The following is a 57,671-nucleotide window of genomic DNA, read 5'->3' as shown; positions in this document are numbered from 1 at the left end:
ATTGGCTGTTTCGAAACCGTGGCGCCACTGTACCTGCCGCGCCTGATCGCCGGTTTTCGTCAGCGCTACCCGGGTGTTGACATTCGCCTGCGCGACGGTGAGCAGCAGGACCTGATCCAGGGCCTGACCGCTGGAACATTCGACCTGGCATTTCTCTATGACCACGACCTGGATGGCACTATCGAGGCCGAGCCGCTGATGCCGCCGCAGAAGCCCTATGTGCTGCTACCCGAGAACCACCGCTTTGCCAGCCAGGCCCAGGTCTCGCTGCGCGACCTGTGCCCGGAGCCGATGATCCTGCTGGACGTGGCCCCTAGCCGCACGTACTTTGTCAGCTTGTTCAACGAGATGGGCCTGGCACCGAACATCGTCTTCAGTTCACCGTCGATCGAGATGGTGCGCGGCATGGTCGGTCAGGGTTTCGGTTTTTCGTTGCTGGTAACCCGTCCGCACTCGGAATACACCTATGACGGCCAACGCCTGGCAATGCTCGACATTGCCGAGCCGGTGGCGCTGTCGGGGCTGGCTGCGGCGTGGTTGAAGCGAGTCCAGCTGACCAAACCGGCGCAGTTGTTCGTGGAGTTTTGTCGGGAAGAGCTGGCGAAGTTCCTGAAGTGAGCACGCCATGCCACCCCGGCAGGAGTAGCATGGCGTGGCGATTGCTCAGGGGTTGACCTGGTAGCCGCGCCCTTGCAGGCAACCGCTGTAGGCACTGGCATGGGCCTGGGTTTTGGCCTCGTCCTGGTCGCGCCGGTCCTGGCGCCGGTCCTGACGCTGGCGCATGCCACCGACCGCGGCCCCGGCGGCGGCCACTTCGCCGGCACGGTTCTGCCGGTATTGCTGCTTGGCATCGTCACCCACCCGGTCATACAACTCGTCATGCTGGTTGCCGCGCACCTGCGCGCCTACAGCACCGGCGGCGGCACCCGCAGCTGCACCGCGAACCCGGCCATCGACATGGGGGTCGCTGGACGTCGCCGTGCCGTTTGCGGCATTGGTGGCGACGGTATTGCAATCGTTGATATCCAGTTGCATCTGCTGGCTGCTCTGGCCCTTGAGCGGCACCACCGACTGCGCCTGGGCGGCCGATGCTGCGCACAGCAGCATCAACAGGTAACTCCACGTGAACGTACGCATGGCACACCTCCACCGGGCGGAAAGCCCGCCTCACAGGATAGTTCGCCTTTGAGGTCGTGATGGAAGTTTTGCCCAGATGGTCTACACCGGATATCAGACGCCGTTCCGATTGGCCTCTTGGCCTGATCCAAGGCTACCTGCGGGCAAACCATGAGCCAGACGCAAGATCTGATCATCTGTGAGTATTGCGACACGGTGTACCACCGCGCACCGCTGCTCAAACATCAACGAGCCCTTTGCCCGCGCTGTGGCGGCGTGCTGTACCGGCACAGGTCACTGACCATCGAGCAGCGGCTGGCATTGAGTGTGACTGGCGGCGTCCTGCTGGTGTTCGCCAACTATTACCCGGTGATGACCATCGGCATGCAGGGGCTGACCCACTCGGCCACATTGTGGGACGCCGTGCAGATCCTCAGTCACGGCAGTATCACCTTCATCGCTCTGGTCATGGCGCTGTCGATCATTTTTGCGCCGCTGCTGCAAATTGCCCTGTTGTGCTGGGTGTTGGGTTTTGCCCTTGCCGGCCAGCGTGCCCCCGGCTTTGCCCTGTGCATGCGTGGCCTGGAAAGCCTGCGGCCCTGGAGCATGCTGGAGGTGTGTCTGCTGGGGGCGATGGTGGCGGTGATCAAGCTGGCGGGGCTGCTCGATGTGATCCCCGGTATCGGCCTGCTGGCCCTGGCCGCATTGAGCATGTTGATCATCCACATTGCCGGCAAGGACATCCGCGACTTGTGGGAACAGGTATGACTGCCCCGGTCAAGGCGCACGACCTTGGCTTGTGTCTGTGCCATGGCTGTGGCCAGGCATGCGACACGCGCAGTGGCGCGCACACCTGCAACCGTTGCGGCGCCGTCATTCACCGGCGCAAGGCCAATGCCATCAGCCGTGGCTGGGCGTTTCTGCTGGCAGCCCTGGTTTTCTACATCCCCGCCAACCTGCTGCCGGTGATGCACACCGAAATGCTCGGCAGTGGTACAGAAAGCACCATTGGCGGTGGCGTGCTGGAGTTCTGGGAAGCCGGGGCCTGGGACATCGCGCTGATCATTTTCATTGCCAGCGTGGGTGTGCCCGCCATCAAGTTCTTTTCCCTTGGCCTGCTGCTGTTCACTGCCCAGCGTGGTTCTTCCTGGGCCTGCCGGCAGCGTTCGCAGTTGTACCGCTTCGTCGAGCTGATCGGCTACTGGTCCATGCTCGATGTGATGGTAGTGGCGCTGGTGGCTGCGCTGGTGCAACTGCGCGGGCTGGGCACCATCGAGCCGCGTGTGGGCATTCTGTTCTTTGGCATGGTGGTAGTGCTGACCATGTTCTCTGCGATGAGCTTTGATCCACGCCTGATCTGGGATAGCCATGCCAACGAGGGGAGGCCGCATTGATGGGGCAACAGACTGACAAGCGCGAGGGCCCTGGGCAGGTTGAAGTGCGCACCCGACGTTGGAGTGTGTCGCTGGTATGGATCGTGCCGATCCTGGCGATCCTCATCGGCGCTTCGCTGGTGGTGCGCAACTGGATGCAGCAAGGGCCGGTGATTACCATTTCTTTCCACAGCGGGGAGGGATTGGTGGCGCACAAGACCCAGGTAAAATACCGCAGCGTGGTGATTGGCGAAGTGACCACGGTGGACTTGGCCGACGACAAGAAGAGCGTGGTGGCCAAGGTTCAGCTCTCCAACGATGCCCGTTCATTCGCTACCCGGGGAGCGCGCTTCTGGGTGGTGCGACCGCGCATCGGCGTGGGCGGGGTTTCCGGGGTGGACACGCTGCTTTCGGGCAGTTTCATCGGGGCTGATTCCGGCGAGTCGAAGGTGCCGGAAAAGTCCTTTGTCGGGCTGGAGCTGCCACCGCCGATCACCTATGACGAAAAGGGCAAGCGCTTTGTTCTTGTCGCCAGCGACCTCGGCTCGCTGGATATCGGCTCTTCGATCTACTACCGCAAGATCCCGGTGGGTGAGGTGGTGTCCTTTGCCCTCCAGGACGATGGCAAGGGGGTAGAGATTGGCGTGTTCGTGCAGGCGCCCTACGACACGTTCGTCACTGCTGACACGCGCTTCTGGAATGCCAGTGGCATCGACATGCAGATCGGTGCCAATGGCCTGAAGGTCGATACCGAATCGCTGTCGTCGATTCTGGTGGGCGGGCTGGCCTTCGGCTCGCCCGATTTCGCCGCGCAAGCCGAGCCTGCTGCCGACCAGGCCCGCTTCCAGCTATTCGCCGACCGCGACATGGCGCTGTCGCCTCCGCATGGCCAGGCGCAGTACCTGCAGTTGCGCTTCGACCAGGCCATGCGCGGCCTGTCGGTGGGCGCGCCAGTGGAGTTCAAGGGTGTGGAGTTTGGCCGGGTCACCTCGATCCAGCTCGATTACGATGCTACGCGGCAGAGCTTCCCGGTAGTGGTCGATGCGGTGATATACCCGCAGCGGCTAGGGCCGGTGCACCGCAAGATGCTGGCGGTGTTCAAGCACACCGAGGGCGATATGCAAGGGGCGCGGAAACTGATTGGCACCTTTGTCGAACATGGGCTGCGGGCCCAGGCGCGTAGCGGCAACCTGATCACCGGGCAGATGTTCATTTCGCTGGACTTTTACCCCGATGCCCCCAAGGTGGCCTTCGACATGGCTGCCGACCCCATCATGATCCCGACGCTGCCCGGCAGCCTTGAGCAGTTGCAGGAACAGCTGCAGCGGGTGATGGAGCGCATTGCCAAGCTGCCGCTGGAAAGCATCGCCGGTAACCTGGACGGTAGCTTGCGTGAGCTGCGCGCCAGCCTCAGGCAGTTCAATGGCCAGACGCTGCCGGAGGTGAAAGTGGCGCTGGACGAGGTACACAAGACCCTGCGTACGGCCAACTCGGCCATTTCCGAAGATTCGCCGCAGCGCGAGCGAATGGGTGAAACGCTGGACGAGCTGGAGCGCATGTCGCGTTCGCTACGTGACCTTGCCGATTACCTGGGCCGCCACCCCGAGTCGCTGATTCGTGGCCGGCCGAAAGCGGCCGGGTCCGCAGACCTTGAACCCTGAGGAGACAGCCGATGCAACGACTGCGCAATGCATGTGTGGCCAGCCTGCTGGTGTGGCTCGGGGGCTGCAGCAGTACGCCGAACAACTACCACACGTTGGTACCGAGCGACCCGGTGCGTGACAGCGGCCAACGCATCCAGGTGGTCAGGGTGGCTGTGCCGCCCCAGGTCGACCGCCCACAGTTGGTGGTGCGGCAAGGGCAGAGCGGCCTGGCCATTCTGGAGACGGAGTGGTGGGGCGCCAACCTGGTGGATGAATTCCGCAGCGCCCTGCAGGACCTGTTGGGCGGCCCGGCGGGCGGTGGCAAGGCGTCGCTGCGGGTGGATGTGCAACGCTTCGACACGGTACCAGGGCGCTACGCCTCGCTGGAGGCCGTGTGGCGCCTGAAGCAGCAAGGGCAGGTCGAGCTGACCTGCCGTACGTCAGTGCAGACTGCTGCGGACAACAGCATCACCAGCCTGGTGAATGCGCACCAGGCCAACCTGCGCAAGTTGGCCGAGGCGGTGCGGGGGAGTGCCCGGCAGGGTAGCTGCCCTGCATGAACCTTGGCCTGATTACTGCCGGGTGCTGGCTGTTTCCTGTACCCCGTCGGCCTTGTCCAGCGGCAGGTGGTCGAACTCGCGCAAGCCATTCTTGCGGTATGGGTCGCCGATCCAGCGTGGTGCTACCACGAACTGTGGGCTCACCAGGCTCTTGGCCGGTTCATAGCGGTCATAGCTCAACCCGGCCAGGTCTGACAGGGTATGGATCAGGTGTGAACTGCTGTAGGGGCGGTTGGCCATTGCCTGCAAGTCACGCGGGTGCTCGGCCTGCCAGCTAGGCGAGGTCCACAGCAGGAACGGGATGGTGTACATCGGCCGGGTCGGTGCGCCTTCGTTGCGCCCCAAGCGGTCGTGGTCACCGGAGCTGTACACGTCTTCACCATGATCGGACAGGTACATCAGGAACCCATTGGGTTTGCCTGCCGCATAACGCTTGATCAGGCTCGACACCACATAGTCGTTGTAGCGCACCGCGTTGTCATAGAAGTTGTAGGTTTCTACCTGGTCCGCCGTCAGCTTGGCTGGCACACCTTGCTTGTCGTTGAAGTGCGCATAGTCGTCCGGGTAGCGGTAGCGGTAGTCCATGTGCGTGCCCAGCAGGTGCACGATGATGAACTTGTTGGGCGCAGGGTCTTGCAGGGCTTTCTCGAACGGCGCCAGCACCACGTCATCGTACTGGCGGGCATTCTGGTTGCGCTGGTTGTTCAGGTACACCGGCGCGTCTGTTTGCTGCGAGAAGGTGGTGAGCATGGTGTTGCGCTTGGTCAAGGTCTGCTGGTTGGTGATCCAGAAGGTCTTGTAGCCTGCCTGTTTCAGCAGGTTGATCAGCGACGGGTCGCTGAGGAAACGGTCCGGGTTCTGCTCGTCGCCGAACGTGAGGATCTGCTGCATCACTTCGATGGTGTACGGGCGCGGCGATACCACGTCGCGGAACACGGTCAGGCTCTTGTCGCTGGCGGCCAGCGCGTCGAGGTTGGGCGTGGTGTCGCGGTCATAGCCATACAGGTGCATGTGCTCGCGGGTGGTCGACTCGCCGAGCACCAATACCAGGGTGCGTGGCGCAGTACCACTGCTGTCGCGCAGGTTCTGCAGCGGTGGCAGTGCGGCATTCTGGGCAAGCAGTTTCTGCATGTTGTCCAGTTGCTGGCGGTACTGTTGGTAGCCGACCAGCAACTGCCAAGGTACGGCCGGTTCCATTCGCTGCTGCACTTTTTCGAGCGCATCGGCGAAGTTGCGCTCTTGGGTCACCATCTGCTTGTAGAACGGCACGACCAGGTTGGCCACCAGCAATAGCACGACCACCGGCAGGCGACTGCGCAGTGGCAGGCTGACCGGGCGCACGCGCCGCCACAGCAGGACCGCAACCAGCGTGTACAGCACCAGTGCCAAGCCCAGCCCCACGCTGAAGTATTGGCTGAAGTACTCACCAGCCTCGGCGGTGTTGGACTCGAACATCACAAAGATGACGCTTTGTGAAAACTCCTGGCGATAGATGCCGAAGTAGCTCAGGCCCACCAGCGAAGCCGCCCACAGCACCAGACCGATGATTGCCGCGGTGGCGCGTGTGAAACGCGGCAGCAACAGGACGGGCGCCAGCCACAGGCTGCTGAGGAACAACGCATCGCGAAAACCGGCGAAGCCGGTCGTCCCGCTGAACAGCAGCAGCGCCTGGGTTACACCGGAGAAATACCAGAAGAACAGCAAGAGCCAGCCGAGGCCGGCCCAGTCCACGCGCTTGTGCGCGGCGGGGGATGTAGTGTGTGACACGTATGCCTCGTCGTACCTTGGCGGCCAGCGGTTGTGCGCGTGGCCGGAAAGGGCGTGACGCTAATCTGCGGGCTGTGAAAATAACGTCAACGCGTTGAATCCTGTGACCTGCATGGCCGTAGCAGGCATACGCTGGGCCGTTCATCGCGTTTTCCCCTCGCCGCCGGGGTATGATGGCGGCAGCGAAAACGTACTGACAGGCCCCTAGACCATGAACCGTCGTAAGAAGATCAAGCAGCTATTGCAGGCGCATGCCAAAAAGGCCAGTGCCAAACTGGCGCCACGCAAGCCCAAGTACATCTGCAAGGCGGACCGCTTGAAGATGGAGGCAGAGGCGGCGGGCGAGAGTTCCCAGCTGGCTGACTGACACCGCCCCTGCACCGATCGCATGGGCTTCAACGGCGGTAGTAATGATGCGCGTCATGATGACGCTGGCGCATGGCGCGCTCATGGCGGCGCTCCCAATCACGGCGCCGTTCCCAGTCGCGCCGCCGCTCCCAGTCCCGGCGGGCTTGTTCACGCCGCCACTGTTCGCGGCGCCAGTCGCTTCGGTGGTCGTGCCAGCGATCGTCATCATGCGCCAGGAGCGTGGCCGGCTATTCAACGGCCACGCTGGCCACGCTCGACCAAGGGTTGCCGGCTGGCTTCAACGGTGACTGGACGGTCGGTGAAACCGGTTCGGCTGCTTTCATTTGCGTTGCCGATGCCGTGCCCACCGCCGCGAGCGAGAACAGGCCGAGCAGCACCAACCTTGCGACATGTATTTTCATGAGCGTAGCCAACCTCTGATAACGAATGAGCCATCTGGCCAGCAGGTGTGGGGCGAACCTTGTCTCGCGTTCCGCTACCTTTCTGTGCCTCACACATAGACAGGGAATCAAGAAAAAGTTCGCTACAGCAACAACTTGTAGAAAATCGCCGTGGCGGTTGGTGCTGTGCAGCACCCGCTAAAGGTGCCATTGCGCTCGGTCAACTGCCTGCAAATACCTCACGCAGATGCACCCGATAACTGTCGAACGCTGCAATCGCCCCCGCTACCACCTCTGCTTCCTCCTGCTCCCCCAGCACCAGGCTGTCCAGCCTGGCAACAAATTCGCGCCAATGCAGCGCTCGGCCATCCGGGTGAGGGGCCAGGTGGCGGGCCCCATTGTCACCCTCCAGCCCAAGACGTTGCGTGTGCTTGTAGAGAAACGCCGCCCCCAGGTTCGAACCTTCACTGCAATACAGCCATCCCAAGGCCTGGGCCGAGCTGACACGGACCGGTTGGGTGGGCGTTGGCAGCGGCAGGCCGAGGTCGCGCAGGTCGGCCTCGACTGCCGCGAACCGTGACAGCGCCGCCAGCCCCGGCAGTTGCTGGTTGAGCTGTTCATCCTGATACAACGCCAACAGGCTGCCATGAAAGCGGTGCTGCACCTGCAGGAAGCGCCCATAACGCTCGCGGCTCTCGAAAGGCCGCGCTGCCATCACCAGTTGATCGACGCTGTCATGATCCCTGCTGCTGGCCGCTTTCAGGCGTTTGCAGCGGCTGGGTTCGGTGAAGGGGAAAGTTACAGCGGTCATCGGCGTATCCGTGGCAATAGAGCAAGGTCCCCATGATGCTTGCCCTCCTTGGCAGGCAGCAAGCGTCACACGCTCGACTTGAGCGAGTTCGCAATGATGGAGTGCAAGGTCGATGCTCATTTATCATGGCGGCTGCCTTTACCATTGCCAAGGATACCTGCCATGAGCGCCCTTCAGTTCCGCACCCCCGTTCCCGCCGATGCCGAGCGTTGCTACGCCATCGAAATTGGCGCCTATGAAGGGGATGAGGCGGCCACGCTGGAGAAAATCCGCACGCGTATCACGCAGTACCCACAAGGCTTCCTGGTGCTGGAAAGCGACGGCGAGATCGTGGGTTTCATCAACAGTGGCTGCGCCCACGAGGTCGTGATGTCCGACGAGGCTTTCAAAGAGCTGGTCGGCCATGACCCGGCGGCCGCGAACGTGGTGATCATGTCGGTGGTTGTAGACCCGGCCCACCAGGGCAAAGGCTACGCCAAAGTGTTGATGAACGAATTCATCGGGCGCATGCACGCGGCGGGCAAGCAGACCATTCACCTGATGTGCAAGGAGCAGCATGTAGCCCTGTACCAGAAACTGGGCTACCGATACGTGAAACCGTCGCCGTCGGACCACGGCGGCATGGCCTGGCATGAGATGGTCATGGACCTTTGAGTGGACATGACATCGTAGTGTGCGCTACCCGCAGCTTGCCTAGGTGGCAGCGCAGCCCAAAGGGCTGCGCATGCCCTTCATTCACCCGGCGATGCCGAGCTGATGCCAGGCCTCAAGTGCCACTGACCAGCTGATGGGCCAGCTGGTTGTGGCGTTCCAGTACGCGCGGCAGGTCGACGGTGGCCAGCTGGCCGTCTTTCACCACGACGCGGCCGTTGATCACGCTGGTATGCACCTGGGTCGGGGTGCAGAACACCAGTGCCGCCAATGGGTCGTGGTGGCCGCCGGCATACGCCACATGGCCCAGGTCGAAGGCGACGAAATCGGCGACCATGCCCGGGGCCAGGGCGCCAATATCATTGCGGTTAAGCACTTTCGCGCCACCCAGGGTGGCAATCTCCAGTGCTTCGCGTGCGGTCATCGCGTCAGGGCCAAAGCCCACCCGTTGCAGCAGCAGGGCCTGACGCACTTCACCGATCATGCTGGCGCCGTCGTTGGAGGCAGAGCCATCGACCCCCAGGCCCACCGGTACGCCGTGGTCGCGCATCTTGCGTACCGGGGCGATGCCTGAGGCCAGCCGCATGTTCGAGCATGGGCAGTGGGCGACGCCGGTGCCGGTGCGAGCGAACAGCTCGATGCCGTGCTGGTCGAGCTGCACGCAGTGGGCATGCCATACATCATGGCCGACCCAGCCAAGGTCTTCGGCGTACTCGGCAGGGGTCATGCCGAACTTCTCGCGGCTGTAGGCGATGTCGTTGACGTTCTCGGCCAGGTGGGTGTGCAGCGACACCCCATACTGGCGCGCCAGCACGGCAGCTTCGCGCATCAGGTCGCGGCTGACCGAGAATGGCGAGCATGGCGCGACCACGATACTGCGCATCGAGCCGTGGCTGGCATCGTGGTAGTCCTCGATCAGGCGTTGCGATTCCTTGAGGATGTCGGCTTCCTTTTCCACCACCGAGTCAGGTGGCAGGCCGCCTTGGCTCTGGCCCACGCTCATGCTGCCGCGCGCGGCGTGGAAGCGCATGCCGATCTCGGCCGCCGCGTGGATGCTGTCGTCGAGCTTGCAGCCGTTGGGGTAGATATACAGGTGGTCGCTGGAGGTGGTGCAGCCGGACAGGATCAGCTCGGCCATGGCGGTCTGGGTCGACACCGCGATCATCTCGGGGGTCAGGCGCGCCCAGATCGGGTACAGGTTGGTCAACCAGTTGAACAGCTCGCCGTCCTGAGCGGCCGGTACCACGCGGGTGAGGCTCTGGTACATGTGGTGGTGGGTGTTGACCAGGCCTGGGATGACCACCTTGCCGGCCATGTCCAGAACCACGTCGGCGTGCTGCGGGAGGGTTTCGCTGGGGCCGACTTGCTTGATCAGGTTGCCTTCGATGAACAGACCGCCGTTCTTGATTTCGCGGCGTTCGCCGTCCATGGTGACCAGCAGTGCGGCGTTTTTGACGAGGAGCGTTTTTGCAGGGTTTGTAGATGACATGGTGCAAGCCTGCGCAATACGCATCGGCGATTACCGATGTCATAGGCGCTCGGTATTGTAAGCAAGCTTTTTACTGATTGTATACAGCTCGAAGTGCCCGTGCCGGCCTCTTGGCGGCTAGAGCCGCGAAGAGGCCGGCACGGGTTGCAGCCATGAAAGATCACACCGCCTCGCGGCTGCTCACACCCTCCAGCAACCGGGCAATCCCCAGCGGGTTAGCGTTTTTCAACGCATCCGGCAGCAGTGCGTCAGGGTAGTTCTGGAAGCACACCGGGCGCAGGAAGCGGTCGATGGCCAAGGTGCCGACCGAAGTGCCGCGGGCGTCGGAGGTGGCCGGGTAGGGGCCGCCATGCACCATGGCATCGGAAACCTCCACGCCGGTCGGGTAGCCATTGAGCAGCAAGCGCCCGGCCTTGCGTTCCAGCAACGGCACCAGTGAGGCAAAGGTGCGCAGGTCGTCAGGTTCGGCAATCAGGGTGGCAGTCAGCTGACCTTGCAGGTGACGCAATGCTTCGGCCAATTGCTGGGCATCGGCCACTTCAACCACCACGGTGCAAGGGCCGAACACTTCTTCCTGCAACAGCGGGTCGCCATTGAGCAGCAGGCTCACGTCGGCCTTGAACAACTGCGGCTGAGCCTGGTTACCCGTTTGCGGTTGGCCGGCCAGATGCTGGATACCCGGGTGCGCCAGCAAGTGCTGCACAGCGTTCTGGTAGCTGCGCAGGGTGCCCGCGTTGAGCATGGTCTGCGGGCCTTGGTCGGCCATGCGTGCCACCAGCGTTTGCAGGAAATGCTCGAAGTGTGGCGACCGGATACCCACCACCAGGCCCGGGTTGGTGCAGAACTGCCCGCAGCCCAGCACCACCGAGGCGGCCAGCTCGGTCGCCACCTGCTCACCGCGAGCCTGCAGAGCCTGCGGCAGCACGACCACCGGGTTGATACTGCTCATTTCGGCGAACACAGGGATCGGCTGCGGGCGCGCTGCGGCCATGTCGCACAGGGCGCGGCCACCGCGCAGCGAGCCGGTAAAGCCGACCGCCTGAATGGCCGGGTGCTTGACCAGTGCTTCGCCCACACCGGCACCGTAGATCATGTTGAAAACGCCTGCCGGCATACCGCTGCCGGTCACTGCACGGTCGATGGCCGCGGCCACATGGGCCGCAGTGAGCATGTGCCCGCTGTGTGCCTTGAACACCACCGGGCAGCCGGCGGCCAGCGCCGAAGCGGTGTCACCGCCAGCGGTGGAGAAGGCCAGTGGGAAGTTGCTGGCGCCGAACACGGCCACCGGTCCCACGCCGATGCGGTACTGGCGTAGGTCCGGGCGCGGCAGCGGGGTACGCTGGGGCAGGGCGCGGTCGATGCGTGCAGCGTAAAAGTCGCCACGCCGTACCACCTCGGCAAACAGGCGCAGCTGGTTGCTGGTGCGGCTGCGTTCGCCGCGGATGCGTGCTTCAGGCAGTGCGGTTTCGCGCATCACGTCCTGGATGAAGTCATCACCCAACGCGTCCAGTTCGCTGGCGATAGCGTCGAGAAAAGCGGCGCGCTGGTCCGGGCGGGTGCTGCGGTAGCTCGGGTAGGCCACCTCGGCGGCCTGGGCGGCGGCCTCGACTTCATCGCCAGTCGCCTGGTGGAAGGCGTAGGGCAGTGTTTCACCGGTGTGGGCGTCGAGGCTGTGCAGCAGCACGTCACCGTGGCCACTGAGCTGGCCGGCGATGTGGTTCAGGCGGTGTTCGATGGACATTTCGTTTCCCGTTGGCAATGACAATCGTTGGTCAGGACTGTAGGGGGCGAATGGGGGGCTGAATAATGATTAATACGGATCGGGTGATAACGAGCAGTTATCACCCGGGTTCTCGCGATGCCCTGCAGGAGCGGTCACGCAAGGCGTCGGGCTCACTCGGCCATCTGCAACTCTGGCAGCTTCACGCGCAACGCCCGGGTCAGCCCCAGTAGCACCAACAGGCCCAGGCCCATCCAGCACAGGCCGATGGTGAACGACAGGCTGGTCAGGCTGCTCCACAGCCACAGCGTGCTGAGAAAGCCCAGGCCGGGAATGGCGCCGTACAGCAGGCAGTTGCGGCAACCGCGCAGTTTCTGGTCAACCAGGTAGTGCTTGACCACTGCAAGGTTCACCGCCGAGAAGGCGAACAGTGCGCCAAAGCTGATCATGTTCGCCACGGTATCCAGGGTGATCACCAGGGCGATCAGCGACAGTAGGCTGACCACCAGGATGGCAGTGGCTGGCACGCGCTTTTTCGTCACCAACTGGCCGAATGCCCGTGGCAATGCGCCGTCGCGGCCCATGGCGAACAGTACGCGCGACACGCTGGCCTGGGACACCATGGCCGAGGCGAAGCAGCCCGCCACGTAGGTAGCGGTGAAGGCGGTTACCAGCAGCTCGCCGCCCATCCGGCGCATCACGTCAACCGACGCCGAATCCGGATCGGCGAAGCTGCCCCAATCGGGGAACACCATCTGTGCGCAATAAGACACCACCAGAAATAGCAGGCCGCCGATCAACGACACCGCCAGAATCGCCACGGGAATGCGGTAGGTCGGGTTACTGGTTTCCTCAGCCATGGTCGACACCGCATCGAAGCCGAGGAACGACAGGCACAGCACGGCGGCGCCGGTCATGATCAACGGCACGCTGAAGCCATCGTGGTGCAAGGGGGCCAGCAGCGACACCGGTTCCGCCTGTCCGCTGAGCTTGAGAATGGACAAAGCGACGAAGACGATGATGAACACCAGTTGCACCACCACCAGGATCCAGTTGACCCGGGTGATCGACTCGATGCCGATCAGGTTGAGGAAGGTGACCAGGGCAATGGAACCCGCTACCCACACCCAGGCATGGATGGTCGGGAAGTATTCCGACATGTAGATGCCGATCAGCAGATAGCTGAGCAGCGGCAGAAAGATGTAGTCGAGCAGCAGTGTCCAACCGGTGATGAAGCCGATATGGCTGCCGAAGGCCTTGCGCGTGTAGGTGTAGACCGAGCCGGAGTAGGGGTGGGCCTGGACCATGCGGCCGTAACTGTAGGCGGTCAGCAGCATGGCGGCGAGCGTGAGCAGGTAGGCGGTGGGCAGGTGCCCTTTGGTCATCTGGGTGACCAGCCCGTAGGTGGTGAATACGGCCAGGGGCACCATGTAGGCCAGGCCAAACAGCACCAGGGCGGTCATGCTCATGGACTTGCGGAAGCGGCCGGTGCTGGTGCCGGGTTGCGAGGGTGCATGCGGGGCGGGGCTATGGGCTGTACTTGTTGTTGTATGCATTGCTAACTCCTGAAAAGGGATGCAGGACACCGCGGCAGGCGAGCAGGCTCGCGACCGTCAGGTGTTGTGCAAGGAGGTCGAGCGGAAAGCTCGCAGCGCTGGGGCGGGTTGATGCTCCCACACCCTGCAGGCACCCGGAATCACCCTTTGGGGTGAGCGGACACAGCCCTTGCCCGGCTCACCCCAAAGGGTGATTCCGGTGCCTGCAGCGCCGTGGGAGTATCTGCTCAACGACGCACCGCACTGGCGGCGGTGCCACTGAGAAAACGGCAGGCTTACAGTGACCAATCAATTGCTTTCAGAACAATGGTTCGAGCACCAGGCCAAGGTCACCGAGGCGATCGGCCGGCCGGGCTTTGCCGCCAGCCTGTTTGCTGCACTGGGTGTGATCCGGCCGATCCAGGCGACCACGGTGTACCTGTACCCGCACGATGGCATGCCCTGTGCGCTGTTCGAGCAGGATGACAAGGCGCCCTGGCAGCCCGAGGGCAATGTCAGCCGCTACCTGTCGGGCTTCTACCTGCTCGACCCGTTCTACGGTGCTTGTGTGGAACAGGTCGAATCCGGTTGTTACGGCCTGTTCGAAGTGGCACCCGACCACTTCGAGGTCAGCGAGTACTACCAATCGTTCTACCGCCACTCGCACCTGGAGGATGAACTCAACTACATCCTGCAGGTGGCGCCCGGGCAAAGCCTGGCGGTGTCGCTGGCCTTCACCGACAAGCTGGATGGGCAAAGCCGCACGCGGTTCGGGCTCATCACGCCTTGGGTACTGGCGGTACTCGGCAAGCATTTTGCCGGGCTGGACAGCCGCGCAGGGCGCTTCGAGAACATCCTCGAGCAACGTATCCATGCCGCGCTGAACAATTTCGGCAGCTCGCTGCTGACCGAGCGTGAATGCCGTATCGCCCAGCTGATCCTGCGTGGCCACTCGACCAAGTCGCTGGCCGAGCGGTTGGGAGTGTCGGAGGACACCATCAAGTCGCACCGCAAGAACGTCTACGCCAAGCTCGACATCGGCACCCAGTCCGAACTGTTCTCCCTGTTCATCGATGCGCTGGCCAATGCCCAGGGCGTGCTGGGCAAGGACCCGCTGGAAAGCTACATGGGCAAGCTGCGCTGAACGCCAGCTGCCCTGCAACCCCACCGCAAAGGAAAACCAACAATGAACGCGCCTTTCGCCCCGCAACGCCAGACCCGTGACTACCAGGCAGCCGATGCCGCCCACCACATTCATGCCTTCCTCGACCAGAAGGCGCTGAACGCCGAAGGGCCGCGGGTGATCGTCGGTGGCGAACGCCTGCACCTGTGGGACAGCGAGGGCAAGCGTTACCTGGATGGCATGTCCGGCCTGTGGTGCACCCAGCTCGGTTATGGCCGTCGTGACCTGACGGCCGCCGCGGCCACGCAGATGGATCAGCTGGCCTACTACAACATGTTTTTCCACACCACCCACCCGGCGGTGATCGAACTGTCCGAGTTGCTGTTCAGCCTGCTGCCGGGGCACTACAGCCACGCGATCTACACCAACTCCGGCTCCGAGGCCAACGAGGTACTGATCCGCACCGTGCGCCGCTACTGGCAGGTGGTTGGCCAGCCAGGCAAGAAAATCATGATCGGCCGCTGGAACGGCTACCACGGCTCGACCCTGGCGGCCACGGCGCTGGGTGGGATGAAGTTCATGCACGACATGGGCGGGTTGATTCCGGATGTGGCACACATCGACGAACCCTACTGGTACGCCGAGGGCGGTGAACTGACTCCGGCCGAGTTCGGCCGCCGCTGCGCCCTGCAGCTGGAGGAAAAAATCCTCGAACTGGGTGCCGAGAACGTTGCCGGCTTCATTGCCGAACCCTTCCAGGGGGCCGGCGGCATGATCTTCCCGCCGGAAAGCTACTGGCCGGAAATCCAGCGTATCTGCCGCCAGTACGACGTGCTGCTGTGCGCCGATGAGGTGATCGGTGGCTTTGGCCGCACCGGCGAATGGTTCGCCCATGAATACTTCGGCTTCGAGCCCGACACCTTGTCGATTGCCAAGGGCCTGACCAGCGGCTATGTGCCCATGGGCGGCCTGGTGCTGAGCAAGCGCATTGCCGAGGCGTTGGTGGAGCGCGGCGGGGTATTTGCCCACGGCCTGACCTATTCCGGCCACCCGGTGGCGGCGGCAGTGGCCATCGCCAACCTGAAGGCGCTGCGTGACGAAGGCATCGTGCGCCAGGTGAAGGACGACACGGGGCCGTACCTGCAGCGCATCCTGCGGGAAGTGTTTGCCGACCACCCATTGATCGGCCAGGTGCAAGGGGCCGGGCTGGTGGCGGCGCTGCAGTTCGCCGAGCACAAGCCGACGCGCAAGCGCTTTGCCAACGAGAACGACCTGGCCTGGCAGTGCCGCACCTTTGGTTTCGAGGAAGGGGTGATCATTCGCTCGACCCTGGGCCGGATGATCATGGCCCCGGCCTTGATCGCCAACCACAGCGAGCTGGATGAGCTGGTGGAGAAGACCCGGATAGCCGTAGACCGCACGGCGCGGCTGGTCGGCAAGCTGTAAGCCGCTGACAAGGGCAACGCGCTTCCCTGTGGGAGCGGGCACGCCCGCGAACACCGGCGAAGCCGGTGCCATCCACCGTGTCGCCTGATTCGCGGGCATGCCCGCTCCCACAGAGGGAGTGCGGCGTGCTTGCGGACTGTGTGGTACCTGTTACTTGCGCAAGAAGGACCGCCACGACGGTCGTTTGGAGTACAAATGTACACTCTCGAATTCTGGCAACAACGCGCCTCGGACCTCTACCTTCCGGCCCATGCACTGATCGACGGCAAACCCGTCAACGCACAGGATGGCGCCACCTTTGCAGCCATCAACCCCGCCACCAACAACGTATTGGCACAGGTTGCCGCCTGCGGCCATGCCGAGGTCGACCTGGCTGTCGCCAGCGCCCGTCGAGCCTTCGAGCAAGGCCCCTGGCCGCGCATGGCGCCGGGCGAGCGCAAGAAAGTGCTGCTGCGGCTGGCCGAGCTGATCATGGCCCATCGTGAAGAACTGGCATTGCTGGACTCGCTGAACATGGGCAAACCGGTGATGGATGCCTACAACATCGACGTGCCGGGTTCTGCCCATGTGTTCGCCTGGTACGGCGAGGCGCTGGACAAGCTGTATGACCAGGTGGCGCCCACTGCTGCCAATGCGCTGGCCACCATCACCCGCGAAGCCCTCGGCGTGGTCGCTGCCGTGGTGCCATGGAACTTCCCGCTCGATATGGCCGCCTGGAAGCTGGCCCCGGCGCTGGCTGCCGGTAACAGCGTGGTACTCAAGCCCGCCGAGCAATCACCGTTTTCGGCCCTGCGCCTGGCCCAGCTGGCGCTGGAAGCCGGTGTGCCGGAAGGCGTGCTGAACGTGGTGCCGGGCCTGGGCGAGCAGGCCGGGCAGGCGCTGGGCCTGCACCCGGATGTGGACTGCCTGGTATTCACCGGCTCCACCCAGGTGGGCAAGTACTTCATGCAGTACTCGGCGCAGTCCAACCTCAAGCAGGTGTGGCTGGAGTGCGGCGGCAAGAGCCCAAACCTGGTGTTCGACAACTGCCAGGACCTGGACCTGGCTGCGGAAAAGGCCGCCTTCGGCATTTTCTTCAACCAGGGCGAGGTGTGTTCGGCCAACTCGCGGCTGTACGTGCAGCGTGCCATCCACGATGAGTTCATCGAGCGCCTGCAGGCCAAGGCTCGCCAGTGGCTGCCCGGTAACCCGCTGGATCCGGCGAGCCGCGCCGGGGCCATTGTCGATGCCGGGCAGACCGGCCGCATCGAGGCCGCCATTGTGCGTGCCGGGCAAGAGGGCGCGCGATTGGTGTGTGGCGGCCGACGCCTGACCATCGAAGGTTCGGACAACTACATCGAGCCGACCATTTTTGCCGGTGTCGAGGGCCGCATGAGCCTGGCGCGCGAGGAGGTGTTCGGCCCGGTACTGGCGGTCAGCGCCTTCGACACGGAAGAAGAAGCCGTGCGCCTGGCCAACGACAGCATCTATGGCCTGGCAGCCTCGGTGTGGAGCGACGACTTCAACCAGGTGCACCGGGTAGCGCGGGCGTTGAAAGCCGGTACCGTATCGGTGAACACAGTCGATGCGCTGGATGTGACGGTGCCGTTCGGTGGGGGCAAGCAGTCGGGGTTTGGCCGCGATCTGTCACTGCATTCGTTCGACAAGTATTCGCAACTCAAGACCACCTGGTACCAGTTGCGCGGCTGATGTATTGATCATTGACCGCGTCGTCTGCTTCGCGGGCATGCCCGCTCCCACAGGTTCAGCACAAGTCTGAGGGTTGTGCTGGACCTGTGGGAGCGGGCGCGCCCGCGAAGAGGCCGTATCTGGCGCCGCGGCGGGACCCGGTTAGAAGTCCACGCTAGCCGAAAGCTGATAGGTCCGCGGCGCCCCCAACCCCAGGGTCTGGGTCAGTGGCACACCCCAGTAGTCCTTGTCCCCCAGGTTGGCGATGTTCGCTCGCAAGGTGACCGGCTTGTTGGCGACCTGGGTCACAAAGCGGGCGCCAACGTCGAAGATCGTGTAACCCGGAATCGACAGGCTGTTCTCGGCATTGATGTATTGCTTGGACTGTGAGGTCACGTTGCCGGTCAGGGTCAGCCCATCCAGGCCGGGGATGTCCCACTCCATGCCCAGCTTGCCCTGCACCTTGGGGTAGGCCGTGGCGGTCTTGCCATCGTTGGCACCGCCTGCGGTCTTGGTCAGCTTGGGGTCGACATAAGCCACGCCCCCCATCAGGCGCACGTCGGGCAGAGGGGCACCGAAGAAGCTCCATTCCACGCCCCGATTACGCTGCTCGCCACCGAACGAAAAGATGTTGGTGACCGGGTCGGTATAGCTGCCCGGGCGCTTGATTTCATACAGCGCCAAGGTGTGGCTGAAGGTGCCCAGGTCGAGCTTGAGGCCGATTTCCTTCTGTTTTGATTTGTACGGCGCGAACACGTCGCCATAGTTGGCAGCGGTGATCGGTGCGGCCGCGCCTTTGCTCAGGCCTTCGATGTAGTTGGCGTACAGCGACAGCTCATCGGTCAGCTTGAACAGGATGGCCCCGGCAGGGGTGGTGGCGTGGGTGTCATAGCCTGGTTTGTTGCGGGCACCGGTATTGGTGTTGTAAGTGTCGGTGACCACTTCCTGGCGACGTACGCCGAGGGTCAGTTGCACCCGGTCATCCAGCACCGACAGGGTGTCGGCGATGCCATAACTTTTCAGGTCGTTTTCCGTGTGGGCAATCAGTGGCCAGGCCTCCGATACCTTCGGGCCCCAGACAGGGTTGTAGATATTGGTCGTCCAGTTCGAGCCGGCGGCGCGGCGGCCGAAGTCCTTTTGCGTGTCGCTGTACTGGGTGGCGTTGACCGACCATTGGTGGTTGATGCCGAAGGTGTCGAAATGGCCACGCAGCCCCACCTCGGCAGAAGTCTTGTGGATCTCCATCTGCAACTGGCCCATCGCGGTGGTGAAATCACCGGCGCTGTTGTTCACCGTTGCTGTGAGTGCGCCGCTGTAGCGATAGTCCGTCTTGCTGGTGCCGACCGCGCCATAGGCCAGCAACTGGTCGTTCAGCTCGTACTCACCACGCAGGATGACGCCCTTGTCCTTGGTTTCCACATAAGCCCAGTCGGGGTTGAGCAGTGTGTCGTTTTTTGGCGGTTTGGGGACTGGTACCCCAGCGGCCAGGCCCATGCCGCGGTTCTGGCCGCTGATGTGGTCGTCGGTATCGAACAGGTCGAGCGACAGCTTGCCACGTTCGCCACGCCAGTCCAGGGCCAGAGAAGACAGCACATTGCGCTGGCGTTGATCGTCGATGGCAGTGTCGCCGTCGCGGTACATGCCGTTGAAGCGCACGCCAAACTGGTTGCCCTCACCGAAGCGCCGGCCAACGTCGACATGGCCGCCAAGCTGGGCATCGGAAGCGTAGGTGGCGGTCAGCCGGGTCAGCGGCGTGTCGCCAGCGCGCTTGGGAATCAGGTTGACAATACCGCCCACCGAACCGCCGGGCGGCATGCCGTTAAGCAGCGCCGACGGGCCTTTGAGTACTTCGATGCGTTCGTACATTTCGGGTGAGGCGCGGTAGTAGGGGGCCATGCCGAACAGGCCATCGATAGTCATGTCACTGACGCTGGTCTGGAAGCCGCGGATCGAGTAGTTCTCGCTGTAGGTGCCGGTCAGGCCGTTGCTGAACACTGACGGGTCGGTGGCGGCGATAACGTCGGTGATGTCCCGGGCCTGCAGATCCTGAATGTAGGTGTCGGTGTAGCTGACGGTGCTGAACGGCGTTTCCATGAAGTCTTTGTTGCCCAGCAGGCCCACCCGCCCGCCGGTGGCCACCTGGCCGCCGGCATACACCGGTGGCAGTGGATCGGCAGCGCTGGCTTGGGCGTCGATCAGGGTGGCGGGCAATTCCGGGGGGGCGGGTTTTTCTTCAGCGGCCTCGTGGGGGTTGGCTGCGTCGGCGTGTGCGGCGATTGGCGCCAGTGTGCAGCTACCAAGGGCCAGGCCAATGAATACGGCATGTGCCAGCGGGGTGCGCGGCAGCGCAGGCAATGCCAGGGCAGGGGACGAGAGTGTGTGCAAGGTACGGATGGACACGCGATGGCTCCAGAGGGACAGATGGCGGGTTGTGTTTTTGCATTTAAAAAGCGAAGAAGTAAGGCAAATGAGAATCACGTGCTAACGCAGTGGCAGGCATTTGCAAAAAGGAAGTGCCTAGTCCTGATAGCCCCTGATCACGTCATCCGCGATCAAAGCCAGTGAGGTCGGGCTGGCGGCCGTGACGTACCAGGCCTGCGGGTCGACGAACACCACGCGGCCGTGCTTCCAGGCGTTGGTCTGGCGCAGCAGGGGGTTGTCCAAGGTGTCTGCTGTCATCATTGGGCGGTGCTCCATGACGGCGGTGCGATCCACCACATAGAGGATGTCGGGGTTGGCCTGCTGGATGAACTCACTGGAAATCGGCTGGCCATGCAGGCCGGTATCCAGGGTAGTGGTGGCCGGCTTGACGCCCAGGTCATTGAAGATGAAGCCGTAGCGCGACTGCACGCCGAAGGCGCTGAAGGCGCCGTTGTTGTGCAGCACCACCAGGGCCCGCTCCGGGCGGTCGCGGGTGACGCTGCGCGCCTGGGCCAGCTTGGCCTCCAGTGCGTCAGCCTTGCGCTGGGCCAAGCCTTGCTTGCCGAACACCTGCCCAAGGCTGAGCAGGTGCTGCCTGACCATGGCGACATGCCCGGTTTCGCTGTCGCGATAGTCCACATCGAAGTGCAGGGTCGGCGCCATTTCGCTCAGTTCGTCATAGTGGTTGGCCTGCAGCGAGGTGATCAGGATCAGGTCAGGCCGCGCCGCATGCACCCGCTCCAGGTTGGGCTGCACGATCGAGCCGACATCTGCCGTTTGCCCGGCATCCTTATAGCGTGCAAGAAAGTCCGGCACGAAGTCCTTGGGCATGCCCGCCACGGGTACGCCCAACTGGTCGAGGAAGTCCACTTCGTTCATGTCCAGAGCCACCGTGCGCTGTGGCAGTTGACTGATCACTGTGGTGCCCAGTTTGTGCTGTACGGTTAACGGCGTGTAGTCGCCATGGCGCGTGGTGTTCGCCGGTGCCGCTGTGGCTGCCGTGGGCTCGTTGCAGCCGTGCAGGGCGAGGGTGGCGGCTAGCAGTAGCGCCAATGGCCAGCCGTTGGCGGGGTGGTTGCGGTTCATTGCTGTTCTCCGGGTGGGTTGAAGTAGTTGCACAGGCGGCCGCGCGCGCTGTGGGTGATGTCGAAATCCAGCCCGTACAGCGCGTGCAGCTGTCGCTCGGTCACAACCTGCTCGACGCTGCCGCTGCAATGCACACGGCCACCCTGCATGGCGACGATGCAGTCGGAGTAGGCGGCTGCAAAGTTGATGTCGTGCACCACCAAAATCACCGTGCGGCCGAACTCGTCGCACAGCCGACGCAGGGCGCGCATGATCTGCACGGCGTGGCGCATGTCGAGGTTGTTCAACGGCTCGTCCAGCAGCAGATAGTCGGTCTGTTGGGCGATGGTCATGGCCAGAAAGGCCATTTGCCGCTGGCCGCCGCTGAGTTCATTGAGGTAGGCCTGGCGCAGCGGCTCCAGGGACAGAAAGGCAATGGCCTGGTCGATGGCCCGACGGTCTGCAGCGGTGAGCGCACCACGGCTGTAGGGGAAGCGGCCGAACGCGACCAGTTCGTCGACGGTCAGGCGCAGGTTGAAGTCGACCGACTGGCGCAGGGTGGCCACGCGCCGGGCATAGTCGCCGATGGCGATGCTGTCGATGCTTTGCCCGTCCAGGCGTATGTCACCGCTGGCAGGCGCCAGCAGCCGGGCCAGCATCATCAGCAAGGTGGACTTGCCGGCGCCATTGGGGCCGATCAGCGAGGTCAGCTGCCCGCGTGGGAAGCTGGCGCTTACCCCGCTCAACACCTCTTTGCTGCCATAGGTTTTGTGCAGGTCGTGGACAGTAATCATGCGGCTCCCCGGTTGCGCACCATCAGGGCGAGGAAGTAGGTGCCACACACCAGGTTCACGAGGATGCCGACGGTGGTCCTGTAGTTGAAGACATGCTCGACCAGCAACTGGGCGGCAATGAACACGGCAATGGCCACGGCGCTGCCGAGGGCCAGGGTGACCCGGTGGCGGAAGGTACCGGCCATCGCATAGGTGATGTTGGCGACGAACACGCCCATGAATGCCGTGGGCCCCAACAGGCTGGTCGACACCGCGACCAACGCTGCGATCAGCGCCAGCAGCAGGCGCACGTTGCGCCGGTAGTCCACGCCCAGTGAAATGGCCTGGTCGCGTCCGAGTGCCAGCACGTCCAGCACCGGTACGGCCCGGGCCAGCAGCACACACACGCCCGCCACCAGCACGGCCGAATACAGCAGCAACTGCGGCGATGCCCGGTTGAACGAAGCCTGGGTGTAGCCCAGCAGCATCGAGAACTCGCCGGGGCTGACTTTCAGCTGGACGAACTGGGTGAACGTGGCCATGACCATGGTCAGCACCAGGCCGACCAGCAGCAGGAAGTACACGTTGTTTTTGCCGTCACGAAACAGCCAGCGGTGCAGGGCCCAGGAGTAGCCGAGCATCAGTAGCATCGAGAGCAGGAAATTGCCGTCACTGCCGAGCAGGATCAGCCCCTGCACGCCCATGCCCAGCACCAGCAGCGCCTGCAGCAGCAGGTACACGGCTTCGTAGCCCATGATCGCCGGGGTGAGGATGCGATTGCCGGAAAGGGTCTGGAAGGCGATGGCGGAGCAGGCCACGCACACGCCACCGATCACCATGGCCGCCAGGCGCACAAGGCGCTTGGGGATGAGGTAGGCGAAATCCGCCCCAGCGTTGACGAACACGAACAGTGTGGCCAGAGCGACCACGGCCAGCCACAAGCAGTGTCGGCCTTTCATCGCTGCCTCCAGATGATCAGCCCGAGGAAGATCAGCCCGCCCAGGCCGCCTGCAGTCAGGCCGATGGGCACTTCGAACGGGTAGATCAGCAACCGCCCGAGCAGGTCGCAGACCAGCAGCAAGGCCGCACCGCCCAGCGCCACCAGTGGCAGGGTGCGGCGCAGGTTGTCGCCATGGCGCAGGGCGACCAGGTTGGACACCACCAGGCCGACGAAGGGGATGGCGCCGACGATGATCACGCTGGCCGACACCGTCACAGCTACCAGCAGCAGGCCCACCGTCACGTTGGCGGTGTAGTTCAGGCCCAGGCTGGTGGCCATGCCTTCGCCCATGCCCAGCACGGTGAAGCGCTGTGCGTACAGGTAGGTGAGCAACACGATCGGTACAATCAGGTAGAGAATTTCGTAGCGGCCCTGCACCACCTTGGAAAAATCACCCAGTAACCAGCCCTGCATGCTTTGCAGCAGGTTGAAGCGGTAGGCGTAGAACTCGGCCAGCGCACTCAGCACGCCGCCGTACATCAGGCCGATGACCGGCACCAGCACCGCGTTGCGGGCGCGTATGCGGCGGATGAGGGCGACAAACAGCAGGCTGGCGGCAAAGCACACGGCCAGTGCGAACAGCATGCGCAGCAGTGCCCCGGCCGCGGGCGCCAGGCCCAGCGACAGCAGGATGCCCAGGCGCGCGGCATCGAGCCCGCCGGTGGTGCCGGGTTCAACGAAACGGTTGCGCACGATCTGCTGCAGGATCACACCGCATACCGCCAGCCCGACACCCACCAGTATCAAGGCGGCCAGCCGTGGCAGGCGGCTTGCGGTCAGGGTCAGCCAGGCGTCGCCTTGCAGGGTAAGCAACTGAGACCAGGCCAGCTCACGAACGCCGACAGCCAGTGAGGCCGCGCACAACACCAGGAACAGGATGAGGCATGCAACACGCATCAGTCGTGTTCCACCCTCGGTGCCCCGATGCGCCAGCCGTTGGCGGCGTGGCGCTGTTCGAGCATGCGTGCATAGTGCCCGCCATTGGCGCGCAGTGTGGCCGGTGTGCCTTGTTCGACAACCTGCCCGGCGTCCAGCACCACGATATGGTCGGCCATGGCCACGGTGCTGAGCTGGTGTGCGATGACCACCAAGGTGCAACGCCCATGCAGGCTGTGCAGCGTCTGGGCAATCACGGCCTGGTTCTCGGCATCAAGGGCGGCGGTGGCTTCGTCCACCAGCAGTACTGGTGCTTGCCTGATCAGCGCACGGGCAATGGTCACACGCTGGCGTTCGCCACCGGAAAGCTGCGCACCACCTTCGCCCACGGACGTATCGAGGCCCCCGCGCAGCCGTTCGAGGGTGTGTCCCAAGCCGGCCATGTGCGCCGCTTGCAGTACCTCGGCGTCGCTGGCATCGGGTTTGCCGATACGGATGTTGTCGGCGATGCTGCCCTGGAACAGCCAGGTGTCCTGCAGTACTTGGCTGACTGTGTCGGTCAGGCTGGCGCGGGCCATTTGCCGCACGTCGACGCCGCCAATGCGCACACTGCCTTCGGTGGTATCGAAGAACCGTGCAATCAGGCGCATCAGTGATGTCTTGCCTGAGCCCGAGGCGCCGATGACGGCGGTCATGCTGCCTGCCGGGATGTGCAGGTTCACGTTTTGCAGCACGTCGGGCCCGGTGGGATTGTAGCGCAAGCTTACCCCTTGCAGGTTGATTGCGCCGCCCACCGGCCGGTGGGGCGAGGCGGGTTCTGGCAACGGCTTGGCTGCCAGGATCCGTTCGATTTCCTGCAGCTGGCCATGGGCCCCGCGCAGGATCTCGACATGGCTGGCCACGTCCTGCAGCGGGTCGATGAAGCGGCACACCAGCACCAGTGCCACGATCACCGCAACTGCGTCCTGCGCTTGGCCACCCGCCTGATCGCCGAACCACAGGCCGGCGGCCACCAACAGCGCGGCAAATGTTGCCTGCACGGCCCAACTGTTGAGCAGTGCTGACAGCGAAGCACGAATGATCAGGCCCATGCCGCTGCTGCGCTGGCGCTCCAGGCTTTGCGCCAGCAACCGTGTGCCCCCACCCTCCCCATTGAAGGCCCGCAGCACCGACTGTGCCTGGGCGAACTCCACCATACGCTGGCTGGCGGCGGCGAAGTGCTGGTGAAAGGCGTGATCGGCCCGGCGCCCCAGGCGTGCGCTGAACAGCAGCACTGCAGCCAGCGCCGGCAGCGCTAGCAGGGCGACAAGCCCCAGCGGCGGGTGCAGGATGAACAGCGCAACCAACAGCACCAGCGGCGTGACGCTGCTACTGATCAAGGGCGTGAGCACATGGGCCGGCAGTTGGGCCACAGCCATCGTGCCCTGGGTGATCACATGCCCGAGCCGCGCGGTGTTGTCAGGGGTGAACCAACCCAGTGGCAGCTGTGCTACCTGGGCGCCAATGTGCTGGCGGCCGCCTTGCAGCACCGCTACCGCCAGGCTTATGCCGGCCTTTTCCACCTGGCGTCGCCAGGCCCAGCACAGCGTCAAGCCGGCGGCCAGCACGACCAACCAGGCACTGGCAGCGTGTATTTCGCTGTTCAGTAGGTGCAGCATGAGCGGCGCCAGGGTACTGATGGTCAGGCCACTGAATACCCCGTACAGCACGGTCATCAGCAGGTAACGGCGCCAGGCCGGGGCGCATTCGCCCAGCAGTCGAACGAAGGTTTTCAGCATGCTGGCAGCGCCTTTTTCACGGTGTCCTGATAACCACCCTGCGCCCACAGCCGTGCATAAAGGCCTTGGCGGTTGAGCAATTCGCTGTGGCGCCCTTGTTCACACAGGGCGCCTTGGTCCAGCACCAGGATCTGGTCGGCATGCATCACCGTGTCCAGCCGGTGGGCGATGACCAGTAGGGTGCGACCCCGGGCGAAACGCGACAGGGCATCCTGGATCGCCGCCTCGCTCTCGGCGTCGGCGGCTGCGGTGGCCTCGTCCAGTACCAGCACGGGCGGGTCGAGCAGCACGGCGCGAGCAATGCTCAGGCGCTGCTGTTCGCCCCCGGACAATTGCGCGTCTTCGCCCACCACCGAGTCATAGCCACGCGGCAGTTGCAGGATGCGTGTGTGAATGTTGGCCAGGCGCGCAGCCGCTTCGACTTGTTCGCGGGTTGCAGCCGGTTTGCCCAGGGCGATGTTGTCGGCCACGCTTGCATGGATCAGCCGCACCTCCTGCAGCACGAAACCTATGCGTCGGTACAGTTCGCGGCTCTCGATCTGCCGCAGGTCGACGCCACCCAGGGTGATGCGCCCGGCGTCTGGGTCGAAAAACCGTAGCAGCAGGCGCGCCAGGGTCGACTTGCCGGCGCCAGAGGGGCCGACGATGGCGGTCGTGGTGCCGGGGGCCAAGGTGAAGCTGACGTCATCGAGCACGTTGTTGCCGGGGGCGTAGGCATGGCTCAGTTGCTCCACGCGCAGTTCGCTGCCGTTGGGCAGGCTGCCAACTGCAGGGGCCGGCAGCACCGGGGTGTCCAGCAGGACCTGCACCCGCTGGGCCGCCCCCACCGCGTTGTTGAGGTCGTGGGTAATGTAGTGCAACAACTGTAGCGGCGCGCACAACCCAGGTGCGACCAAGGCAAAGGGCAGTATCTGTAGCGGCTCTATCCAGCCCAGGGCCACGAACGCCATGCCTGCCAGCAGCACCACACCCACTACCGTCACCGGCGCGATCAAGGCATTGGCCCGTGCCATCGCCGCAACCAGTGGGCGGGTGAAACCGGTGAAGGTGTTGGCAAAGGCATCGACCGCGGCACGGTAGCGGTCCTGCGCGTTGCCGCGCCCGCCGAATGCTTTGACCAGCGGCATGCCATTGACGAACTCGACCACCGCGTTGTCGATGCGCGCCATGCCCGCAACCACATCACCCATATGCGCTGCGCTGGCCTTGATGGCACGGTGCAGAAACAGGAAGAACGCCGGGAAGGGCAGCAGCACGACCACGGCAAGGCGCCAGTCCATGGCGAACAGGTAGGCCACGGAAATCAGCACGGCGCCCACGGTGCGGCCCAGTGTGGTGAAAAAGTGCGCGGTCAGGCTGTGCAGTGTGCCGATGTCGTCCTGCATGGCCCGTTTCACTTCGCTTGATGCCCGCTCGCTGAACCAGCCGAGCGGCACTTGCATCAGGCGCTGGCCGATCGCCACGCGCAGGTGATGGGTGATGTGGTTGTCGGCCTGGTGCGCCAGCATTTCGGCTGCGGTGATCAGGGTCATGCCAGTGAACAGGCTGGCGATGCTGGCTGCGATGGCCCGGCCAATGGCGCCCGATGTGGCGGTTTCGCTCAACGCCAGGTGTGCGATGTGCGCAATGCCTGCCAGCGGTACCAAAGCCAGCATCGAACCCGCCGCAGCCAGCACCGCCGACAGCGCCAGCCGCCCGCGAATGGGGGAAAGCACACGGCTGAGCGGGCTGCGGGCTTTGTTTGTTGAAGGGGCGGCATCGTCAAGGGGCGTTGATGAATCGGACATGAAGCGGGCCTGGAAAGCTGCAAATTAATTAGTTGCATGACTATAAACTAATTTGCGAAAACCCGACAAGGCAGCTACAAGACTGTCTTCACAAAGCCTGGAGGAACCGATGCAACCACCACAACGCACCCCCGGACGCGGTCGCCCTCGCACCATCACCCGTGAACGGATTGCCGACGTGAGCATCGCCATCGGCTTGCCCAACCTCACGTTCGTTGGCGTGGCCGCTGCGTTGGGCGTAAGCCACATGGCGCTGTACAAGCATGTGCCGAACATCGAAGCACTCAAGTGTCTGGTGGCCGAGGAGATCTTTCAGCGCTGGCAGATCCCTAGGGCAGACGGGAATTGTGTAGAAGGGTTGCAGTCCTACCTGACGCGCTTTGCCACGTCGGTACAGGCATTCGTCAAGGCCCACCCGGGTCTGACGCCCTATGTGATCCGCAGGCTGGCAGCGACAGAAGCGATGATCGACAAGATCAATGACCACCAGGCGCACATCGCCCAGGCCTACGGCCTGAGCCTGGAAGAGGCGCGCTGGTTGTTGTCGACGGTGGCGTTCCATGGCTTTGCCGTGGCCGATACGGTGTACACGGTGTCGGGGCGCGAGCCGCTGCTGGAGGCCGACCGGGCTGGCGAAGAATCGGAGATGGAAGTGGAATTGCTTGAGGGCATGCAGGCGCTGATTGTCGGGGCGTTGGTCATGCTGGAGCAGCGGGGTTGAGCCTCATGTAACGGCTGTGCGCCTTTTACTGCCCAGGTTAACTTTTTTGCCATCCCGGCAGAAAGCCCACGTACGCTCTACACTGCTGCCAAGATGGACCAGGGCAGCTTGCCACCATTTGGCCCGTCACGCTGCCTGCGAATGGCCCTGGCCTGCATGATCGTTCTGGCTGCTCCTTCAAACTGCCACACATGGAGTACCTGGAATGGGCTGCGTGTCGAATGGCCGTGTTGCCGGTAAAGCCGGGCGTGGCATCTCGCTGCAATGGCTGGTGGCGCTGGCCGTCGTGCTGGGCATGCTGCTGCTCGGCGCCGCCCTGGCCTGGCAGGGTTACCGCGGAATTCGCCAAACCCTCGTGGCCGCCGCTGGCGATGCCGCCCAGCAGGTTGCCAAGACGATCGACGAGCGGGCCAGGCGCCTGATCGAGCCGGCGCAAAGCAGCATTCGCCTGCTGGCTCACAACACGACGGTGCACACCCAGGCACAGCGCCTGGATCGGCTGGCGCTTTTAAGATCGGGCGCTGAACTTGTTGCAGGCCCAGGCCAAACCTGACTATCGCTACGATCCACGCCTGCGCCCCTGGTTCGCTGAAGCCACGGTACAACCCTCTACTGTGCTGACGCGCCCCTATGTGTTCTTCACCACCCGCGAGGTCGGCTTGACCATGGCCCAACGTAGCGTCGACGGTGGGGCCGTGATCGGCCTGGATGTCTCGGTCAACGACCTGGCCAGCGAGACTCAGGACCTGCGCATGACCCCGGGTACCGAGATCGTGGTGGTCGATGACCAGGGCAACGTTGTGGCCTATCCGGACCCGCAGCGGGCAATCGTGCACGAAGGGCAAGGCGTGCGCCTGTCGCGTGTCGCCGAGCTGGGCGCTCCCAGCCTGGCGCGGCTATACGCTGACCTGCCGAAGGGCAACCAGCCTCAGCCTTATCAGGTGGACGGCCAGACCTGGTATGGCATTCGTGTGCAGCTGACCACCCTGGCCGGGCACGACTTGCACGTGCTGATTGCCGTACCAGGCCACGAGCTGCTGGTGGGGGCACGCAAAGTCTTGTTCGAGCAGTTGCTCTGGACCGTGGCACTGATGGCCGTGTTGCTGGTGCTCGGCGGTGTGCTCGGCCGGCGCATTGGCCGCCCGCTGCGGCTGTTGCGCGAGCAGGTTCAAGGCTTGGCCAGCTTTGATTTCAGCCGTGAAGTGGGCGTGCACTCGCGGGTTTCCGAGGTGCGCGAGTTGAGCCGCGTGCTGAGCCGCATGTCCGGTACTATTCGCCACTTTCAGGCGATTACCCTTGCGCTCAGCCGCGAGCGAGACCTGGAGCGCATGCTCGATGGCGTGCTGAGCCATCTGGTAGAAGCTGCCGGAGGCGACGCCGGCGGGGTTTACCTGTACGACGCTGAACAGGCTTTGCTGCGCCTGGCCGCCTCGTGCCGCGGTGAACACTACCCAAGCGAGCTGGCAGTGGATGAAAGCGCCCGGCAGCACTTGGCTGCAACAGTGACCCAGGCCCTCAGCCTGCACGAACGCAGTCTGGCCGTGGTGCTGAATGACCGTAGCCAGGCACTGTTGGGCATCCTGGTCCTGCAAATGGGCGAAGAGCAGGCGCAGGAGCGGGTGGGCGAGGCATTTCGGCGCTTTGTCGAGGAGCTGTCCGGTGTGGCTGCAGTGGCCATCGAAACCCGCCAGTTGGTCGAAGCCCAGCAACGCCTGCTGGACGCCATGATCAAGCTGCTGGCAGACGCCATCGATGCCAAGAGCCCCTATACCGGTGGCCACTGCGAGCGGGTGCCTCAGCTGGCGCAGATGCTGCTGGATCAGGCAGTGGCAGCCGACAGCGGTCCGTTCGCCAGCTTCAGCATGACCGAGGCAGAGCGGTACGAGTTCCGTGTGGCAGCGTGGCTGCACGATTGTGGCAAGGTCACCAGCCCCGAGTACGTGGTGGACAAGGCGACCAAGCTGGAGACCCTGTACAACCGCATCCACGAAGTACGCATGCGTTTCGAAGTGCTGTGGCGCGATGCGGAGCTGGCTTATTGGCAAGGCCTGGCCAGCGGCGTCGACCAGCAGGTACTGAAAGCCGCACTGCAGCGAAGCCAGGCCGAGCTGCAGGACGACTTCGCTTTCGTCGCCCAGGCCAACATCGGCGGCGAGTTCATGCAGGACACCGATATCCAGCGCTTGCAGGTGATCGGCAAGCGACGCTGGCTGCGCCATTTCGATAACCGCCTGGGCATCTCCCGTGACGAGGCGGAACGCCTTGTCGGCGTGCCGCAGCCTGAACTACCGACAGAGGAGCCATTGCTGGCCGACCGCCCCGAGCACTGCGTGCCCTGGGGCACCCGCACGCCGCCGGTGGTGAAGGACGACCCGCGTAACATCTGGGGGTTCGACATGCATCTGCCAGGCCACGCCAGCAACTACGGCGAGCTGTACAACCTGTCGATCCGCCGTGGCACGCTGACTGACGAAGAACGCTTCAAGATCAACGAACACATCGTGCAGACCATCATCATGCTCAGTGCACTGCCGCTCCCGCGTCAGCTCAAGCGGGTACCCGACATCGCCGGCAACCACCACGAAAAGATGAACGGCAGCGGCTATCCGCGCCGTCTGGACGGGCAGGACCTGGGCATTGCCGAGCGAGTGATGGCGATTGCCGACATCTTCGAAGCACTGACGGCAGCAGACCGGCCATACAAACCCCCGAAGACGCTGTCCGAATCGGTGAAGATCCTGGTGGCCATGGCCCGCGAGGGGCACGTCGACGGGCAACTGCTACAGCTGTTCCTCAGCAGCGGGGTATACCGCCAATATGCCGAGCGCTTCCTGCGCACCGAGCAGATCGACGAGGTGGATGTGACCTACTGGCTGGCGCAAATTCAGGAGCGCAGCGCAGCGAGACCTGTGAACTGAGGGGTGACAGCACTGAAAAATCAGACCGCGTGGCGCTCGATTCAAGCGCCACGGCCTTTCCCGGCGTCCTCCTGCAGAGCGCCGACCACCCGGGTATTGGGGGTCAGCTCACTCATACCCCTGCACCCCGGCAATGTGCCGCCCGGCGACATAGCCAAAGGTCAGCGCCGGCCCCAGGTTGATGCCGCCCGACGGGTACCAGCCACCAAACACGCTGGCCATGTCGGTACCTGCTGCATACAGGCCTGCAATCGGTTGCCCCGCCTCATCCAGTACACGGGCATTGCCGTCGGTGCGCAACCCGGCAAAGGTGCCAAAACAGCCGGGCTTTACTTTCACCGCATAGAACGGCCCGTGCTCGATGGGCGCCACGCAAGGGTTAGGGCCCTTGTGCTGTGGGTCACCCTGCTTGCGGTTGAACGGCGTGGAACCGCGGCCAAACGCCGGGTCCTGGCCGTTACGGGCATGGGTATTGAAGTCAGTGACCGTGGCGCGCAGCCCGGACGGGTCAATGCCGCAGGCCTGGGCGAGCTGCTCGAGCGTAGCGCCGCGTTTCAGGTAGCCGTTGCGCACATGCGGCCCTACCGGCAGCGGTGCCGGGCGGGCATGCCCCAGGCCATAGCGGCGCAAGAAGCGATGATCGCAAACCAGCCACGAGCACACCTCCTGGCCCTGCGGCACTGCAGCGACCATGGCCGACACATAGTCGTAATAGCCATGCGCTTCGTTGACGAAACGCTTGCCGTTGGCCAGCACGCCGATAACGCCCGGTTTGCCGCGCTCGATAATGTGCGGGAAGTGGCCGACGCTGCCGTCGCGATACGGCACCTGTGAAACCGGTGCCCAGGCCACTGGCGACTTCAGGTCGGTGGCAACCACGCCGCCGGCGGACTCGCCCAGCCGCAGGCCATCGCCAGAACACCCCTTGGGCGGCAGCGCCAGGTTGTCGTGGCCGCTGGCATCGCGCGGGAACAGTTGCTGGCGCCGGGCGTTGTCATTGGGGAAACCGCCTGCCGCCAGCACCACGGCCTTGGCGCGGATCAGCTGCTCGCCCTGTGGCGTCGCGACCCACGCCCCGCGCACCTGGCCACCCTCGATCAGCAGGCGTTTGGCCGGCGCCGACGCTTGCAGGTGCACACCCAGGTCCTGTGCCGATTTAGCCAGGCGCGCCACCAGTGCCACACCGTTGACCAGGTGCATGGCCCGACCATGGCGGGCCAGGTGGTACAGGTGGCGGCCAAAGCGCTTGCACACGTGCAGCAGGGCTTTGGGCGAGCGGGTCATGTTGAGGAAGGCGGCAAGGTCGGCACCGGCCATGATCGGCATGCCCATGAACGAGGTTTCGCGCATGGTCTTGCGCAAGCGTGGCAGCAGGGCGCCAACCTCGCGGGCATCGTAGGGCGCGGCGATCACCTGGTGGCCGCCAAGGGCTGCGCCTGGCGTATCGCCATGCATGTCCGGGATGCCGTTGCCGTCGGCAAACTGCAACGCCGTGTACTTCTCGAAAAACGCCACCATATGCGGGCACGCCTCAAGGAAGGCATCGACGCGCTCGGCATTGTAGTTTGCCCCCAGCTCATGGCGCAGATAAGTCCGCGGCTGTTCGATGTCTTCCTCGATGCCGGCCCTGCGCGCCAGCGGGTTGCGTGGCACCCAGGCCCAGCCGCCGGACCAGGCGGTGGCACCGCCAAACACCGGTTCTTTCTCCGCCACGATCACCTTCTGCCCATGCCAGGCAGCCGTGACGGCCGCCGCCAGCCCGGCGGCGCCAGAACCTATGACCAGTACATCGCATTCGGTTTCGAGAGGAGCGGAAGGCATTGCGGGTTTCCTGTGCTTTTATTAGAACAATGTTCCACATTCTTATCAGCAGCGGGTGGTCCTGCAAGGTCAGGTTGGTCATGTCAGGCAAGAACTGGGCGATCATCGGACATTCGGGGTGGCCCGAGCTGCGCTGGCTAGCGACGATGTGGAATCATCTTCTAGAATTCGCAAAAAAATCAGGGACCTGTGACATGGCTGGTAGTCAGATCGAACGCGCCTTCAGTCTTGTAGAAAGCCTTACCGGTGAACCCCAAGGGCTGCCGTTACAAACCCTGGCCGAGCGCCTGGACATTCCCAAAAGCGCTGCCCACCGCATGCTCACGGAGCTGGTGCGGCTGGGCTACGTGCGCCAGAACCGGGAAAACAGCCGCTATCAGCTGTCGGCCAAGTTGGTAGCGCTGAGCTTTCGTTACCTGGCCAGCAGCGGTGCCGACATCATCCAGCCGATTCTTGACCGCCTGGCCCAGGACAGCGGTGAACTGGTGCGCCTTGGGGTAATCGACGGTGCCCGGCAAACCTGGATCGCCAAGTCTCAGGGGGCCCGCTCCGGGCTGCGCTACGACCCGGATATGGGGCGCGACGCGCCGCTGTTCTATACCGCCTCCGGGCACGCCTGGCTGGCCAGCCTGGACGATGAGCAGGCGCTGCAGATGGTGTTGCGCCAAGGTATTGCCGACCCCGACCAGTTCGGCCCGAACGCGCCACGTTCCACCGACGAGCTGCTCGCCTACCTGCACCGCGCCCGCGAGCGTGGTTATGCCTGGGTCGAGGAAACCTCCGCCATCGGCACCTCAGCCCTGGCCGCAGTGGTGCGCCGCCCGCAAAGTGACGAGGTGATTGGCGTGCTGAGCATCGCCGGGCCCAGCGCGCGGCTGGCACAGAGCCGCCTCGCAGCGCTGGCACCGCTATTGTTGTCGGCGGCAGAAGAGCTGTCGGCGGCCAGTCCCGCCAGCGAGCTGTTTGCCTGAGGGAATATTCCGGTCGATTACCGCACAGTCTGTTGCGCCCGTTCTTCTGAAAAGCTGAACTTGGTTCTAAATTGTCGAGTATGAATTTTGGAACCCGGTTTCAGAATTTCATAACAACAATGACAAGAGGACAGGCTGTTGAACGCACCCCTTCGTATTGCCTTGATTGGCGCCGGCATCATGGGCCGGCAGCATTACCAGCACTTGCGCAATGTGCCGCAAGCCCAACTGTGTGCGGTAGCCGACCCCGGCCCGCAGGCCGAGGCCTTCGCTGCCGAGTGCGGTGTGCCATGCTTTGCCGACCACCGGCAAATGCTGGAGCAGGTGCGCCCCGAGGCAGTGATCGTCGCCAACCCCAACACCCTGCATGTCGCCACCGCCCTGGATTGTGTCGAGGCCGGGGTGCCAGTGCTGGTGGAAAAACCGGTGGGCGTGAACCTGGATGAAGTGCGTGCACTGGTGGAAGCCTCACGCCGCCGAGGTGTACCGGTGCTTGTAGGGCACCATCGCCGACACAATCCGCTGATCGCCAAGGCGCACCAGGTGATCAACGAAGGCAAACTGGGCCGTCTGATCAATGTCACCGCGCTGTGGCAACTGCAAAAGCCCGACAGCTATTTCGAAACGCCCTGGCGCCGCGAGCCAGGGGCCGGTTTCTTGCTGACCAACCTGATCCACGACCTTGACCTGTTGCGTTACCTGTGCGGCGAAGTGGTGCAGGTGCAGGCCTTCACCCGCAACGATGTCCGCGGTTTTGCCAACGAAGACAGCGCCGCGGTGCTGCTGCAGTTCGCCAACGGTGCCCTGGGCAGCCTGACCGGGTCTGACGCGGTGGCTGCACCGTGGAGCTGGGAGCTGGACGCTGGCGAAAGCCCCGTGTACCCGCGCCAGGATGGCCAGCCGTGCTATCTGCTGGCCGGTACCCAAGGTGCACTGAGCATTCCCCAGCTCAAGCGCTGGCATTACGCCGAGGCAGGCTCGGGCTGGCATACGCCCCTGTTGCAAAGTTCGGAAAGCATCCCTGCCGGCGAGGCATTGACCCTGCAATTGCAGCATTTTGTGCGTGTTGCCCGGGGTGAACAGGCGCCGCTGATCGACGCTGCCGACGGGGGGCGCACACTGGCGCTGATCGAAGCGATACGACAGGCAGCCCAAAGCGGTCGGGCTTGCGCGCCCGCGCACATTGGCTGATACAACCTTACTATTGCTGGTGATGATAAATGACTGATCGAATTTTTTCCCTCGCGGCCCTGACGGTGCTCGAGCTGTCTCCACCGGACATGGTCGAGGTCGCCGCCCGAGCGGGTTACAGCCATGTCGGCCTACGGCTGGTGCCAGCCACCGAACAGGAGCGGCATTTCCCGTTGGTTGCCGATGCCGAACTGCGTCGGCAAACCCAGGCGCGCCTGCGCGACACGGGCATCAAGGTGCTCGACCTGGAGATCCTGCGTCTTGAACCGGCAACCTGTGTGGCCGATTTCGAAGCGATCCTGGCGGTGGGCGCCGAGCTGGGTGGCACTGAATTGCTGGTAGCGGGCAACGACCCCGACGAAGCGCGCCTGACCGAACGCTTTGCCGCATTGTGCGAGCTGGCGGCGCAATACGGCATTCACCCTCACCTGGAGTTCATGCCCTGGACCGACGTACGTGACCTGCGTCAGGCCATGCGGGTGGTGGCCAACGCCGACCGCGCCAATGGCTGCGTACTGGTGGATGCCTTCCACTTCAACCGCTCCGGCTCTTCGCTGGACGACCTGGCGCAACTGAAGCCGAAGCGCATGCGCTATGCCCAACTGTGTGACGTTGCTGGCCCGGTACCGGCCGACATGGACGAGATCCTGCGCCAGGCGCGTAACGAGCGACGCTTCCCGGGTGATGGCGATGCCGATCTGGTTGGCCTGTTACACGCCTTGCCGCCGAGCGTGCCGCTGAGCCTGGAAATCCCCACGCGGCAATTGCTGGAGCAAGGCGTCAGTGGCGAACAGCGCGCGCGCATGGCGCTGGAGAAAGCCCAGGCGGTATTGGCCGCGGTCTGATCGAGCGAACGTGGCGCATGGCACCGGTTACGCCACGTTCGCGAGTGAACCCACACCGAACGCTGCATTGTCGTTGTCCGCTTCTCAAGAAACTCCAAGCCAAAAAAAGGGCCCGCAAGGGCCCCGTAGAGGTAAGTGGCTAGCGCTCTCAGGCGCTCTCGACCTTGCGCGGTGCCATGAAATACATCCACACCAACGCCAGGAAGTACATGGCCGGGATCATGGTAAACAGCACGGCATAGTTGTTGTTGGTAGCGGTCAGCACGCTGCCGACAATCTGCGTCATGAACATCCCGCCAATTGCCGCACACATGCTGCCGAAGCCGAATACGGTGCTCACCAGATGCTTGGGTGTGTAGTCCATCACCAGGCTCCAGATATTCGCCGTCCACGCCTGGTGCGCGCCTACCGCGATCGAGATGGCCGCCACCGCGACCCACAGTCCACTGGCGTTGGCAGCAAAGATGACGCTGAGCATGGTGCAGGCAAAGATCAGCATGGACACCAAGCGCGCTGTTGTGGCACGCACGCCACGGCCGATCAGCCACGAGGACAGAATGCCTCCCCCGATACTGCCGAAGTCTGCCGTCAGCCAGATGATGATCAACGGGATGCCCATCTGGGTCACGTTGATGCCCAGGCTGTATTGCTGGTTCAGGAACGGCGGCAGCCAGTACAGGTAGAACCAGAACACCGGCGCGGTAATCGCATAGGCCACTGCAAAAGCCCAGGTGCCACGCAGGCGCAGGATGCGGCTGAACGGCACGCGGGTCGGCTCGGGCTCGTCATCCTGCTGGATGTACTGCACCTCGCTCTGACGCACGCGGGGGTGGTCTTCCGGGTTGTAGTATTTCAGCACCCAAAACACGACCCACACCAGGCCCAGGCTGCCCATGGCGATGAACGCAGCCTGCCAGCCCCATACAGCCAGGATCAGCGGCAACAGCGCGGGGGTGACCATGGCGCCAACATTGGTACCGGCGTTGAACAACCCCGTTGCAATCGCCCGCTCACCCGCCGGGAACCACAGGCGCACGGTCTTGACGCAGGCCGGGTAGTTGGCGGCCTCGGTCAGGCCGAGGATGAAGCGGCAGACCATGAAACCTGCAGCCGAGGTGGCCAGGCCGTGGGCACCCGTGGCCAGGCTCCACAGCAGTACAGCGAAGAAGAAGGCCCGTTTGACTCCGACCTTGTCGATCAGCCGGCCTTGCAGCAAAAAGCCGATGGCATAGCCGACCTGGAACCAGAAATTGATGTTGGCGTAGTCCATCGCCGTCCAGCTCATTTCCTTGGCCAGCACGGGCTGCATGATGCCAAGGGCGGCGCGGTCGATGTAGTTCAGGGTGGTGGCGAAGAACACCAGGGCGAGCATGCCCCAACGGGTCTTGCCGACGCCGAAGGCGCCGCGGAGCTTGTCGCCGATCGAGCCCTGGGACATCCGGGGCGCGGCGGGGGGGATCTTGGAGTGGTTCATAGACTGCTCGTTTCTTGAAATTGTATTCAGCTGCGGTGCTACGGGTGCGTGACCGTTTCCCAGGCAGGGGGGCACGCAAGGCCGGTGCATGGTGAGCAGTGAAGACGGCAGCGTCAATTCAAGAGACGGGCTACTGTTCGGTTATCGAACGGTTGCGTTGGCCGGCGGGCGCGGCAGGTATTCACGTCACTGAAGGGTAGAAGGCTTTGGCCTTGGTTGCCTGATGGGCGCAACACCGACGTCAATGATCTGCACAGCCCGCGCTCAACGCTCTACCGGCCAGATACCCGAAGGTCATCCCTGGCCCGAGGGTAATGCCGCCGCTCGGGTAGTACCCACCCATCACGCTGTGCATGTCGTTACCCACCGCAAACAAACCGGGTATCGGCTGCCCTGCGTGGTCCAGTACGCGGGCTGAGGCGTCTGTATCCAGGCCGGCGAAGGTGCCAAGGCTGCCTGGCAGCAGTTTCACCGCATGGAACGGCCCCTTCAGCAACGGCCGAAGCGACGGGTTAGGTACCTGCTGCGGGTCGCCTTGGGCCCGGTTGTAGGCCGACGCGCCACGCAGAAAGGTAGGGTCTTCACCTTGTGCCGCGTGATGGTTGAAGCCCTCCACCGTGCGCTGCAACTGCTCGGCGTCGATCCCGCAGCGCTGTGCCAGTTGCGCCAGGGTAGCGCCGCTGTGCAAATAGCCACTGCGCTGATAGAAGCGGGTAGGGAAGGGAAAGGGCTTGGCCCAACCGATGCCATAGCGCCGTTGCGCAGCATGGTCGCAGATCAGCCAGGCCTCCGGCTGCTCAGCCTGCGGCGTGGCGGCGAACAGCGCGTTCATGAAGTCGTGGTAGCAATCGGCTTCGTTGACGAAGCGCCGACCATCGCGGCGCACGGCGATGAAACCGGGCTTGGCACGGTCGATCAGGTGTGGGAAATGGCCGAAATGGCCATTGCGGCGCGGTACCTGCGATACCGGCGCCCAGGCGCCCCCGTGGGCGCCTGCCGCAGACACCCGCCCACCCGCCTGTTCGCCCAGGCGCAAACCATCACCGCTATTCTCCCTGGGCGCAGCGGAGTAATGCTGGTCACCGTCCGGCGCGTGCGGCATCAGTTGCGAGATACGCTGGCGATCATGTGGGAAGCCACCGCAGGCCAGCACCACACCACGCCGTGCGTAGATCGCTTGGCCATCGGCAAACAGCGCGCCGTTGACCCGTTCTTCGCACAACAACAGACGGCTGGCCGCTTTCTCGGTCAGCAATGTCACGCCACGATCAAGGGCGCTGCGCAGCAGGCGCGCCACCAGCGCGTTGCCATTGACCAGATGCAAGCCGCGACGGTGCAGCAGCAAGTCTCGGCCATGGCGCAACAGGCGCTTGCCAACATGCAGCGCTGCCTTGGGCGAGCGTGTGGCGTTGAAGAAGGCAGCCATGTCGGCGCCCCCGGCAATGCCCATGCCGGCCAGGCTGACGATGTCCAGCGGTGGGCGTAACTTGTGCAACCAAGGCCCTAGCCGTCGCCCGTCGTAAGGTAATGCACACAGCGAGCGACCGCCGCGTGCACTGCCATCGCCTTCACGCATGTCGGGCATACGGCTACCGCACTGGAACTGCACGGCTGTGTGCTGCTCGAAGAACGCCACCATTTCCGGACCATGGCGCAGGAAGGCGCGTTGACGCGGGTCCAGCTCGCGGGTGTGGGTTTGCGCACGCAGATAGCGCTCCGGGGCATCGTCGGCTTCGACGATGCCTTCGGCGATGGCCAGCGGGTTGCGCGGTATCCACAACCACCCCCCCGACCAGGCGCTGGTGCCGCCCAGCTGGCTGGCTTTTTCCGCGACGACCACTGTCAGGCCATGATGCGCGGCGGTTACGGCGGCAGCCAGGCCAGAGGCGCCGGAGCCGATGACGAGTACGTCACATTCAAGGGGGGGCATGGAAGGGGTCCGCTCGGATGTTGGAAGAAGTGGCGTGTGGCTTACTGCAGCGGTGAGAAACCGGTCGGGCGCAGCAGCCGCGATTGCAGGCGCAGTACCGCGCCCAGCTCGCGGTTGCGTCGCGAGAATTCCGCCCAGCGCGAGTCTGCCGCCATGGCTGCGCGGCGTGCCATGCGGTCGTCGAGGCTGGCATAGCCCCAGATGTGCACCACTTGGTTGACGTCGCCGAACTCGCTGGTGAAAAAGCCCACCAGGTTGCCCAGGTGTTCGCTCTGCACCTCGAGTGCGTGGCTTTGGTACAGGGCCAGCCAGTCGGCCATTTTCAATGGGTCGAGGGTGTAGGTTCTCAGTTCGTAGTACATGCCGGGTTCTCCGTAGGGGTAGCCGGCGCCTGCAGGCGCGCGGTGACGTGGTTGGCAGCAAGCCAGCCGAAGGTGAGGGCAGGGCCCAGGGTGATGCCGGGGCCGGGGTAGGTGCCCTTCATCAGTGAGTTCATGTCGTTGCCGACCGCATACAGCCCGGGAATCGGCAAGCCGTTGCGGTTCAGCACGTTGGCATCGGCGTTGGTCACCAGGCCACGGGCTGAACCGAGGTCGCCGGTGTGAATGCGGATGGCGTAGAACGGCCCCTTGGTAAGGGGTGCCAAGCATGGGTTGGGCGTATGTTGTGGGTCGCCCATGTAGCGGTTGTAACTGTTGCCGCCTTTGCCAAAGGCGTGGTCGATGCCATTGCCGGCATCGCTGTTGAACTGTGAAAGTGTTTGCGCAAACACCTGTGGATCGACGCCGATGGCCAGGGCCAGTGCCTGCGATGTGGTGGCCCGGTACAGGTAGCCTGCGTCGATCAACGCCTGGTTGTTGACGGGCTTGGGCCGCGCCAGGCCAAGCCCGTAGCGGTTCATTGCCTCGGCATCGCAGACCAGCCAGCAGCTGGCAATGCCTTTGGCGAACATTGTGTGCACGAAGTGGTGGTAGGAGTCGGACTCGTTGACGAAGCGCCGCCCGGTTTGGTCTACCGCAATCACGCCCGGCTTGGCGCGGTCTGTGACCAGGTGCGGGAAGCGCTCACGTTCACCATCGGCATGACGTAGTTCGGAAACCGGTGCCCAGAAGAAGTTGGCCGCCAGGCCCTCGCCCTCGGCTGCTGCCACGGCCTGGGCAAGGCGCAGGGCGGCTCCGTCGTTGGCCGGTGGTGACAGGGTCAGGTGCGGCGCCTTTTGAGCCGGGCGGTAGTCGGCGGCCATTGCGCCTGCTGCGAATCCTCCCATGGCGCACACCACGCCACCACGGGCCATTACCCGCTCACGTCGGCCCTCGCGCTGTACGACCACGCCCGTGATCACGCCGCGCTCGGCGATCAGCTCCACGGCTTCGCTGCGCAACCACAACTGCGTGCCGTGGGCGAAGGCGCTGGTGGCCAGGCGGGCGATCAATGCGTTGCCGGTGGTAAGCCGGGTGCCGCGTGGGTGCTGCAGGCGGTCGCGCGCGTAACGCGCCATCAACTTCAGGCAATGCCACAGCGACCTGGGTGAGCGGCGAATGCTGAGGAAATGCTGGATATCCACCCGGTTGACCATCATGCCGCCGAACAGCAGCATGCCGGGCGGTGGCATCTGCAGGTCCTTGAAGCGTGTGCCCAGGCGCTTGCCGTCGTACTCGACCATTTCCAGCGCCCGGCCGAACTGAGTGGCACCGGGTGCATCCGGGTAATAGTCGGGCGAGAGTGGGCGCAGGGCATAACGCAGTTCGGTGTTCTGCTCCAGCCAGCGCAGCGCCTGGTGGCCATGCTCGATGAAGGCGTCGCCCAAGGCGGGGTCGTAGCCGTCGCCGATGACCTGCTTGAGGTAGGTGCGCATTGCCTCGGGGGAATCCTTGGCGCCGGCGTCACGGGCTTGGTCGGTGCCGTACAGCCACACCGCGCCGCCAGAAATCGCCGAGGTGCCGCCAAAGCGTTCGGCTTTTTCCACCACCAGCACCTTCAGCCCACGGCGGGCCGCGGTGGCGGCAGCGGCAAAACCACCGGCACCGCTGCCCAGCACAACCAGGTCGAAGCTGTTGTGTGTGTGCTCCAGAGTCGTCATGGCTTCAGATCTCCAACGGTGTGACGCCCATGAAGGCGCCAAGGTGGCCCAGTTGGGCGAAGGCCATTTCCGGGCCAGTCTGGATCCTGCAACCTACTTGCCGCGCGCGGTTCAGCAGCGGGGTGATCTCGGGTGAGGTGACCACGTCGGCGACCAGGGTGTCTGGCTGCAGGGTAGCCAGCAGGGCGGCGGACAACGGCAGCTCTGCGCGGGTGCCCATGCCGACTGGGGACGCGTTGGCCACCAGGTCGAAGTCTTCCAGCCCACTGAACTGTGTGCTGACCGTAAGCCCGGGGAAGCCGTTGCCGAGCAGTTCGCATACCGCACCCATGCGTGCGGTGCTGGGGTCGCAGAGGGTTATGCTGGCGATCCCTGCCTCAGCCAGTGCATAGGCAATGGCACTGCCAACACCGCCGCAACCGATCACCAGTGCCCGTTTGCCCGCCGGCTCGAAGCCATGCTTGTGCGCAGCGCCGAGGAAGCCGGCGCCGTCCACATTGTCGCCCAGCAGGCGTCCGTCGCGCTCGCGACGTATCACATTGATCGAGCCCAGGGCAGCCGCGCGCTCGCTCAGGCCGTCCACGCGGTTGGCCAGCGCCTGCTTGTAAGGCACGGTGACCACGCAACCGCGCAGGTTCTGCCAGCCACGCAGGGTATCCGCAAAGCTGTCCAGCGCCGCCTCGTGCAGGTCGATGGGCAGCATGGCGAGGTTGCAGTTGTTGTGGTTGAACCAGGTGTTGAAGTTTTGCGGGGACTTCACCTGGGCGATGGGCGAACCGACGATGGCGACCAGTTCAGTGGAACCTCGAATCATGCTGACCTCCTTATTGGCGTTGTTATGGCGCCAAGGGTGAGGCAGAGGGGCGTGGGCAACAATGCGCCAAGCGGCCACTTAATGCGATAATCGCAGTCATGATCCGGTTATCGCAGTAATCGGCTGTTTTTGTTCCTCTGGTAGCGAGTCGAATGCATGAACACACCTGCCATCCATCCCCGTGACCTGATCGCGGGCTTGCAGAAAGGCCTGGCGCTGATGCAACTGTTCAGCGCCGAGCAGCCGCGCCTGAGTGTGCCGCAGGCGGCCAGGTTGTCTGGCCTTACGTCCAGTGCGGTGCGGCGGTTTCTGCTGACCTTGGTGCATGAGGGCTTTGCCGAAACTGACAGCCGTGATTACTGGCTGACCCCCAAGGCCTTGCGTATCGGCCAGGCTTATGTGGACTCAGCGCAACTGCCGCGCATGCTGCGGCCGATTGTTGAACAGGTGGCGCGGCAGACCCAGGAGCACGTATCGGTGGGTACCCGCGATGGCGATGAGATCATCCATCTGGTGCGTAGCCGGTATAGCCATGTGGCGTCTTTGTCGATCAGGCCGGGCTCGCGGGTACCGATGTATTGCACGGCCAGCGGGCGAATCTGGCTGGCCTGGCTGGATGAGGGGGAGCGGGACGAATACTTTGCCCGTCACCCGCTGCGGGCGTTGACGCCTTACACACTGACAGACCGGGCGCAGCTGGACGCTGAGCTACAGCGCGTGAAGGGGCAGGGGTTCTGTATCGTTGATCAGGAATATGAAATCGGTATGCGGGTGCTGGGGGTGCCATTGCTGGGGCGGGCCGGCCAGTTGAAAGCCACGCTGACCATCACTACTCATGCATCGCGGTTGAGTATTGATGAGATACGGTTGCGGTATTTACCGACCCTGTATGAGGCGCAGGCGTTGCTTCGGCCAGTGCTGGATTGACGCAGACATGGCGCAGTTTGCGGGCTGGCGCCCTGGATGCGAGAACGGGTCACCCGGAAAGGTGGCTTTGCTTGCCTTTTGGGCCGCTGGACGGCCCAAACCTGTTGACTGACAGGCTTCAGCATCCGGCTCGGTGGCCGGTAGTGGATTTCAATCAATGAGCCAACCCTGGTCCCCCTCGATCAAGGTCCCTCCATGACTGGTAGTGTCACCCTCCCTTGCTGCGGGGTGGCCCTCGATGATCGTGCAGGCAGCGCCGGTTTCGATAACGGCGCCACAACTGATGCGATCGCCCACACGAGCGACGGCCTTGCCATCCACGAATGTTGCATTTGCGCCGGTTTCCACGGTGCCTTCGCCATGGAGCGGGCAGCTATGACGATGGCCTACCAGTACGATGGGTTTCATTTGCGCTTCCTTTTGCCGGGTTGAATGGGGGCTTCCTCAAATGCTTCGGGAGGCGGTGGCGCTGCTCGGACGTTGAACAGGCGGCAGATGCCGTACCAGCAGAGGGCGACGGAGAGGTTGTAGGGAAACAGCACGGCCCAGAACGGCAATTGCCAGTTCTTTTTACCCTGCATTTCACCGGGCTCGCCGGTTCGCCAAGGTGCATAGTGGCGCCAGGCTTCTGCCGGGGTCAGGCAGATGGCGTGCAGTGGCTTGTGCCACCAGTTGGGTTCACCGGGCGGAGGGAGTTTGTCCGGGCCGTGATCCATGAAGTGGCGGAGGTATTCCCATACCTCGGCGACATGCTTGACGCCGGGTTCGGTGGGTTCGTTACTGTCGACCCAGAGGCAGTCTTTTTGGTGCAGGCTGCCGTCTTCGCGGCGGGGGGCGAAGGCGAGGGCATAGCTGGTGGTGAAGGAGGAGCCGCCGAATTCTGTGCGACTGAAAAGACCGCCTGCGACTTGGCTCCAGTCAAATATTATGAGTTTTTTGAATCGCTTATAGTAGATTTTCTTTGTGTGTCGATTTAAATATATGTTCGATAAGTTTTTTATGAAAAGTATTCTGTAGGCTAAGAATGGGGTAAAAATAAAGGGGAGTGAGATCAGGATGGCAACGAAAATGTCGCCGCCGTTGATTGAGTAGTCTATATTTTCATTAATGAGATTGTAACATGATAATACCCAGGTAAATAGAAACATGGCAGTGTAGATTTTTCCCATGAATACAGAGTCGGACACCCAAGGGTTGCGCAGGCATAAGTGTGAACTGGTTGTTTGAATAAGTTGTCCGGAAATTTTTGGCTTGAATCCTGAAGTGTGGGCTTGTTTAAAAAGCCAGATAGTCGCCATAGGTTTAGCGTTCCAGATGAATAGTGGTAGTAGAAGGAGTGTCGTCATCCAGTCCTTGGTTGGCATAGTAATTAATCGTTAGCGTGGCAGACCTGATTTGTCTAGCATCAGTTTTGTAATGAAGTAATAAACCTGCTTGGGTGATATGGCAGTCAGGGTTTATTTGGAGTGGGGTTGTCTGTCTGTCGAGATTCTGGCTCACTAAACTCCCTGACCATTCGCTTTGACCTACTACGAATTCTGGTAAAAGTATAGTTAGCTCGAGTGTTGCGTTTTGTTTAGTGACCTGAGTATGGATAATTGTTGCCCAGTCAGGTGTTGGCCATTTGTTATTTATATCCAAATGTGTCGTTAGGGCGCCTAAGCCGAGCTGCTCAGAGTACGGTGCCAACAATGCTTTCGGTGAGAAAAATTCAATCTGCCATGACTTGATTTCTTCGTGGATGTGGCGAAAGGGTGGCAATTTTTTATCAAAGTCTAACTTTATATTATCCCGTATTTCTCCATCGTTTTCCCTTGTCCCGAAGATGCTTCTGCTGGCCCATAATTCTAAAGGGCTGTGAAGCCGGGAGTGAGCTTTTGAGTAGAGGAATAGACCTCCACCGATCAAAGTTGCTCCGATCAAGGCGATTCCAGCTGCTGTCCAGCCTGCAAAGGGAATGAGGACTGTCGTGCCTGCGATGGCAAGGCTTCCTTCTAGAACAAGAATCGAACCTAAAGCAGTAGTCGCGCTGGCAGCCGCTGTATATAAGCCTGAAATAAGATTGCCGTTCTGCCATTGACGTATTGCCTTAAAAATATCTGAGGAAAACCCCATTATTATCGCCGGGTAGCCTGATGCCCGCGCGAAAAGATTACTCGTCAGAAAGTTGATGATGCCGTTACCAAAGGCCATGCCTGGCGCCGTTGAGATCCACTTCAACATCATGGCCTTTTGCGTCGCCCGCACGCTGACCAATGTCGCCGCCGCTGCACCAATCACCCCGAAAACAGATGAAGCGAACCCCAGGGTGTATTCCGGTGCATCGCTCTTTTGCAGGCTGTTGTAGGCCGTCTTGAGCGATAAGATGTTGAACCACAGCATCCCCGCGTTTAAACCACCACCACCGCCCGAGGTGAGTAACCCAAGGAAGTTGGGTTTCGCACGCGCAGTGGTGGTCAGCTCGATGGACACTGTGCGGCTACCCGAGATGCGCAACGCTTTCATCTCTTCAACCTGCGCCATGCCGCTCTTCAAATACCGCTGCACCTCCTGGCTAAAGGGATTTTCCGTAATGGCCTGCTCGGTGATTCGATAGCGCGCCGCCAGCAACCCCAGCGCTTTCTCGGCATTCGCCTCCCGCGCTGCCAACTGCACCTGCCGCCGCAGGCCATGGCTGGCATCCCATCGGGTCTGCCCGCGCAGTCGCTTGAGCACCACGGTATTGACCGACTGGGCGGTGAGGTCGGTGATATCCGCCATGGCCGGGAAGCGACCGGCGAGCCCTTCGATCACGTTGTCGCTGGCGCCGAACAAGGTGCCGATCGAATCGGCTTTGTCCTTGAACGGGTTGAACGGCGCCAAGGCGGTGTAAAGCGGGCTGTCGTGCTGGTCCAGCCATTGCTCCAGGCGTTTGAAACGCCGGTCATGATCTTCTGTGCCGGGTGTCGGCTGGCCCATTGGGTGAATCAGCAACGCCAGTGAGATTTCCAGACCGCGGGCGGAGGTGCGTTCGTCGCGGTCGTAACAGGCCAGTGCCGCAGCCAGGCTGTAGGGGTTATCAATGTGTTGGGGTTCGGCCGTCGCCAGCCAGGCGTCATGATCGTTGCTGGCTTGCAAGGCCAGGTTGCGCAGGGCGGCAATCCGTCGTTCCAGCGCGTCGCGTTCGGCGAGGAAGCGCCGGTATTTGTCGACATCGAGGCGCTGCGCCAGGCGCGCACCATTGGGGGAATAGTCTTCATGGGTGAGGGCCTGGAAATGTGACTCGGCCGGCGACAGGGCGGGCCCCCGGCGTGACGTGCCCAGCCTGAACGCGGCCAGTTCCGGCGAAGGGGCATCCGCCGGGTACAGGCTTTCCAGCGTCTTGTTCAGCAACATGGCGACCAGGTTGCGATGGTGAAAGTCGCGGCTCTGCGGGCTGAGCTGTTCGGCATCCAGCCGGTAGCATGCCGGCACGCGCTCCTGCTCGGGAGGTTGGGCAGGTTTTGTGTGCTCCAGTTGCTCGGCCGGCATCAGGTCACGCAGTTGATGCTGGTAGGCCGAGACAGACAGGCTCAGGTCCAGGGCCATGCCTTCGGCGTCGGCGAGCGCCACCACCACTGGCACTTTCGGCTGGGTCCAGGGGTAGTGCCGGGCGATGGCATGGAGGTTGCCGATGGGCAAGGTTTCGGTGACCGGGTCGCTGCTCCAGGTCAGCGGCATGCGCCGCTCGGTTGGCTTGAAGTCTTCGACCCAGGTTTGCAGGGCACTCACTGGCAACACATGGGGCTGGGTGGACGGCGCCTGGTTGCCGCTCACCAGCTCGGCCATGTCCAGCTGGCGCATGTGCCGTTTGCGCAGGGCTGCCGAACCAGTGATACGGGCGGTGATGGCGTTGGTCCACAGGTGCGGGCTGTAGCCGATCCACACTTCCTCGGCGGTGTCCTGGCAGGTGTCGGCCCACACCCAGCCGGTGCTCTGGCCGGACAGGTAGCGCTCACGGCGGTGGTAGTCCTCCAGCCCTTGATAGCGCAGCTCCTTGTAGAGGCCCGCGCCGACGTACTCGTGAATGACCAGCTTTTCGCCCCGAGGGCCTTTCATGAACACGTAGACATAGCCCGGGCGCAAAGCGCGGAGGGTGTAGGCCGAGTGCTGCAGCGTGGGGAAGCCTTGTTCCAGGTTGAAGCCTGCATCGGCATAGCGGCAGGCGGGGGCGTCGGCGGTGCGGGGCACGATGGCGTAGCGCACTGGCAGGATGGGCACGCGAGCGCTGCAGGCAGGGCCGGAGGTGGCGCTGCTTACGGAGGCGTTAGTCATGGGCAGGCTCCTTGCTTTCGACCAGTGCCTGGAGCTCGCGAAGGCGGGCCTGGGGCGACTCTTCGAGGTTGGTGTAGATTTTTCCCGCCTTGTCATTGCTCATCAGCCACATGTGCCCGGCTATCAGCCGAATGAATTGGCCCGCAACTTCCTCGCTCCGGAAATTGAGGGCTGTCAGTTGCGGCAGGAGTGTTTCTATCCATAGGCGTATGTCCGCCAAGGTATGGTTGGCATGGGGCGGCATGGCCAAGACCTCATGTGCCAATGAGAGGACAAAGTGCTCGTGCATGCCTGCTTGCAGCCGATCAAGTTCAAGCTGCTGGAGGGTCAAAGGCAGTTCTGATTTTGAGCGGGCAGCAATCGGCTTGTTTTCGTGTGTTTTCCATTCATGAGCCGGCCCCCAGTTGACTCGCCATGCCAACCGAGACACCGGGCCAAGCCAGGCCTTGCGATGGTCGTCGTCCAGCGCATTCAGCCAGGCTGCAAGATGGTCCGGTGTGACATGGTGAGTGGCAACGCTGTGGTCAGGGAGCACGACCTGCACCAGGCTGGTGAAGTGGTCTGCCAGCGCTGCCAGGCCAACCTCGGCATCCAGCGCGATGGCTCCACCGATAGGCATCCAGGTCGTGATTGCATGGGCAAGCAGCTCGTGAGCGTCTGCAACGTCCACCAGCAAAGGCCCAAACTCATGACGGTCATCCAGGGCGCTGTTCTTCCATAACCATGCCTTTTGAGTATTTCGGCTGACAGCGTTTATAAGGTCGAGTACCGATGGGGCATAAGCAGGAACCAGTTCACCTTCCTGCGGGATGGGCCGATAGGCCCAGTTCTCGATTGCACTGGTCATGAGCAGCAGAAAGCGGCAGTTGTGAGCGAAGTCTTCGCTGCGCGGAGGAGGTGATGACAAGGTGGTCATTGGACTTGCCCTCGGATACAGCGGCAATCGGGTAGGGGACAGGAGCCATCAGGGCGGCGCCCACACAGGCGCTCCAGCGGCTTGCCAGTGTTCGGTGCACTGCTGATGGAAAAGGGGCTTGTCGTTCCATTTGCCGACTTGAGCATCTGGCCGGTGATGCGAATCGTCGGGCTGTCCAGTGTGATGCCTGTTTCGTCGATTCGAATGGAGCCACCAGGGCCTTGGATGACCACGGCTTCCGATGCTCGAAGTTCATAACGGCGAGTACGTCTGCGGATATCCCCACGGGCTTCCAGCTCGGCATGCCCTTCGACCCGTTGCTCGAAGTTGCCACCGATACGGGTGTGGTGATTGGCGGCGATCTGATCGTGACGGTGATTGCCGATGTTTTCGACACGGTCCTTGGCGATCCTGATCGTGTGGTTTCTACCGATGTCGAGCGCGGCATCCTGCCCAATGGTGATGCGCTCGTCATTGCCAACCGTTTCCGTACGGTCGTGGCCGATCAGGATCGATTCGTCGTTATCGACCTGCTCTTTGCGGTCATTGCCGACCTGCGTAGTCTCATCATGCTTGACCACATTGTTCTGGTCCCTCTGGGCATGAATGAACACTTCCTCCTGGCCCAGTTCGTCCTCGAAGCGCAGCTCGTTGAAGCCATCGCCCTTGTGGGTCTGGCTCTTGATGGTCATGCGGGTCTTGTGACGGGGAAGGTCGTACGGTGGCAGCTGGTTGCCGCAGTAAGTACGGCCGGTGATCATCGGCTGATCGGGGTCGCCGTTGACGTAATGGATGATCACGTCCTGGCCGATCCGGGGGATGGCCATCGAGCCCCAGCTGCCACCCGCCCAGCCTTGAGACACCCGCAGCCAGCACGAACTGAACTCGTTGTTCTGGCTTTCGCGGTCCCAGGGGAAACTGACTTTTACCCGGCCCCATTCATCGCAGTAGATTTCCTCGCCAGGCGGGCCGACGACGGTGGCCATGTGCGGGCCGTCAACGCGTGGTTTGGGCAACGGAGCTGGGCGCCACTCGGTTCTGCCTGGCACCAGTACCGCCTTTTGCTCGTAACGTGTGCCCTGGTCGGCCCCGGCAGCTTCTTCCTGCAGGCTGGTGGGCTGGCTGCCTTCGTGGTGGACCGTGCTGACCCGCCAATGCACATTCAGGTCTTCGCGCGGGTGGTCGGTCAGGGTGAAACTGAGCCCCGGTTGCAGGCGCACGTCATCGCCCTGGACCTCGGCAATACGCACATCATGGCGCAGCGCTGTGATGCGGTTTTCGGTGAACGGCTTGCCCACGGCATCGCGTTTATAGCGGCCTGGGTAATCGAAGTATTCGTAATCTTTGCTCTGATGCTCCAGGAAGGGCCCGGCGGCTCTGTGCTCCTGGCGGTAGGCCGGGTGGGTGAAGGTGTGGTCGCGCTGCACCTGGCGAGCGGTGCGCACCTGCTCGCTGTAGCGCAAGCGGCGAAGGCAGGGTATGGCTTGATCGCCACCGCTGTTCGCTTGGTACAGGACGCTGTCAGGGCCTACAGGCTCGTCGTCATCGCCGAAACCCTCGTCTTCATGGTCGGCCTTGATGGCGCCATGGCTGATCAGGCCGAGGGACTGCAGCCGATCGGTGATGATCAGCTTGTGCAGCTTTTCACTGTGCGCAAAGCGGTAGACGAAGCCTTCTTCAGCGGCAAGGCGGGCGATGAACGCCAAGTCCGTCTCACCGGCCTGAACGCAGAATTCGCGCACCTGATGGTCCATGCTGGCGCGTAGTTCGTACTGGTCGATGCCTTGACGCTTGAGCATCAGCTCGAGAATTTGCGGAACGGTCTTGTGCTGGAAGATGCGCCAGTTCGAGCGCAGCCTTGCGCGGGCCAGTTGCGGTTCGACCAAGGCGTGATAGTAAGTGCGGTAGAAGCCGCTCTCGCCCTGGCTGAAGCTGCTGACAAGGCCGTGCACGTACCGTACCGGGCGTTCTCCGTCCAAGATGGTGAAGAGCACGGGTTTGTCGAGCAAATGGCCGAAGTCGATGTCGTTTTCGAAGCTGATCAGTTTCAGCTCCAGTTCAAAGGGTGCGCTGATGCCCTCGCGGAGTTCGAACGACACCACTTCGAATGCAGCTTTGCCAACGAGTGCCTCAAAGCTGTAGCGCAAATCAGATTGGCTAGGCATAAAAGATCCTTGTCCGCCGTCTGAATCAACACAAAGCCCGGGCGGGCATGGCCTGCCCGGGGCATTTGCACAGGTCAGGCGGCGGGTGCGCGCCAGTCGTCAGAGCCTTCGGTGTTGGCTACATCGTGAGCCCACGTGATCTTTCGATACGCCAGCGATACTTCAACCAGTTGGGTGTAGTTTTCATTGTCTTTGTCGAGTGCGTGGGGAAGCACGGTATTGATGCTGACGATGGTGGCGTCTTCGAGCGTGGTGGTGAAAAAATGCTCTTGTTTGCCTTCCGACGAGGTGCGATACCAGCTGACCTCGACCGTTGGCAGCATTTCGCCGTTGGCAAGTGCCTGATACATCAGGGGGGTAGCTTTGTTCAGTGAACTGGTGAATATGAAAGGCTTATGCACGCGCTGGCCACTCGGTTGACCGCTCTGGGGGTCAGTGGGCGTAGTCACCTCATGCTTGATTTCCTGAACCAGAATCTGATCTTCATGGCCTTGTTGGAACACGTTGCCGACGGAGTCAGCGGTGAAGGCGCCAGCGGTGATGTTGCCTTGGGTCTGGCCTACGATCTTGATGTAAGCGGGTGTTGGCATGGCAGTTACTCCTGCGTCCATGTGGGTAAAGCACGCGCACCACAGGTGGCGTGGCCATCGGAAACGATGGGCTTGTCAGCGAGGCAAAAACCTCGCGAATTCGTTGAACTCAGTGGTGCTGTGACACGGTTGGCTATTGCTGCAAAATGCCGTTCAGCGACTCCAGCACCTCGGTTGTGATCAGGTGCAGGCGGTAGCTGTAGATCCCGTAGGCCACCGCCATGGCGATGGCGGAAATCACCAAGGGGCTCCACCAGGGCCATTGCCGGCTCATGCGGAAGTTGCGTGGGGCCACATTGGTGTAGGGGTCGCAGACTTCTTCGGGGGTAGGGCCGCGCAGTTCGCGGATGATCCCGTGCAGTTGGTGAATCAATGCGTTGAGTGTTTCTTCGCCTTTCGGCGCGAGCGCGTACTTGCCCTTCAGCCCAAGGCACAGGGCGAAGTACATGAACTCCAGTACGTCCTGATAACGCTTGGGCTCCTGCATCAGGCGGGTAATCACGGTGAAGATTTTTTCCCCACCCCAGGTCTCGTCGTGGAAGATGCTGAGCAGCGGCTCCTGGCTCCAGCAGCTGCTCTTGCCCCAGGGCCGCTCCATAACGGCCTCGTCTATGAACAGGCACAGACCGTAGGAGTACGCCAGCAACTGAGCCGGCTCGTAACCGTGCTGGCGCATTTCTTCCTGAATGTTGTCGATCTGGCTGCGTACTTGCTGGTGCACGTCCTGGATGTTCGGCAGCTCGTCCAGCGTACGCAGGCGTATGACCAAGCCGAACAACGGTGATGCGGCATCCAGCATCAGGTTGGCGAAGCCGCCCCGCAGCTGAAATTCCGGGTCAGCGGGGTAGCCTTCGGAAACGGGCTCTGGCTCAGGTTTGTCCGTGGATGCTTGCCCATTGGTTGCTGCAGCCCGGGGGGCGGGTACTGGCTGTTGAAGGGTTGAATCAAGCGCGTTGACTGCAGCGTTGTTTTCATCGGTGGGCGTATTGTTGTCTTTTCCCATGTCACTCACTCCTGATCGCCCAGAACTGCAGTTCAAGCCCTGGGAAGTCGCCCGCAATGTGGATGCCGAAGCCATTCGCCTTGCTCATGCACGCCCAGGCCGGGTCACGTCGGTCCAGCTCGAAGTAGCTGAAACCCGCATGGAAGGGCAGGTCGCGGGGCGCCACGGGTAATGGCAGCAAAGGGATGCCCGGCAATTGCAGCGGCACCAGGTCATTCAGTGACTCAAGTGAGGTGATCTTGGCTTTCTGGATGAACATCTGGCGCAACGCCTGTGGTGGCATGCTGGCGCGCACGGCGAGGATGAAGTCGGCTTCGTCGATCAGCCGGCGGTCTTCCAGCGTGGTCGTCATCACGCCGAATTGTTCGCTCTCCAGCGGTAGTGAAACAGCGCGTGGCCGCAAGACGGTGCTCAGAGACCGGCGCAAGGTATCTTCCAGCGGTTTGAAAGACGTGCGCAGTGCGGTGTGGTGATAGGCGGGGTACTCCTGCGGCAGCCGGTTCTGGTCGGTGAAGGTGACGAATTCGCCGCAGGCCTGGCTCATGCACAGGTACAGCTGCTCGGGGTGCGTTTGCGCTTGCCTGGCCAGATGCTGGAAGCATGGCCACCAACGGTTCATGGCCTGCAGCAGGTTGAAGTCGCGAATGTCGGCGATCCCGGACTGGCCCGAGGCACCAATCCGCGTGGCAAGGCCGCGCGCCCGCTCGCGCAAGGTATGGGTGATTTCCTCTAGAAACCGCTGCAGCGCTGGCACCGCCCGCACCGAAACGCTGGTGGGGTAGAACGCTTCGTCCAGTTGCAGGCTGCCGTCGGGGCGCCGTTCCAGAATACGTGCCAGGGCCAGGCGGGTGTAGGCGCTGCTGTCTTCGGTCTTGCGTTTGAGCTGCAGGTTGGGCACCGCAAGGTCTACCTGCACCAGGTCACCGTCAGCGGAGTGGGTATCCTTGATTTCCTGTACCTGAGCGGTATAGCGGAAATTGGCTGCATTGTCGGGCCAGCTCACTTCGCGGCCGCCATCGGTACGCAGCGGCAGGCACAGATACACCTCACTGTCTTGGCACGCGTCGTCGCCGATTTCCAGCGGCGGCGGTGGCGGCAGGTCGGCGGGAATGTCGAACACCGTGCCGTCCGGCATCACACCTCGCGCCCGGGTGATGGCGACTTTGCCCAGGCTCAGGTATTCGTCGTTCAACTGAAGTTCGCTGAAGCCGTAAAAGGCTGCATTGAGGCTGGCGAGGCGCTGGTGCAGGGCTGCTTCGCTGGCCCTGGCCGCCTGTTGGAAATGCTGTGGTTTGACGAACAGGCCTTCGGGCCAGAGAACGGGATTGCGTGAACTCATGGGCGCTCCGTGTCAGCGTGAGTAAGCAGGAAGGGCAAAGGGTGTTGAGGCGCCATCAGTCTTCTTCCTTGAGCACGATGTGCGTGTCGTTGACCAACACCGACAGCATGATCTGGCGGCCACGCGGCGGAATGCGCAGTACTTGCCGCCAACTGGCGTTTTCATGGCCTCGGTAGTCGGCGATCACCGCGACGAAGCGGGTTTCGGCGTGGATGGGTTCGAACGGGATGTACTTGAATTGGCCAGGGCGCAGCAGGTAGTCGTCACTACGGATATAGGTACTGCGCAGCGCCTTGGCCGGGTCCTGCTCCAGTAGCTGGTACACGGTGTTGCGCAGCAGTGAGTCGTCGCGCAGTTGCAGGATCGTGATGGCAATGGGCGTGGCGACCAGCGCTGAGGCAACGCTTGTGGTGTGCGGCAAGGTCAACGCCACCTGAGGGTCGTCGTAGCTGCCGGGGCCGCTTTCTTCCAGGGGCGAGCGAGCCGGGTCGCTTTCGTCTCCTTCGTCCAGCTCGACGGGGGACATGGCCGGGAATTGCGCTTGTAGGTATTCGAACAGAACCCCGATTTTTTCGGTCAACGCATAGGGGTCGCCAGCACTCAGGGTCACAGCGTAGGGGCTGGGCTCCAGGGCGCGATCCTGATCGGCTGCGACGTCAAGGCTGTCCGGATTGCCGTTGAGGGTAGGGCTGGCATTGATGCTGAATGCGACCTCGGTCGGGTGATCCTTGGGCGGCCCGATGGGCAACGAGTGGTCCATGGCCACCTGGCTCATTCTGCTCAAAGAGGTGCAGCCGGTGGGCGCGACCAGCGCAAGCAGCAGGGAGGCGAGCAGAAGTGGATGAGGTTTCATGGGTATGCTCCGGCAATCAGGCGCTGCAGCGGGCTTTCTCGGAGTGCCCCTTCACCGTCTGCCGCGTCCAGCGCTGCCAGAGGGTCATTCCCCATGGCTGCTTTGAAGACCGAGCAGATCTCGACGGCTGGTTGGGGGGCAGAAGGCTGTGCCGGCCAAGCGGGTGCAGGCGCTTCCGCTATCAGGCGGTCGAGCACCCTCGGGTCCGGGTTGAACAGGTCCTCCAGCGAGCGCGTGCAGGCCTGATCCTGGGAGTACTGAACCTGTAGCCGATAGGTACCAATGAGAAGCTGGTCACCCTCAACCAGGCGTCTGGGTGGAAGCGGCCCCAGGCTGTTGGCACTGCCATTGAGGTAGGTACGGTGGCAGTGGTCGATCACACAGAAGCTGCCTTCGATCCAGCGGATTTCGCAGTGGATGGGCGCAACGGTCTGATCGCGGTCATTGATCTGCCAGTTTGCTCGCCCACTGCCGATGGTGCCGCCCTTGCAATCGAACAGGTGCCGAGCAGTAACGCCGTGCTGCAGTTGGTCGAGGTTGGTGATGCTCAAGGTGACTGTGTTCATGAGCGCCCCCCGGATGCGTACAACCGGGCTGATCTGGCCATGCCGGTCGTCGACGAAGCTGGTCCAGCCCAGGTATGCGCCCTGGCTGCGGTGCAAGCAGAAGGGTGACAACGCGCTCTGCTTGAGGCGCAGCTCCAGGTCATAGGCCAGCCCGTCACGCAGCAGAAAGTCGATCAGTGCACGCAAACGGCCGAAGTTGATGCCGCTGGGCAGCAAGTCCCGCAGCTGCGTCTGGTCGAGTTCGCTGATCACGATGGTGAACTTGCTGCTGCGGGTGCGCGTGCGGCTGCCAATCATGAACGTGCTGCCCAGCTGGCCGTTGGTCCGCCCCAGGCTTGCAAGCTGCCTGGACGGCGTGACGACTGATCGCGTCTCGAACTCGCGGATGTGCACCTGCTTGAGGTCGAAGCAGTGCGCAATGATGCCGGCTACAGTGCCCGGCGCTCGGCTGCGGCTGGCGATCACGCCGGCAAAACTGAGCAGGCGGCTCCAGGGCAGCGCCGTGTCCCCTCGCAACTGCTTGTCGTTAAGCCCCAGCAGGGCAAACACGTACTGCGAGAACCCGTCACTGGCACCTGGCTGGAAGCGGATGTAATAGCGGTACTTGCGCCAGATACGGTGCAACAGGCTGAGCAGGTAATGGTTGAAAAAGTCGAAGAAGGCCGGCCGTACACCGATGCCATGCGCATGTTCATACGCCACCTGTTCCAGGTAATAGGTGGGCAATGGCGAATCGGTGCCGTGCAACCCCAGGAATGTGGCAATGATGCGGTAGCGCGCTTCCTCAGCGGGCATCCGCTGGGCTTTGTACACGTCCGAAACAGGGAAGGTCAGCCGTGGGTCGCAGGCCAGGCGCACGCGCCGCCGGGTGGCCTTGTCCGGCCAACGGGGTTCCAGGTCATCGCCATGCAGCCCGTGCAACCGCTCCAGCAACTGGAAGAAGTTGTACTGGTGCGCTTCGCAGAGCAACTTGTCGGCTAGATCAGCGGTTGCTTGCCGGTCTGTATTGGCCATGTGTAATGCTCGTTATTGGTGGTGTTGATCACTTCCAGCTGGTGGAAGGAATTGATGCTGGCGTACAGGGCGAAGAAATGAGCGAGCACACAGCTGAACAGGTACAAGTCGCCTTCGCAGAGGAAGGCGGTCTGGTCCAGTTTCAGCCGGGTGTGCAGGCCGCGAATGGGTTGCCCCTTGATCAGCCAATCCATGGGCTGCGTATGAATGTCGCGCATACCTTCCAGGCGTTTACGGGTGGTGCGTGCCTGCTGGATGTCGTGCAGGGCCATGAAGTCGTAGGCGCGGATCACCGCTTTCAGCGGCTCTACCGAGAGCAAGGACAGGTAGTTGAGCGACATGTTGGAGATCAATGCCCACTGCAACTGGCCGTCCAGCACCGGGCGACAGGGGCGGGTGGGTGTACAGAGATTGGTGTAGGTGGCCAGAGGCGGCGTAAGTTCGGTCAGAATGTTGATGTCATCAATGCCCAGCGCCAGCGGGAGGTCCCGATTGGTGCAGGTGAGGTCGATGGACGCGGTTTCCAGCTCGCCTATGTAGCTGTTGGCGTCGGCGCGGACGAAGGCGATTCGATGCATGACGCCATTGCCGTGCAGGCACTCTTCCAGCTGGCAGCGGTAATACAGCGCCGTGCGCCCCTGGACGTGCTCGATTTCATGGGCGAAGGACTCGAAGGGACGGAAGGTCCGAAGGTGCTCACCGGTGTTACCGTCAGTCGTCGTTCGGGTGCTGATCACCTGGTCGACACTGAAGATTTCGTAGCCGTGCGGCGCTGTGCCCTTGGGCTTCAGTGGAACCATGGCGTCCTTGCCGGACAGGTCGATGGGCTCGGCGCTGTGCTGGAACAGGTTGACCGCAGGTGCGCAGAACAGGTTGAAATCTGCTTTGCCGACACGCAGCGAGTCGGGTAGCTGGCGCGTGAAGTGAAATTCGAGGTTTACCTGCTGGCTGTCATGAGCTGGCCAGATTTTTTCCAGGCCGGTAACGCTGAAAAAGTGGAAGCGTTGAGGGAACGCGAAGTACTCCTGCAGGATGCGATAGCCATCAAAGACGTTCTGTGGGTAAGGCAGCAAGGCGTCGTTGGGGCTGAACCCTGGGAAAGCGATGCTGTTTGCCGGCAGCCGACGAACCTCGCCGTTGATGGTCACGCTGACATGCTTGAGGTATTGAGAAACCCACAGGTAAAGCGTGCGAGCGGTTCGGGCATCGCCGCTGAGGTAAAAGTCGAGGCTGGTACAGCCCAGGCTGTTCAACGGCCGCTCGACCAGTGATTGCAGGCCGATGCAGATCACAGAACTGTCGGATGTCTGGGTGGCTGCGACCGTGTCGATCTCGAACGGATGAATGTTGACCGCTGTACAGGTGCGGAACTCGCAGGCCACGCCGTCTACCGGTTTCGAGAACAGCCGCGACCCCTTTGGGATGCGCTGTGACTGGCTGAGGGATTGTCTCACCGGGCTGAACTTGATGATCGTCGCGCTGGGCAGCGGCCGCAGGTAGTTCGGCCACAGCAACTGCAGCATGGGATGGGTCAGCTCTGGCAAGTCGTCTTCCAGCTTCAGCCGTAGCTTGGCGGTCAGGAACGCAAAGGCTTCCATCAGGCGTTCGACATCGGGGTCGCTGGCACCTTTGCCAAGCAACCGCGCGAGTTGTGGGTTGTCCTTGGCAAAGTCGTTCCCCAGTTCGTGCAGGTAACGCAGTTCTTCACTGAAACGGTCTCTCAGAGACATCGGTCACCTCACGCGCGTGTAGCGGTTGTGCCCATCGACCAGCAGCTCGAGTTGCAGCTGTTCTGCGTGGTTGTTGACCTGTACCAGGCAATCCAGCCTGAAATGCAGCTCCAGCGGGGCATGGGTATCGGGCACTGCGTTGAGCGTGCGTACCTGTAT

General features: G+C 62.8%; 46 protein-coding genes and 3 pseudogenes (2 of these 49 running past the window's edge). 16 read left to right on the top strand and 33 right to left on the bottom strand.

Going from position 1 to position 57,671, the window contains the following annotated elements; translation table 11 throughout:
• Nucleotides 1-618 carry the 3' portion of a LysR family transcriptional regulator gene (locus tag LU682_RS17760; RefSeq protein WP_010953499.1) on the top strand. It extends 294 nt beyond the left edge of the window, so the window shows 618 of its 912 coding nt (coding positions 295-912); its start codon lies off the left edge, out of view; its stop codon occupies nt 616-618.
• A 45-nt stretch (nt 619-663) separates the two neighbouring features.
• Here the strand turns inward: LU682_RS17760 and LU682_RS17755 are convergent, their stop codons facing one another.
• Nucleotides 664-1,137 carry a YMGG-like glycine zipper-containing protein gene (locus tag LU682_RS17755; protein ID WP_060489781.1) on the bottom strand — a complete coding sequence of 158 codons (474 nt, stop codon included), beginning with the start codon at nt 1,135-1,137 and terminating at the stop codon, nt 664-666.
• A gap of 150 nt (nt 1,138-1,287) precedes the next feature.
• On the opposite strand from LU682_RS17755, the gene LU682_RS17750 reads away from it, so the two are divergent.
• From LU682_RS17750 to LU682_RS17735, 4 genes are read left to right on the top strand one after another with little or no spacing between them, the layout of a single operon-like run.
• The gene (locus LU682_RS17750; protein ID WP_049588147.1) at nt 1,288-1,884 is read left to right on the top strand and encodes a paraquat-inducible protein A; all 597 of its coding nucleotides are present in this window, start codon (nt 1,288-1,290) and stop codon (nt 1,882-1,884) included.
• Nucleotides 1,881-2,510 carry a paraquat-inducible protein A gene (locus LU682_RS17745; RefSeq protein WP_020190923.1) on the top strand — a complete coding sequence of 210 codons (630 nt, stop codon included), beginning with the start codon at nt 1,881-1,883 and terminating at the stop codon, nt 2,508-2,510. The genes LU682_RS17750 and LU682_RS17745 overlap by 4 nt, the downstream gene beginning before the upstream one ends.
• A complete protein-coding gene (locus LU682_RS17740; protein ID WP_010953501.1) occupies nt 2,510-4,150 on the top strand; it encodes a PqiB family protein in 1,641 nt (546 codons plus the stop codon). Before LU682_RS17745 ends, LU682_RS17740 begins: the two co-directional genes overlap by 1 nt.
• An 11-nt stretch (nt 4,151-4,161) precedes the next feature.
• Nucleotides 4,162-4,692, top strand: a complete 531-nt coding sequence (locus LU682_RS17735) for a PqiC family protein (protein ID WP_010953502.1) — start codon at nt 4,162-4,164, stop codon at nt 4,690-4,692.
• A gap of 12 nt (nt 4,693-4,704) precedes the next feature.
• Here the strand turns inward: LU682_RS17735 and LU682_RS17730 are convergent, their stop codons facing one another.
• Entirely contained in the window at nt 4,705-6,459 is a 1,755-nt protein-coding gene (locus LU682_RS17730; protein ID WP_010953503.1) for a phosphoethanolamine transferase CptA, read from the bottom strand.
• 211 nt (nt 6,460-6,670) lie between these two features.
• On the opposite strand from LU682_RS17730, the gene LU682_RS17725 reads away from it, so the two are divergent.
• Nucleotides 6,671-6,826 carry a DUF2986 domain-containing protein gene (locus tag LU682_RS17725; protein WP_004575417.1) on the top strand — a complete coding sequence of 52 codons (156 nt, stop codon included), beginning with the start codon at nt 6,671-6,673 and terminating at the stop codon, nt 6,824-6,826.
• A gap of 28 nt (nt 6,827-6,854) precedes the next feature.
• On the opposite strand, the pseudogene LU682_RS17720 reads toward LU682_RS17725, so the two are convergent.
• Nucleotides 6,855-7,229: pseudogene (locus LU682_RS17720) on the bottom strand (hypothetical protein).
• Between the two features lie 199 nt (nt 7,230-7,428).
• Complete coding sequence (locus LU682_RS17715; RefSeq protein WP_010953505.1) at nt 7,429-8,019, bottom strand: biliverdin-producing heme oxygenase; 591 nt, start codon at nt 8,017-8,019, stop codon at nt 7,429-7,431.
• 162 nt (nt 8,020-8,181) lie between these two features.
• On the opposite strand from LU682_RS17715, the gene LU682_RS17710 reads away from it, so the two are divergent.
• Nucleotides 8,182-8,673: a GNAT family N-acetyltransferase gene (locus LU682_RS17710; RefSeq protein ID WP_049588141.1), complete on the top strand. Its 492-nt coding sequence runs from the start codon at nt 8,182-8,184 to the stop codon at nt 8,671-8,673.
• 112 nt (nt 8,674-8,785) lie between these two features.
• Here LU682_RS17710 and LU682_RS17705 read toward each other — a convergent pair whose 3' ends face one another.
• From LU682_RS17705 to LU682_RS17695, 3 genes are all read right to left on the bottom strand, one after another.
• Nucleotides 8,786-10,159 carry an 8-oxoguanine deaminase gene (locus LU682_RS17705; RefSeq protein WP_232857577.1) on the bottom strand — a complete coding sequence of 458 codons (1,374 nt, stop codon included), beginning with the start codon at nt 10,157-10,159 and terminating at the stop codon, nt 8,786-8,788.
• Between the two features lie 160 nt (nt 10,160-10,319).
• Nucleotides 10,320-11,900 carry an aldehyde dehydrogenase (NADP(+)) gene (locus LU682_RS17700; protein ID WP_010953508.1) on the bottom strand — a complete coding sequence of 527 codons (1,581 nt, stop codon included), beginning with the start codon at nt 11,898-11,900 and terminating at the stop codon, nt 10,320-10,322.
• 152 nt (nt 11,901-12,052) lie between these two features.
• Entirely contained in the window at nt 12,053-13,435 is a 1,383-nt protein-coding gene (locus LU682_RS17695) for an APC family permease (RefSeq protein ID WP_232885758.1), read from the bottom strand.
• Nucleotides 13,436-13,715: 280 nt separating this feature from the next.
• Between LU682_RS17695 and LU682_RS17690 the strand changes: the two genes are divergently transcribed.
• From LU682_RS17690 to LU682_RS17680, 3 genes are all read left to right on the top strand, one after another.
• Nucleotides 13,716-14,558 carry a helix-turn-helix transcriptional regulator gene (locus LU682_RS17690; protein WP_010953510.1) on the top strand — a complete coding sequence of 281 codons (843 nt, stop codon included), beginning with the start codon at nt 13,716-13,718 and terminating at the stop codon, nt 14,556-14,558.
• Nucleotides 14,559-14,600: 42 nt separating this feature from the next.
• On the top strand, nt 14,601-15,983 hold the full coding sequence (locus tag LU682_RS17685; RefSeq protein WP_003250846.1) for an aspartate aminotransferase family protein: 1,383 nt from the start codon (nt 14,601-14,603) through the stop codon (nt 15,981-15,983).
• A gap of 195 nt (nt 15,984-16,178) precedes the next feature.
• Entirely contained in the window at nt 16,179-17,672 is a 1,494-nt protein-coding gene (locus LU682_RS17680; protein WP_060489779.1) for an aldehyde dehydrogenase, read from the top strand.
• Nucleotides 17,673-17,813: 141 nt separating this feature from the next.
• Here LU682_RS17680 and LU682_RS17675 read toward each other — a convergent pair whose 3' ends face one another.
• From LU682_RS17675 to LU682_RS17645, 7 genes are all read right to left on the bottom strand, one after another.
• A complete protein-coding gene (locus tag LU682_RS17675) occupies nt 17,814-20,051 on the bottom strand; it encodes a TonB-dependent receptor (RefSeq protein ID WP_049588134.1) in 2,238 nt (745 codons plus the stop codon).
• Nucleotides 20,052-20,168: 117 nt separating this feature from the next.
• Nucleotides 20,169-21,158 carry a siderophore ABC transporter substrate-binding protein gene (locus LU682_RS17670; RefSeq protein ID WP_014591457.1) on the bottom strand — a complete coding sequence of 330 codons (990 nt, stop codon included), beginning with the start codon at nt 21,156-21,158 and terminating at the stop codon, nt 20,169-20,171.
• Complete coding sequence (locus LU682_RS17665) at nt 21,155-21,931, bottom strand: iron ABC transporter ATP-binding protein (protein ID WP_010953514.1); 777 nt, start codon at nt 21,929-21,931, stop codon at nt 21,155-21,157. The genes LU682_RS17670 and LU682_RS17665 overlap by 4 nt, the downstream gene beginning before the upstream one ends.
• Nucleotides 21,928-22,869: an iron chelate uptake ABC transporter family permease subunit gene (locus LU682_RS17660; protein WP_010953515.1), complete on the bottom strand. Its 942-nt coding sequence runs from the start codon at nt 22,867-22,869 to the stop codon at nt 21,928-21,930. The genes LU682_RS17665 and LU682_RS17660 overlap by 4 nt, the downstream gene beginning before the upstream one ends.
• Nucleotides 22,866-23,807 carry an ABC transporter permease gene (locus LU682_RS17655; RefSeq protein ID WP_010953516.1) on the bottom strand — a complete coding sequence of 314 codons (942 nt, stop codon included), beginning with the start codon at nt 23,805-23,807 and terminating at the stop codon, nt 22,866-22,868. Before LU682_RS17655 ends, LU682_RS17660 begins: the two co-directional genes overlap by 4 nt.
• Nucleotides 23,807-25,564 carry an ABC transporter ATP-binding protein gene (locus LU682_RS17650; protein WP_049588131.1) on the bottom strand — a complete coding sequence of 586 codons (1,758 nt, stop codon included), beginning with the start codon at nt 25,562-25,564 and terminating at the stop codon, nt 23,807-23,809. Before LU682_RS17650 ends, LU682_RS17655 begins: the two co-directional genes overlap by 1 nt.
• Nucleotides 25,558-27,351, bottom strand: coding sequence for an ABC transporter ATP-binding protein (locus LU682_RS17645; protein ID WP_010953518.1), 1,794 nt, complete (start codon nt 27,349-27,351; stop codon nt 25,558-25,560). The genes LU682_RS17650 and LU682_RS17645 overlap by 7 nt, the downstream gene beginning before the upstream one ends.
• Before the next feature lie 109 nt (nt 27,352-27,460).
• Between LU682_RS17645 and LU682_RS17640 the strand changes: the two genes are divergently transcribed.
• Both LU682_RS17640 and LU682_RS17635 read left to right on the top strand, forming a co-directional pair.
• Entirely contained in the window at nt 27,461-28,072 is a 612-nt protein-coding gene (locus tag LU682_RS17640) for a TetR/AcrR family transcriptional regulator (protein ID WP_049588130.1), read from the top strand.
• A gap of 205 nt (nt 28,073-28,277) precedes the next feature.
• Nucleotides 28,278-30,990: pseudogene (locus LU682_RS17635) on the top strand (HD domain-containing phosphohydrolase).
• Nucleotides 30,991-31,098: 108 nt separating this feature from the next.
• Here LU682_RS17635 and LU682_RS17630 read toward each other — a convergent pair.
• On the bottom strand, nt 31,099-32,811 hold the full coding sequence (locus LU682_RS17630; RefSeq protein ID WP_010953522.1) for an FAD-dependent oxidoreductase: 1,713 nt from the start codon (nt 32,809-32,811) through the stop codon (nt 31,099-31,101).
• A 194-nt stretch (nt 32,812-33,005) separates the two neighbouring features.
• On the opposite strand from LU682_RS17630, the gene LU682_RS17625 reads away from it, so the two are divergent.
• The 3 genes from LU682_RS17625 to LU682_RS17615 all read left to right on the top strand — a co-directional run bounded on the left by LU682_RS17625 (nt 33,006) and on the right by LU682_RS17615 (nt 35,818).
• Entirely contained in the window at nt 33,006-33,782 is a 777-nt protein-coding gene (locus tag LU682_RS17625) for an IclR family transcriptional regulator (RefSeq protein ID WP_010953523.1), read from the top strand.
• 138 nt (nt 33,783-33,920) lie between these two features.
• Nucleotides 33,921-34,973, top strand: a complete 1,053-nt coding sequence (locus LU682_RS17620; RefSeq protein ID WP_010953524.1) for a Gfo/Idh/MocA family protein — start codon at nt 33,921-33,923, stop codon at nt 34,971-34,973.
• 29 nt (nt 34,974-35,002) lie between these two features.
• A complete protein-coding gene (locus tag LU682_RS17615) occupies nt 35,003-35,818 on the top strand; it encodes a sugar phosphate isomerase/epimerase family protein (protein ID WP_010953525.1) in 816 nt (271 codons plus the stop codon).
• 148 nt (nt 35,819-35,966) lie between these two features.
• Here the strand turns inward: LU682_RS17615 and LU682_RS17610 are convergent, their stop codons facing one another.
• The 5 genes from LU682_RS17610 to LU682_RS17590 form a co-directional block, all read right to left on the bottom strand.
• A complete protein-coding gene (locus LU682_RS17610; RefSeq protein WP_012052802.1) occupies nt 35,967-37,292 on the bottom strand; it encodes an MFS transporter in 1,326 nt (441 codons plus the stop codon).
• 241 nt (nt 37,293-37,533) lie between these two features.
• Nucleotides 37,534-39,222, bottom strand: a complete 1,689-nt coding sequence (locus LU682_RS17605; protein WP_010953527.1) for an FAD-dependent oxidoreductase — start codon at nt 39,220-39,222, stop codon at nt 37,534-37,536.
• A 41-nt stretch (nt 39,223-39,263) separates the two neighbouring features.
• Nucleotides 39,264-39,584, bottom strand: coding sequence for an NIPSNAP family protein (locus LU682_RS17600; protein ID WP_003250862.1), 321 nt, complete (start codon nt 39,582-39,584; stop codon nt 39,264-39,266).
• The gene (locus LU682_RS17595) at nt 39,569-41,302 is read right to left on the bottom strand and encodes an FAD-dependent oxidoreductase (RefSeq protein ID WP_010953528.1); all 1,734 of its coding nucleotides are present in this window, start codon (nt 41,300-41,302) and stop codon (nt 39,569-39,571) included. Before LU682_RS17595 ends, LU682_RS17600 begins: the two co-directional genes overlap by 16 nt.
• Before the next feature lie 4 nt (nt 41,303-41,306).
• Nucleotides 41,307-42,116 (bottom strand): shikimate dehydrogenase family protein, encoded by an 810-nt coding sequence (locus LU682_RS17590; protein WP_010953529.1) that lies wholly within the window; start codon nt 42,114-42,116, stop codon nt 41,307-41,309.
• 156 nt (nt 42,117-42,272) lie between these two features.
• On the opposite strand from LU682_RS17590, the gene LU682_RS17585 reads away from it, so the two are divergent.
• On the top strand, nt 42,273-43,043 hold the full coding sequence (locus tag LU682_RS17585; RefSeq protein ID WP_010953530.1) for an IclR family transcriptional regulator: 771 nt from the start codon (nt 42,273-42,275) through the stop codon (nt 43,041-43,043).
• 150 nt (nt 43,044-43,193) lie between these two features.
• Here the strand turns inward: LU682_RS17585 and LU682_RS17580 are convergent, their stop codons facing one another.
• The 13 genes and pseudogenes from LU682_RS17580 to tssE all read right to left on the bottom strand — a co-directional run.
• Entirely contained in the window at nt 43,194-43,451 is a 258-nt protein-coding gene (locus LU682_RS17580; RefSeq protein WP_003250871.1) for a PAAR domain-containing protein, read from the bottom strand.
• Nucleotides 43,448-44,341 carry a DUF6708 domain-containing protein gene (locus LU682_RS17575; RefSeq protein ID WP_049588127.1) on the bottom strand — a complete coding sequence of 298 codons (894 nt, stop codon included), beginning with the start codon at nt 44,339-44,341 and terminating at the stop codon, nt 43,448-43,450. Before LU682_RS17575 ends, LU682_RS17580 begins: the two co-directional genes overlap by 4 nt.
• A 4-nt stretch (nt 44,342-44,345) precedes the next feature.
• Nucleotides 44,346-47,336, bottom strand: a complete 2,991-nt coding sequence (locus LU682_RS17570; protein ID WP_010953532.1) for a T6SS effector BTH_I2691 family protein — start codon at nt 47,334-47,336, stop codon at nt 44,346-44,348.
• Nucleotides 47,329-48,252, bottom strand: coding sequence for a DUF4123 domain-containing protein (locus LU682_RS17565; protein ID WP_049586296.1), 924 nt, complete (start codon nt 48,250-48,252; stop codon nt 47,329-47,331). The genes LU682_RS17570 and LU682_RS17565 overlap by 8 nt, the downstream gene beginning before the upstream one ends.
• Nucleotides 48,249-50,417, bottom strand: a complete 2,169-nt coding sequence (locus LU682_RS17560) for a type VI secretion system Vgr family protein (RefSeq protein ID WP_010953534.1) — start codon at nt 50,415-50,417, stop codon at nt 48,249-48,251. Before LU682_RS17560 ends, LU682_RS17565 begins: the two co-directional genes overlap by 4 nt.
• A 74-nt stretch (nt 50,418-50,491) precedes the next feature.
• Nucleotides 50,492-51,007, bottom strand: a complete 516-nt coding sequence (locus tag LU682_RS17555; protein ID WP_010953535.1) for an Hcp family type VI secretion system effector — start codon at nt 51,005-51,007, stop codon at nt 50,492-50,494.
• Between the two features lie 133 nt (nt 51,008-51,140).
• Nucleotides 51,141-52,010: a type IVB secretion system protein IcmH/DotU gene (gene icmH / locus LU682_RS17550; protein ID WP_010953536.1), complete on the bottom strand. Its 870-nt coding sequence runs from the start codon at nt 52,008-52,010 to the stop codon at nt 51,141-51,143.
• A 1-nt stretch (nt 52,011) separates the two neighbouring features.
• Nucleotides 52,012-53,349, bottom strand: a complete 1,338-nt coding sequence (gene tssK / locus LU682_RS17545; RefSeq protein ID WP_010953537.1) for a type VI secretion system baseplate subunit TssK — start codon at nt 53,347-53,349, stop codon at nt 52,012-52,014.
• 55 nt (nt 53,350-53,404) lie between these two features.
• Nucleotides 53,405-54,202, bottom strand: coding sequence for a type VI secretion system lipoprotein TssJ (gene tssJ / locus LU682_RS17540; protein WP_010953538.1), 798 nt, complete (start codon nt 54,200-54,202; stop codon nt 53,405-53,407).
• A complete protein-coding gene (locus LU682_RS17535; protein ID WP_010953539.1) occupies nt 54,199-54,768 on the bottom strand; it encodes an FHA domain-containing protein in 570 nt (189 codons plus the stop codon). Before LU682_RS17535 ends, tssJ begins: the two co-directional genes overlap by 4 nt.
• Before the next feature lie 6 nt (nt 54,769-54,774).
• Nucleotides 54,775-55,782 (bottom strand): annotated as a pseudogene (tssG, locus tag LU682_RS17530) (type VI secretion system baseplate subunit TssG); the annotation flags it as partial.
• A complete protein-coding gene (tssF, locus tag LU682_RS17525) occupies nt 55,746-57,512 on the bottom strand; it encodes a type VI secretion system baseplate subunit TssF (protein ID WP_010953541.1) in 1,767 nt (588 codons plus the stop codon). The pseudogene tssG and the gene tssF, both read right to left, overlap by 37 nt.
• 3 nt (nt 57,513-57,515) lie before the next feature.
• Nucleotides 57,516-57,671 carry the end of a type VI secretion system baseplate subunit TssE gene (tssE, locus tag LU682_RS17520; RefSeq protein ID WP_010953542.1) on the bottom strand. It continues 255 nt past the right edge of the window, so 156 of the gene's 411 nt are visible here — the last part of the coding sequence; its start codon lies beyond the right edge, outside the window; it ends in the stop codon at nt 57,516-57,518.

The sequence above is a fragment of the Pseudomonas alloputida genome (assembly GCF_021283545.2).
GTDB classification, from domain to species: Bacteria; Pseudomonadota; Gammaproteobacteria; order Pseudomonadales; family Pseudomonadaceae; genus Aquipseudomonas; species Aquipseudomonas alloputida.
Note: the sequence above shows the minus strand (reverse complement) of the source record. Positions and strands in the feature narration are given on the sequence as shown.

Coding starts and splice junctions, on each gene's coding strand:
- LU682_RS17610 (WP_012052802.1), bottom strand. CDS start 37,292: ATGAACCACTCCAAGATCCCCCCCGCCGCGCCCCGGATGTCCCAGGGC.
- LU682_RS17735 (WP_010953502.1), top strand. CDS start 4,162: ATGCAACGACTGCGCAATGCATGTGTGGCCAGCCTGCTGGTGTGGCTC.
- LU682_RS17660 (WP_010953515.1), bottom strand. CDS start 22,869: ATGAAAGGCCGACACTGCTTGTGGCTGGCCGTGGTCGCTCTGGCCACA.
- LU682_RS17535 (WP_010953539.1), bottom strand. CDS start 54,768: ATGAACACAGTCACCTTGAGCATCACCAACCTCGACCAACTGCAGCAC.
- LU682_RS17565 (WP_049586296.1), bottom strand. CDS start 48,252: ATGACCACCTTGTCATCACCTCCTCCGCGCAGCGAAGACTTCGCTCAC.
- LU682_RS17670 (WP_014591457.1), bottom strand. CDS start 21,158: ATGAACCGCAACCACCCCGCCAACGGCTGGCCATTGGCGCTACTGCTA.
- LU682_RS17740 (WP_010953501.1), top strand. CDS start 2,510: ATGGGGCAACAGACTGACAAGCGCGAGGGCCCTGGGCAGGTTGAAGTG.
- LU682_RS17755 (WP_060489781.1), bottom strand. CDS start 1,137: ATGCGTACGTTCACGTGGAGTTACCTGTTGATGCTGCTGTGCGCAGCA.
- LU682_RS17595 (WP_010953528.1), bottom strand. CDS start 41,302: ATGACGACTCTGGAGCACACACACAACAGCTTCGACCTGGTTGTGCTG.
- LU682_RS17625 (WP_010953523.1), top strand. CDS start 33,006: ATGGCTGGTAGTCAGATCGAACGCGCCTTCAGTCTTGTAGAAAGCCTT.
- LU682_RS17600 (WP_003250862.1), bottom strand. CDS start 39,584: ATGTACTACGAACTGAGAACCTACACCCTCGACCCATTGAAAATGGCC.
- icmH (WP_010953536.1), bottom strand. CDS start 52,010: ATGGGAAAAGACAACAATACGCCCACCGATGAAAACAACGCTGCAGTC.
- LU682_RS17680 (WP_060489779.1), top strand. CDS start 16,179: ATGTACACTCTCGAATTCTGGCAACAACGCGCCTCGGACCTCTACCTT.
- LU682_RS17695 (WP_232885758.1), bottom strand. CDS start 13,435: ATGCATACAACAACAAGTACAGCCCATAGCCCCGCCCCGCATGCACCC.
- LU682_RS17555 (WP_010953535.1), bottom strand. CDS start 51,007: ATGCCAACACCCGCTTACATCAAGATCGTAGGCCAGACCCAAGGCAAC.
- LU682_RS17640 (WP_049588130.1), top strand. CDS start 27,461: ATGCAACCACCACAACGCACCCCCGGACGCGGTCGCCCTCGCACCATC.
- LU682_RS17715 (WP_010953505.1), bottom strand. CDS start 8,019: ATGACCGCTGTAACTTTCCCCTTCACCGAACCCAGCCGCTGCAAACGC.
- LU682_RS17655 (WP_010953516.1), bottom strand. CDS start 23,807: ATGCGTGTTGCATGCCTCATCCTGTTCCTGGTGTTGTGCGCGGCCTCA.
- LU682_RS17615 (WP_010953525.1), top strand. CDS start 35,003: ATGACTGATCGAATTTTTTCCCTCGCGGCCCTGACGGTGCTCGAGCTG.
- LU682_RS17710 (WP_049588141.1), top strand. CDS start 8,182: ATGAGCGCCCTTCAGTTCCGCACCCCCGTTCCCGCCGATGCCGAGCGT.
- LU682_RS17560 (WP_010953534.1), bottom strand. CDS start 50,417: ATGCCTAGCCAATCTGATTTGCGCTACAGCTTTGAGGCACTCGTTGGC.
- LU682_RS17590 (WP_010953529.1), bottom strand. CDS start 42,116: ATGATTCGAGGTTCCACTGAACTGGTCGCCATCGTCGGTTCGCCCATC.
- LU682_RS17685 (WP_003250846.1), top strand. CDS start 14,601: ATGAACGCGCCTTTCGCCCCGCAACGCCAGACCCGTGACTACCAGGCA.
- LU682_RS17575 (WP_049588127.1), bottom strand. CDS start 44,341: ATGGCGACTATCTGGCTTTTTAAACAAGCCCACACTTCAGGATTCAAG.
- tssF (WP_010953541.1), bottom strand. CDS start 57,512: ATGTCTCTGAGAGACCGTTTCAGTGAAGAACTGCGTTACCTGCACGAA.
- LU682_RS17745 (WP_020190923.1), top strand. CDS start 1,881: ATGACTGCCCCGGTCAAGGCGCACGACCTTGGCTTGTGTCTGTGCCAT.
- LU682_RS17570 (WP_010953532.1), bottom strand. CDS start 47,336: ATGACTAACGCCTCCGTAAGCAGCGCCACCTCCGGCCCTGCCTGCAGC.
- LU682_RS17665 (WP_010953514.1), bottom strand. CDS start 21,931: ATGATTACTGTCCACGACCTGCACAAAACCTATGGCAGCAAAGAGGTG.
- LU682_RS17750 (WP_049588147.1), top strand. CDS start 1,288: ATGAGCCAGACGCAAGATCTGATCATCTGTGAGTATTGCGACACGGTG.
- LU682_RS17725 (WP_004575417.1), top strand. CDS start 6,671: ATGAACCGTCGTAAGAAGATCAAGCAGCTATTGCAGGCGCATGCCAAA.
- LU682_RS17605 (WP_010953527.1), bottom strand. CDS start 39,222: ATGCCCCCCCTTGAATGTGACGTACTCGTCATCGGCTCCGGCGCCTCT.
- LU682_RS17700 (WP_010953508.1), bottom strand. CDS start 11,900: ATGTCCATCGAACACCGCCTGAACCACATCGCCGGCCAGCTCAGTGGC.
- LU682_RS17580 (WP_003250871.1), bottom strand. CDS start 43,451: ATGAAACCCATCGTACTGGTAGGCCATCGTCATAGCTGCCCGCTCCAT.
- LU682_RS17705 (WP_232857577.1), bottom strand. CDS start 10,159: ATGTCATCTACAAACCCTGCAAAAACGCTCCTCGTCAAAAACGCCGCA.
- tssJ (WP_010953538.1), bottom strand. CDS start 54,202: ATGAAACCTCATCCACTTCTGCTCGCCTCCCTGCTGCTTGCGCTGGTC.
- LU682_RS17630 (WP_010953522.1), bottom strand. CDS start 32,811: ATGCCTTCCGCTCCTCTCGAAACCGAATGCGATGTACTGGTCATAGGT.
- LU682_RS17650 (WP_049588131.1), bottom strand. CDS start 25,564: ATGCTGAAAACCTTCGTTCGACTGCTGGGCGAATGCGCCCCGGCCTGG.
- LU682_RS17645 (WP_010953518.1), bottom strand. CDS start 27,351: ATGTCCGATTCATCAACGCCCCTTGACGATGCCGCCCCTTCAACAAAC.
- LU682_RS17585 (WP_010953530.1), top strand. CDS start 42,273: ATGAACACACCTGCCATCCATCCCCGTGACCTGATCGCGGGCTTGCAG.
- tssK (WP_010953537.1), bottom strand. CDS start 53,349: ATGAGTTCACGCAATCCCGTTCTCTGGCCCGAAGGCCTGTTCGTCAAA.